This is a genomic window from Pollutibacter soli, from assembly GCA_029269725.1.
Lineage (GTDB): Bacteria > Bacteroidota > Bacteroidia > Chitinophagales > Chitinophagaceae > Pollutibacter > Pollutibacter soli.
Map to the genome: position 1 here is coordinate 1 of JARJHS010000010.1, position 57,671 is coordinate 57,671.

The 57,671-nt window shown below is 43.0% G+C and carries 48 protein-coding genes (1 of these 48 running past the window's edge); 38 read left to right on the forward strand and 10 right to left on the reverse strand.

The features are described from left to right. Positions 1–412: 412 nt before the first annotated feature. The 5 genes from P2W82_RS20380 to P2W82_RS20400 form a co-directional block, all read right to left on the reverse strand. Positions 413–2,791 (reverse strand): ABC transporter permease, encoded by a 2,379-nt coding sequence (locus P2W82_RS20380; RefSeq protein ID WP_336517784.1) that lies wholly within the window; start codon positions 2,789–2,791, stop codon positions 413–415. A 308-nt stretch (positions 2,792–3,099) separates the two neighbouring features. Then, a complete protein-coding gene (locus P2W82_RS20385) occupies positions 3,100–5,526 on the reverse strand; it encodes an ABC transporter permease (protein ID WP_336517785.1) in 2,427 nt (808 codons plus the stop codon). A 527-nt stretch (positions 5,527–6,053) separates the two neighbouring features. After that, positions 6,054–6,599, reverse strand: coding sequence for a hypothetical protein (locus P2W82_RS20390; protein ID WP_336517786.1), 546 nt, complete (start codon positions 6,597–6,599; stop codon positions 6,054–6,056). Between the two features lie 57 nt (positions 6,600–6,656). Next, on the reverse strand, positions 6,657–7,334 hold the full coding sequence (locus P2W82_RS20395) for an ABC transporter ATP-binding protein (RefSeq protein WP_336517787.1): 678 nt from the start codon (positions 7,332–7,334) through the stop codon (positions 6,657–6,659). Between the two features lie 329 nt (positions 7,335–7,663). Beyond that, positions 7,664–8,923, reverse strand: coding sequence for an efflux RND transporter periplasmic adaptor subunit (locus P2W82_RS20400; RefSeq protein ID WP_336517788.1), 1,260 nt, complete (start codon positions 8,921–8,923; stop codon positions 7,664–7,666). Positions 8,924–9,164: 241 nt separating this feature from the next. Here P2W82_RS20400 and P2W82_RS20405 point away from each other — a divergent pair, with 241 nt between their 5' ends. From P2W82_RS20405 to P2W82_RS20480, 16 genes are all read left to right on the forward strand, one after another. Further along, positions 9,165–10,517, forward strand: coding sequence for a sigma-54-dependent transcriptional regulator (locus tag P2W82_RS20405; protein WP_336517789.1), 1,353 nt, complete (start codon positions 9,165–9,167; stop codon positions 10,515–10,517). After that, a complete protein-coding gene (locus P2W82_RS20410; RefSeq protein WP_336517790.1) occupies positions 10,507–11,850 on the forward strand; it encodes a sensor histidine kinase in 1,344 nt (447 codons plus the stop codon). The genes P2W82_RS20405 and P2W82_RS20410 overlap by 11 nt, the downstream gene beginning before the upstream one ends. Positions 11,851–12,125: 275 nt before the next feature. Continuing rightward, entirely contained in the window at positions 12,126–12,620 is a 495-nt protein-coding gene (locus P2W82_RS20415; RefSeq protein WP_336517791.1) for a VOC family protein, read from the forward strand. A 52-nt stretch (positions 12,621–12,672) separates the two neighbouring features. Continuing rightward, positions 12,673–13,236, forward strand: coding sequence for a DinB family protein (locus tag P2W82_RS20420; protein WP_336517792.1), 564 nt, complete (start codon positions 12,673–12,675; stop codon positions 13,234–13,236). Between the two features lie 147 nt (positions 13,237–13,383). Beyond that, a complete protein-coding gene (locus tag P2W82_RS20425; protein WP_336517793.1) occupies positions 13,384–15,003 on the forward strand; it encodes a chemotaxis protein CheB in 1,620 nt (539 codons plus the stop codon). Positions 15,004–15,209: 206 nt separating this feature from the next. After that, positions 15,210–16,016 carry a PhzF family phenazine biosynthesis protein gene (locus P2W82_RS20430; protein WP_336517794.1) on the forward strand — a complete coding sequence of 269 codons (807 nt, stop codon included), beginning with the start codon at positions 15,210–15,212 and terminating at the stop codon, positions 16,014–16,016. A gap of 4 nt (positions 16,017–16,020) precedes the next feature. Further along, complete coding sequence (locus P2W82_RS20435; protein ID WP_336517795.1) at positions 16,021–16,368, forward strand: DHCW motif cupin fold protein; 348 nt, start codon at positions 16,021–16,023, stop codon at positions 16,366–16,368. Positions 16,369–16,410: 42 nt separating this feature from the next. Next, positions 16,411–17,157, forward strand: coding sequence for a hypothetical protein (locus tag P2W82_RS20440; RefSeq protein ID WP_336517796.1), 747 nt, complete (start codon positions 16,411–16,413; stop codon positions 17,155–17,157). Between the two features lie 284 nt (positions 17,158–17,441). Continuing rightward, on the forward strand, positions 17,442–17,993 hold the full coding sequence (locus P2W82_RS20445) for an HPP family protein (protein ID WP_336517797.1): 552 nt from the start codon (positions 17,442–17,444) through the stop codon (positions 17,991–17,993). A gap of 66 nt (positions 17,994–18,059) precedes the next feature. Then, positions 18,060–18,806 (forward strand): SDR family oxidoreductase, encoded by a 747-nt coding sequence (locus tag P2W82_RS20450; RefSeq protein WP_336517798.1) that lies wholly within the window; start codon positions 18,060–18,062, stop codon positions 18,804–18,806. Between the two features lie 16 nt (positions 18,807–18,822). Beyond that, positions 18,823–19,401 carry a GDP-mannose pyrophosphatase NudK gene (nudK, locus tag P2W82_RS20455; protein ID WP_336517799.1) on the forward strand — a complete coding sequence of 193 codons (579 nt, stop codon included), beginning with the start codon at positions 18,823–18,825 and terminating at the stop codon, positions 19,399–19,401. A 251-nt stretch (positions 19,402–19,652) separates the two neighbouring features. Next, positions 19,653–20,636 (forward strand): ankyrin repeat domain-containing protein, encoded by a 984-nt coding sequence (locus P2W82_RS20460; RefSeq protein ID WP_336517800.1) that lies wholly within the window; start codon positions 19,653–19,655, stop codon positions 20,634–20,636. A gap of 334 nt (positions 20,637–20,970) precedes the next feature. Continuing rightward, positions 20,971–21,414, forward strand: coding sequence for a thioredoxin family protein (locus P2W82_RS20465; RefSeq protein WP_336517801.1), 444 nt, complete (start codon positions 20,971–20,973; stop codon positions 21,412–21,414). Beyond that, positions 21,398–22,354, forward strand: coding sequence for an FAD:protein FMN transferase (locus P2W82_RS20470; protein WP_336517802.1), 957 nt, complete (start codon positions 21,398–21,400; stop codon positions 22,352–22,354). Before P2W82_RS20465 ends, P2W82_RS20470 begins: the two co-directional genes overlap by 17 nt. Then, a complete protein-coding gene (locus P2W82_RS20475) occupies positions 22,351–22,590 on the forward strand; it encodes a DUF4266 domain-containing protein (RefSeq protein ID WP_336517803.1) in 240 nt (79 codons plus the stop codon). Before P2W82_RS20470 ends, P2W82_RS20475 begins: the two co-directional genes overlap by 4 nt. A gap of 15 nt (positions 22,591–22,605) precedes the next feature. After that, the gene (locus P2W82_RS20480; protein WP_336517804.1) at positions 22,606–23,784 is read left to right on the forward strand and encodes a DUF3570 domain-containing protein; all 1,179 of its coding nucleotides are present in this window, start codon (positions 22,606–22,608) and stop codon (positions 23,782–23,784) included. Between the two features lie 453 nt (positions 23,785–24,237). Here P2W82_RS20480 and P2W82_RS20485 read toward each other — a convergent pair whose 3' ends face one another. Beyond that, on the reverse strand, positions 24,238–26,748 hold the full coding sequence (locus P2W82_RS20485; RefSeq protein WP_336517805.1) for a heavy metal translocating P-type ATPase: 2,511 nt from the start codon (positions 26,746–26,748) through the stop codon (positions 24,238–24,240). Positions 26,749–26,866: 118 nt separating this feature from the next. On the opposite strand from P2W82_RS20485, the gene P2W82_RS20490 reads away from it, so the two are divergent. Further along, positions 26,867–28,027, forward strand: a complete 1,161-nt coding sequence (locus P2W82_RS20490) for a DmpA family aminopeptidase (protein ID WP_336517806.1) — start codon at positions 26,867–26,869, stop codon at positions 28,025–28,027. Between the two features lie 32 nt (positions 28,028–28,059). On the opposite strand, the gene P2W82_RS20495 is transcribed toward P2W82_RS20490, so the two are convergent. Next, on the reverse strand, positions 28,060–29,640 hold the full coding sequence (locus P2W82_RS20495; protein ID WP_336517807.1) for a Na+/H+ antiporter: 1,581 nt from the start codon (positions 29,638–29,640) through the stop codon (positions 28,060–28,062). 689 nt (positions 29,641–30,329) lie between these two features. Next, complete coding sequence (locus tag P2W82_RS20500) at positions 30,330–30,956, reverse strand: CGNR zinc finger domain-containing protein (RefSeq protein WP_336517808.1); 627 nt, start codon at positions 30,954–30,956, stop codon at positions 30,330–30,332. A 272-nt stretch (positions 30,957–31,228) separates the two neighbouring features. Here P2W82_RS20500 and P2W82_RS20505 point away from each other — a divergent pair, with 272 nt between their 5' ends. From P2W82_RS20505 to P2W82_RS20550, 10 genes are all read left to right on the forward strand, one after another. Next, positions 31,229–32,137 (forward strand): arginase family protein, encoded by a 909-nt coding sequence (locus tag P2W82_RS20505; protein WP_336517809.1) that lies wholly within the window; start codon positions 31,229–31,231, stop codon positions 32,135–32,137. 101 nt (positions 32,138–32,238) lie between these two features. Next, a complete protein-coding gene (locus P2W82_RS20510; RefSeq protein WP_336517810.1) occupies positions 32,239–32,652 on the forward strand; it encodes a DUF3830 family protein in 414 nt (137 codons plus the stop codon). A gap of 233 nt (positions 32,653–32,885) precedes the next feature. Continuing rightward, complete coding sequence (locus tag P2W82_RS20515) at positions 32,886–36,554, forward strand: hypothetical protein (RefSeq protein ID WP_336517811.1); 3,669 nt, start codon at positions 32,886–32,888, stop codon at positions 36,552–36,554. A 71-nt stretch (positions 36,555–36,625) separates the two neighbouring features. Beyond that, complete coding sequence (locus tag P2W82_RS20520) at positions 36,626–37,789, forward strand: DUF819 family protein (RefSeq protein ID WP_336517812.1); 1,164 nt, start codon at positions 36,626–36,628, stop codon at positions 37,787–37,789. Between the two features lie 241 nt (positions 37,790–38,030). Then, entirely contained in the window at positions 38,031–41,213 is a 3,183-nt protein-coding gene (locus P2W82_RS20525; protein WP_336517813.1) for a SusC/RagA family TonB-linked outer membrane protein, read from the forward strand. A 10-nt stretch (positions 41,214–41,223) separates the two neighbouring features. Then, positions 41,224–42,744, forward strand: a complete 1,521-nt coding sequence (locus tag P2W82_RS20530) for a SusD/RagB family nutrient-binding outer membrane lipoprotein (RefSeq protein ID WP_336517814.1) — start codon at positions 41,224–41,226, stop codon at positions 42,742–42,744. 47 nt (positions 42,745–42,791) lie between these two features. After that, on the forward strand, positions 42,792–43,829 hold the full coding sequence (locus P2W82_RS20535) for an RraA family protein (protein ID WP_336517815.1): 1,038 nt from the start codon (positions 42,792–42,794) through the stop codon (positions 43,827–43,829). A gap of 10 nt (positions 43,830–43,839) precedes the next feature. Then, positions 43,840–45,114, forward strand: a complete 1,275-nt coding sequence (locus tag P2W82_RS20540) for a mandelate racemase/muconate lactonizing enzyme family protein (RefSeq protein WP_336517816.1) — start codon at positions 43,840–43,842, stop codon at positions 45,112–45,114. A gap of 217 nt (positions 45,115–45,331) precedes the next feature. Further along, the gene (locus P2W82_RS20545) at positions 45,332–45,838 is read left to right on the forward strand and encodes a VOC family protein (RefSeq protein ID WP_336517817.1); all 507 of its coding nucleotides are present in this window, start codon (positions 45,332–45,334) and stop codon (positions 45,836–45,838) included. Between the two features lie 147 nt (positions 45,839–45,985). Continuing rightward, positions 45,986–47,620 (forward strand): serine hydrolase, encoded by a 1,635-nt coding sequence (locus P2W82_RS20550; protein WP_336517818.1) that lies wholly within the window; start codon positions 45,986–45,988, stop codon positions 47,618–47,620. A gap of 160 nt (positions 47,621–47,780) precedes the next feature. Here P2W82_RS20550 and P2W82_RS20555 read toward each other — a convergent pair whose 3' ends face one another. Both P2W82_RS20555 and P2W82_RS20560 read right to left on the reverse strand, forming a co-directional pair. Then, on the reverse strand, positions 47,781–48,869 hold the full coding sequence (locus P2W82_RS20555; protein ID WP_336517819.1) for an Ig-like domain-containing protein: 1,089 nt from the start codon (positions 48,867–48,869) through the stop codon (positions 47,781–47,783). Beyond that, entirely contained in the window at positions 48,869–49,984 is a 1,116-nt protein-coding gene (locus P2W82_RS20560; RefSeq protein ID WP_336517820.1) for a hypothetical protein, read from the reverse strand. Before P2W82_RS20560 ends, P2W82_RS20555 begins: the two co-directional genes overlap by 1 nt. A 90-nt stretch (positions 49,985–50,074) precedes the next feature. Between P2W82_RS20560 and P2W82_RS20565 the strand changes: the two genes are divergently transcribed. From P2W82_RS20565 to P2W82_RS20615, 11 genes are all read left to right on the forward strand, one after another. Next, a complete protein-coding gene (locus P2W82_RS20565) occupies positions 50,075–50,527 on the forward strand; it encodes a DUF5990 family protein (RefSeq protein ID WP_336517821.1) in 453 nt (150 codons plus the stop codon). A 253-nt stretch (positions 50,528–50,780) separates the two neighbouring features. Then, positions 50,781–51,224, forward strand: a complete 444-nt coding sequence (locus P2W82_RS20570) for an SRPBCC domain-containing protein (RefSeq protein ID WP_336517822.1) — start codon at positions 50,781–50,783, stop codon at positions 51,222–51,224. Between the two features lie 48 nt (positions 51,225–51,272). After that, positions 51,273–51,803 (forward strand): O-acetyl-ADP-ribose deacetylase, encoded by a 531-nt coding sequence (locus P2W82_RS20575; protein ID WP_336517823.1) that lies wholly within the window; start codon positions 51,273–51,275, stop codon positions 51,801–51,803. Between the two features lie 217 nt (positions 51,804–52,020). Further along, positions 52,021–53,196 (forward strand): pyridoxal phosphate-dependent aminotransferase, encoded by a 1,176-nt coding sequence (locus P2W82_RS20580; RefSeq protein ID WP_336517824.1) that lies wholly within the window; start codon positions 52,021–52,023, stop codon positions 53,194–53,196. A gap of 21 nt (positions 53,197–53,217) precedes the next feature. Next, positions 53,218–54,315 (forward strand): AEC family transporter, encoded by a 1,098-nt coding sequence (locus P2W82_RS20585; RefSeq protein WP_336517825.1) that lies wholly within the window; start codon positions 53,218–53,220, stop codon positions 54,313–54,315. 51 nt (positions 54,316–54,366) lie between these two features. Further along, complete coding sequence (locus tag P2W82_RS20590; protein WP_336517826.1) at positions 54,367–54,810, forward strand: GNAT family N-acetyltransferase; 444 nt, start codon at positions 54,367–54,369, stop codon at positions 54,808–54,810. A gap of 287 nt (positions 54,811–55,097) precedes the next feature. Beyond that, a complete protein-coding gene (locus P2W82_RS20595; protein WP_336517827.1) occupies positions 55,098–55,730 on the forward strand; it encodes a hypothetical protein in 633 nt (210 codons plus the stop codon). Positions 55,731–55,795: 65 nt separating this feature from the next. After that, on the forward strand, positions 55,796–56,311 hold the full coding sequence (locus P2W82_RS20600) for a dihydrofolate reductase family protein (protein WP_336517828.1): 516 nt from the start codon (positions 55,796–55,798) through the stop codon (positions 56,309–56,311). A 31-nt stretch (positions 56,312–56,342) separates the two neighbouring features. Then, entirely contained in the window at positions 56,343–56,750 is a 408-nt protein-coding gene (locus tag P2W82_RS20605) for a VOC family protein (protein WP_336517829.1), read from the forward strand. Positions 56,751–56,993: 243 nt separating this feature from the next. Then, complete coding sequence (locus tag P2W82_RS20610) at positions 56,994–57,278, forward strand: GNAT family N-acetyltransferase (protein WP_336517830.1); 285 nt, start codon at positions 56,994–56,996, stop codon at positions 57,276–57,278. Between the two features lie 267 nt (positions 57,279–57,545). Further along, a protein-coding gene (locus P2W82_RS20615; protein ID WP_336517831.1) for a cysteine desulfurase family protein crosses the window boundary here: on the forward strand, positions 57,546–57,671 show its 5' portion. The gene runs 1,017 nt beyond the window's last position; 126 of the gene's 1,143 nt are visible here — the first part of the coding sequence; its start codon is at positions 57,546–57,548; its stop codon lies beyond the right edge, outside the window.

The following is a 57,671-nucleotide window of genomic DNA, read 5'->3' on the forward strand; positions in this document are numbered from 1 at the left end:
ATCGAGATGAGGAAAATCCTTCATGGTTATCTTATGCACTGCAAGTATTTATGTCAAAGAACATCTATTATTTTTACCCATTCAAATTTGGGTAAGGGATAGCTGCCGTCAGGCAGGTTGTCAGAAACAGCCGGTTGTTCGTTGTTCGCCTGCCTGCCCTGCCTACCGGACAGGCAGGCGGCAAAGGCAGGTTCATCGTTTTTCGTTCATCGTTCTTCTTTATATGGGTTTTATCGTAGAGACAACATGCATGGCGTCTCTACGATAAAACGTTATCTGTTTCAGATCGCGGTTTCTTTGTGTATTTTTCTTATTACCCTCTCACTATTGCCTGGTATTCACTGTCTTTGTTCTCTGTTTTTATTTCTTTTTCAATCGTCACTGCATTCATTTGCTCCCTGTTGCCCGTTGCCTATTCTGCCTTCAGTACATCCACTGGTTTCGTCACCATCGCCTCTCTCACCTTGATAGCAATCGTTGCAGCAGTAATCGTCAGCATTACAAAAAATGCAATCCATGCAGTGGAGATATTGATACCAATATTTATTCTGAAAATAGAATCCATCATCAGCCTGGTCAATGTAATTCCGGTAAAACATCCGATTAATGTGGCTACGATGAAAACCCAGAAATATCCTTTATTCATAATCACCACAATATCTTTCAGCGAAGCGCCCACTACTTTCCTGATAGCTATTTCCCGCATTTTTTTAAGAAGCGTTAAGGAGATCAATGCGAAAAATCCTGTTGATGTGAGGAGAATAGAAACAATAGCGAACCAGAAAAAAATTTTTGCAATACTTTCATTGATCTTTGTTGCTTCTTCACTTATTTCATCCTGGTAGAAAGCATTGTATGGTTTCATAGGATACAATTTTTTCCAGCTTGCCCGGGATTGATCATATACCGAATGCAATTGTCCAGGCCTGGTTTGAATAATAAGCTCCTGGTACTTTTCAGGTTTCACGATGTTAATAGCAATGGGTTCAAGTGGAGAGAAAAGGCTGTTGATATGAAAATCTTTCAATACGCCTTTCACGGTATAAACGGATGTATCGAAACTGATATTCTTACCTAAAGCTTCTTCCCCTTTCCATCCATATTGAAATGCCAGCTTTTCGGTAATCAACATAGCATTCTGGTAGTCGCCTTCATGTTCAGCATCCAGCAGGCGACCATCCTTCAGTTTTAATTGCATGGTCTTGATATACTCCGGACTAACCGACATGAAAATGCTTTCTTTCTTCTGACCGAGGGCTTCTGCTGTAATATGTCTGTAAGAAAATCCAATATGATGACGCGTTCCCGCTACCGACTGTACTCCAGGAATTTTTGAAATTTCGTTGTACAGGGACTTGTATTGGGTGGAGTCATTAAGAAAAATTCCAAACAGATTGTTTTTCGCATATCCGTAATCGAAATCCCGCTGGAAAATCGCATTCCTGTAGAAACCAGCACTTGCAATAACGGTGATGAAAGCTATCACAATTTGCAAACCGAGCAGAATCATGGAGAAGAGATTTCTGCCTCCAAATTTGACCGAGCCACGGAAAATTTCTGTCGGGTTGTATCGGCTGACATAAAACGCCGGATACATTCCGGCAACGATGGTCACAATCAAAAGAACCAGCAGAAGAATGATCTGTAATGTCTGATCACTGAAATATTCTGCTTTTGCTGATGCGAATGCAAACATGGCATTGAATTCCGGAAGCCACCAGTTATTTATTGCAGTAGAAATCAGCATTGCGACCAAAACAACAAAAGCACATTCGAACAATTGCTGTATGATGATGCGTCGCTTGGTACTTCCCATCACTTTACGAATTCCTATTTCTTTCAGTCGCTTGTTTGAACGTGCAACAGTAGTGTTTGCAAAATTCAGACAGGCGGAAAGCAGAATCAGAATGGCCAATACCAGCGGACCAAGCGTTGCTGAGTCGTCTGGTGCTGTCCTGAGTTCATTACTATCTATCGCACGATTGTTCAACCTGGCGATTTTGCTCATCGGCAAAACCTCGAATGCGGAGAGCTTGTAATCTTTACGGACATCATTCTGGTGCGCGATATATCTTTTCAACTGTTCATCCATCCTGGCCGCGGCAGCCGGGTCAGTAATTTTTATAAATGAAGCGTCTGCAAAATATCCCCAGTCTTCTTCGGCTAATTTCTTCCCATCAGGGCTCCTGAAATTGTTGAGTTCGCTGATGGCTTCGAACTGAATGGTGGAGTTCTGCGGATGATCTTTTAGTATTCCGATAACGGTCACCGGCATACGAAAAGCTTCCGCCGAATAGAGGGTGACTGTTTTACCAATCGGATCTTCATTTCCGAAATATTTTTTGGCGGCCTTTTCTGTCAGAACAATAGAAGCAGGTTGTTCAATATTGTTTGAACCTTTCAAAAGAGGAAAATCAAACATCCGGAAGAAGGATGGATCGGTAAAATGAATACGGGCTGTAAATGCTTCGGCCTGGTCGGTTTTAAGGTCCGCCCATCTTGAAAGCAGGCGATTGTATTCTTTTATGGATGAAAACTCCTGTGCTGCCTGCTTTGCCACAGGAAATGGCGTAATGCCGAGGATGTTTTCCCTCGTTTCATGTTTGGAGAGAATACGATAAATTACCTCCTTCTGAGACTGAAAATCATCGAAACTTACGGCGTACCTGTAGTTTTGTATTCCCCAGATAATTGCAGCAATGCCAATACTAAGTCCGAGGATATTGATGATGCTGTATACCTTATTCCGCCAGATATTTCGGAACATTATTTTGATGTCATTTGTGTTCATCGTTTATCGTTGATCGTTTTTCGTTTTTCGTTGTTCGTTGTTCGTTTTTCGTTGGAACAGCCGGTTCATAGTTCATAGTTCATAGTTCATAGTTGGAACAGCCAATTGATGTGAGTTGGCAGCACAGATGTGGTTGGCCTGACGAATTGCAATACCTTTCTTCAGGTCTTTCCAATTTTCCGTTTGTATTATCGTAGAGACCCCATGCATGGCGTCTCTACGATAAAAATATTTTCGGTTTTCAACCGGCTGTTTCCTATTGCCCTGCCTGCCGGCAGGCTATTGCCTTATTACTATTGCCTTCTATTTCATTCACTCCTCAGGCTCTTCACCGGGTTTGCCAGTGCTGCTTTTATTGCCTGGAAACAAACAGTAAGTAATGCGATGCCCACGGCAGCTACAAAAGCGACTACAAAAATCCACCAGCTGATACTGGTCCTTTCAGAGAAATCGCGCAACCATACGTGCATTACCCAATAGGCGACAGGAAATGCGACCACTGTTGCAATCACAACAAGCCGTACAAAATCGATCGATAACATTTTTGTTACCGAGCCGACAGATGCACCCAGCACTTTCCTGATCCCGATTTCTTTTGTCCGTTGCTCTGCCATATAGGCTGACAGACCGAAAAGGCCGAGACACGCGATCAGTATTGCAAGGCAGGCAAATACCATGGCGATTACGCCTACCCGTTGTTCGGCACGATACATTTCACTAAAGGCCTGGTCAAGAAACCGGTAGCGGAAGGGATGACCCGGCGCCATCGATTTATATATATCTTCTATTTTGGCAACAATAGCCTCCGGATTTCCCGGCCTCAGTTTGAATGCGGCTGAGCCAATACTTTTTCGGAGTGAAAAGCTCAACGGGCCGACATTCTCCTTCAATGATGAAAAATTGAAGTTCCGGACCACTCCGATAATTTCCAGCGCATTTGTCTTGGACGGATCATCAGTATCTGCCTGGTAAATACGCTGTCCTATCGGATTCGGATACCCGAGATTTTTAGCTACTGTTTCGTTGATAATTATTGCAGCAGAATCGCTTTTGAAATCAGCAGAGAAATTTCGCCCTTTAATAATCTGCATACCCATCGTGCCGACATATCCTGTATCGACTCCCCAATACTGCATATTAAATCCATTCTCGGGCGTCATTACTGCTTCTTTTGAAAAGCTGTAGTCAGTACGTGAGGAAGATGTTACGGGTAAAAAACTGCTGAAGGTTCCAGTCAATACTCCAGGTAATTTCTGGACTTCATTTTTGAATGCAGCGGTGTTGGTTCCGAGATCATAAGTGCCATCTACAATCAACACCTGTTCTTTATCAAATCCAACCTTTTTATTCTGAATGAAATGCAATTGACGATATACAACCATTGTACAGATGATAAAAATCACTGACAATGCAAATTGAAGTACCACAAGCCCATTCCTTACCATGCTTTTCTTAACAGCTCCCTGGCCTGCATTGCTTTTCAAAACTTTTATCGGTTGGAACCTCGAAAGGTAAAATGCCGGATAACTTCCTGACAGCAATCCTACAATTAATGGTAAGGCCAGCAGGAAGACGAGGAACCATGGTTGGAAAAGCTGATTGATCTGTAATTGTTTCACCGCAATATCATTGAAGGCGGGGAGTGCGAGCATGGCGATTCCGATAGCAATGATCATCGCAAAAACCGTCATCAGCACTGATTCTGTAAGAAACTGGCTGATCAGGCTGCTTTTTTCTGTTCCGAGTACTTTGCGTATTCCCACCTCTCGGGCCCGGTTAGCCGATCGCGCGGTGGCCAGGTTCATAAAATTGATACAGGCAAGCACGAGGATAATCAAGGCAACCACCGAAAAAATTACAACATACCTGAAATCGCCGTTAGGACTGATTTCCGCAATGCGGTCAGAGTAGAGATGGATCTTTGTCAATGGCATGAGTTCGTAAGCCAGTTTGTTTCCGGCTTTTTCAAACTCTGCCATACTTCCGATTTGCATAAACTGCTGCGCCTGTGGAAAAATATACTTCTGGACGATCGTTGAGAAATTCTTTTCAAATGCTTTTGGATCGGTTCCTTCTTTCAGAACGATATATGTAACAAAATTGTGACTAAGAAAATTTCCAAATGAATACTCAACATTATCCATCGAAAAAATCATTTCGGATTTAAGATGAGAGTTGCTGGGTATATCTTTAATTACCGCAGTGACTTTATACAATTCTTTGTCTGCTTCAAGTGTTTTCCCAACTGCATCCGGTGAATTAAAGTATTTCCGCGCCATTTTTTCCGTGATCACCACCGTATTGGGTTCATTCAGCGCAGTCTTTGTATCACCTTGTATTGCAGGGAAACTGAAGACGTCAAAGAAGGTGGAGTCAGCATGATAAATTCCATATTCAATAATGTATTGATCACCTTTTTTGATGGTCTTATTCCCGGTCTGGTAAAGCCTTGTATATTGTTCAACCTGCGGATAGTCTTTTTTCAATGTGGCTCCCATCGGATCAGAAGTCACAGCCAGTTTCATCTCGTTACCACCAAAATTGATTTCCGAGTTGACTCTATAAATCCTGTCGGCTTTCGCATGAAAACGATCAAAACTCAACTCATCCACCACATACAACATGATCAATACAAAACAGGAAAGGCCAATAGCCAACCCAATGATATTGATTGCAGAAAATGCTTTGTTCTTAAGCAAATTTCTCCATGCGATTTTGAAATAGTTGTTGAACATAGTTGTCAGTTTTCAGAAACAGGCAGTTATTCGTTATTCGTTGTTCGTTGTTCGTTTTTCGTTGTTCGTTTGGAACAGCCGTGGTCCGTTGAAAGTTCAGCTCACAGTTTTCAGTTTACGGTTTTCAGTTTTAGCCCTGTATCCTGTATTCCCTATTGTTTTTTCCCGTAGAGACAATGCATACTTGTCTCTACAAAAATCCCTGCAGCGGCTGTTCTCTCCTGCCTTCTGCCTCCTGCCTTTTGCCTAATTCATCTTGTTTCCCTGAATACGAATAGGATTCCCGATCCGAATCCGATCAACAGTAATGGATTTGCTGATCATATTTTCAGATGGCAGAATGGTGTAGTTTGTATTTGCCCGAATATGATTTTGACGTTTCCGTGAATTACGGTGGCGGCTGAAAAGGACCCTGAATGCAAGTTTCAAGAAATTCATATGCGCTAAGTCTATATATCAATTCCTGCCGGATCCTGTTGACGTTAGTATGTGGTTGCCGGAGCAACGAAAGAATAATATCGCTTACCTCAGATCAGTAATTTCAGACCTACGCCGAAATGTTGCTGACCTGCGGTTTTCTGTTTTGCTTTTGGTGTTTGCTGAGGTTTACGGTTAGCCGTAGTGTTTAGTGGTGCCGGTTTGGAGTCAGTTGCATCAACGGTAGTATCCATTTTCTTTTTTACTGCTGAAGCTTCCTGACAATCTCCGTCAGCTTCTTTCTTACAGTCATTTGCATCAGCTGCAGGAACCGGCTCTGTAGTAAAATCTACAACAATCTCCGCCGGAGGCTCGTCGTAGGTCATGTTAAAGTCCAGGCTGCTGATATCTGAGCTTGCTGTTTTATCTGTATACGTATTCAGTGATGCGAGCTTTACCAGACCACTGCTATGCCTGTTGAATTTTTTTTCTACAGATTCCAATTCTTTGCGTGTGTTCTGCACGCTGGCAATTAAAAAAGAAATAAAAACTGCACCTGAAACCATTAAAAAAGGTTTCATTAATTGTGCTGCATAAATTTTAATCCATCCGAAAGGTTTCCTTTCATTCATCGTGCTGTTTGTTCCCGGCTTCATGGATTGCAGTTTTTATCTTTCAAATAATTGTTTTGGTTACTGCCCCTGGTTCAGTAATTAAACCAGGATATTTTCAGTAACTGTCTGACCATCAAGCATGCGTATAATCCTGTGACTATACCTCGCATCGTGCTCAGAGTGTGTTACCATGATGATTGTGGTACCCTGTTCATTCAGATCAGTGAGCAAAGTCATTACTTCATTACCATTGGATGAATCGAGGTTACCGGTAGGCTCATCCGCGAGAATCAGTTTGGGACGATTAACCACCGCACGGGCAACTGCCACACGCTGTTGCTGACCACCGGATAACTGCTGAGGGTAGTGATTGCGACGGTGCATGATCTGCATTTTGTCCAGCACTTCTTCTACGCGTGCTTTACGCTCAGCAGATTTTACATTCGTATAGATCAGAGGAAGCTCAACATTTTCGAATACAGTAAGCTCGTCGATCAGGTTAAAACTCTGGAATACAAATCCAATATTATGTTTGCGAAGATCGGCCCTTTTCCTCTCGTTGAATTTGGCTACTTCGATTCCGTTGAAAAGGAAGCTACCTGAATCAAGGTCGTCAAGCAGTCCGATAATATTCAACAGTGTTGATTTACCGCAACCTGAAGGTCCCATCACAGCTACAAATTCTCCTTCTTTGATTTCAAAAGAAATTTTGTTGAGTGCAATCGTTTCCACTTCTTCAGTGCGATAATACTTCTCGAGGTCGGTGATCTTAATCATATACAGGTTTTAATAGATTTTTATTAGACGATTTTGTTTAATTAAATGTTACTGGTCTTGCAGCCTTGCTGCAATTATTATTTCACAATTGTTTTTTGAAAATGTTGCATGAGAGGCAGCAGGCAGCAGGAGACAGCCCTTTTTCTCCGCAACGTCCATGACAAAATGCAATCATTTTCATTTTTTTAGTTTTTTGGCCCTCGGCCCCCTGGATTTCAATCCGGCGTTGATAAAATCATTGTGCCTACGTGACTTTAGTTTAGAGACCTTAGCATTCAGGGGCGCTTGTTACTACTCACTCCTTTTGACTATTGCCTTCTTACTATTGCCTACTCCGGCTTCAGTACCAACTCCTGCATCGTACCATAATTCTCATAGCTCGATGTAATCACTTTATCACCAGGTTTCAAGCCACTCAACACTTCATAATAATCCGGGCTCTGAAGCCCAAGCTGAATATCTGTTTTGTAAGCAATCTTTCCATTCTCACTCACTTTGAAGATCCAGTTACCGCCCGTCTGTTGATAAAATCCACCTTTTGGTATAAGGATGGCTTGTTTTTCTTCGCTCAATGCCAGGCCGATCTGCAATGTCTGTCCGCGACGGATTCCCTTGGGAACTTCACCTTCAAACTCGAGATCCACCTGGAAGCGACCACCGGTAATCTGGCTGTACACTTTCTTAATAACAAGATTGTATTTTTTACCAGCAAATGTGAAGTCTCCTTTAAGACCGGTATATATACGTGACAGGTAGTGCTCATCGATATCGGCTCTTACTTTAAATCCGCTCAGTACATCAAGCTGACCAAGCCTGTCGCTTTTGTTTTTCGACTGTCCGATTTCTGCGTCCAAAGATGTCAGCTGTCCGTCAATCGGAGCCCTTACTATCAGATCACCTACTTTTTTACGCATCAGCTGCAACGCATTCTGCGTACGGTTATAGGAGGCCCGCTGTTGCTCCAGTTCGGTTCTGACGGCAATCGTATCCTGTTTCAGGATCTCAGCGGACAATGCTGTTTTCTGTTTCTTATAATTATAATCGTTCTCAGACTGCTTAAATTCCTGCGCACCGATTACTTTTTGTCCATACAGCTTCTTATTGAGTGTGTAGAGACGCTCAGCTTCTTTCAACTGATTTTCGGCATCCGTCATCTGGTTGAGCTTGGTAATAGTGTTCTGCCTTGCCGCATTCTGAGAGATATTCATTTGCGTAAGAAGATTGTACACAGAGGTCTCCTGGTTAACCAGGCTGAGCTCCAGATCAGTATTGGAAAGCCGAAGGATGGGCTGACCTTTTTTCATGACCGCACCATCTTCAACAAATTTTTCCTCCACCCGGCCACCTTCCAATGCATCAAGATAAATAGTGGTCAAAGGGAGCACTGTTCCGTTCACCGGAATAAACTCCTTAAATGGACCGGACTTAACTTCACTAACCGTAATTCTTTCCAGGTCCACATTCAGGCGACTCTTACCTGAAGTAAAATAATAACTGAATCCCACCAGGGCCACGATGGCCACGATACCCGCAATTGTGATGATCTTTTTTCTGGTCCATTTCTTCTTTTCGAGAATTCTGTCTGCCATAACTGTTGTTCAAATTTTTTCTGCTGAACAATAGGAATAGGAGAACTGTGCCATTATCTAAGCCATTGATATTTAAAGCGATATAAGCCAATTTTCCAGGCCTTTAGTCCGGGAGTGATACAATAGCTGTTCGCTTTTGATACACCGCCTGCGGACAGTTTTTGAGCTAAAAAATTAATTGCCACAAGGTTGTATTTATGGTATCATTGCAGCTACCTTTTTCGAAACGAAAATCATGCAGATGAAGAATGCATCAATCCTTGTGGTGGATGATGATCCGGATGTTTTAACGGCAGTAAGGCTATTATTAAAGACAGAAGTGAAACAGGTGGTGACTGAAAAAAATCCTGGTAACCTTAAAGATCACCTGACCAGCCAGCAATTTGATATCGTGTTGCTGGATATGAATTTCAACAGTTCAATCAATACAGGAAATGAAGGCTTGTTTTGGTTGAAGGAAATCAAAAAGATGAAAAATGCGCCGGAAGTGATCATGATCACTGCATACGGGCATATTGATCTTGCTGTTCGGTCATTAAAAGAAGGTGCTGCAGATTTCGTTGTCAAACCCTGGCAGAATGAGAAACTGATCGGAACGATTTCTGAAATATTGGGTAAGAAGGGAAAGGGTGGAGGAAGCACTGCGAAAATCAGCAATGATTCTATAATCGGAAAGGAGTTGCTGGGCCAGTCAGAAGTAATGCAGGATATTTTTTATAAGATTGAAAAGATCGCTCCGACTGACGCTAACATCCTGATCCTCGGCGAAAACGGTACTGGTAAAGACCTGGTGGCAAAAGCCATTCATCAGCACAGTCTGCGCGCTGCAAAGCCATATGTGAAGGTTGATGTCGGTGCTTTGACCGATTCATTATTTGAAAGCGAACTCTTCGGTCATAAAAAAGGTGCATTTACTGATGCGCGTGAAGATCGTGCGGGGAGATTTGAGGCGGCTAACGGCGGAACATTGTTTCTTGATGAAATCGGCAATATCTCTCTTCATCAACAGGCAAAACTGTTGAGTGTATTACAAAACAGGCAGGTGACGAGGTTGGGAACGAATCAACCAATACCTATTGATATACGCCTGATCTGTGCCACAAATGTGCCGATCAATGAATTGGCAAATGAGAGTCGCTTCAGGAAAGATCTTATTTATCGTATCAATACCGTCGAGATTGTAATTCCGCCTTTACGCAAAAGAGAAGACGATATATTATTATTGAGTCAGCATTTCATGAAGATCTATTGCAACAAGTACCTGAAGCAGGAGTTGCAGTTTGATCAGAAGGCGCTGGAAAAGCTCGCTTCTTATCATTATCCGGGAAATGTGCGTGAACTGCAGTATTCCATCGAACGTGCAGTCATTATGGCGGAAAGTAACGTGCTGCAGGCAAAGGATATTATTTTCTCACCGATTGAATCATCGGTTGTGCCGGAGTTCGAACCGCGTGAACTTAACCTCAGCGCAGTGGAAAAAACGACGATACTCCGCGTAATTGAAAAACACCACGGCAATATTACCAGGGCTGCACGTGAACTGGGTCTTACACGAACTGCTCTTTACAGAAGAATCAGCAAATATGATATTTAAAAGATACGAGTGGCGGTTAGTCATTACAGTGATCTTTCTTTTTCTATCACTGCTGGTCACCGCTTTTTTAATACTCAAGGGACTTTACGTATACCTGACTATACTGATTCCGCTCATCATCTGGCAACTCATTGAATTTTATCGGTTTCAGCGCAAAGCCCAGGATGAACTGAACCAGTTTGTGGAATCCATTCACTATCGCGATTTCTCCAGGTATTTCGATGTAAAGCATGCGGCGCCAGAGATTCAGCCGCTGCGCAAAGGGTTCAATGAAATCAATAGCACGTTCAAAGTAATCAGTAAGGAAAAAGAAACTCAGTACCAGTACCTGCAGAAAATCCTGGAATTGGTGGATACAGGTATTCTTTCCTATGCAGAAGAAACAGGCGATGTCGGCTGGATGAATGAATCTTTAAAACGGATGCTGCAGTTACCTTATCTCAAAACGATTCAGAGTCTTATCCGCAGGGATGAACATTTATACGATGAAATCATCTCTCTTAAACCTGGTGATTCCAAAATAGCGACTGCAAGAACGGAGAAAGAGAATTTTAAAGTACTGATTTCGGCTACAGCATTTCAGACCAATGGCGAAATGTATAAGCTGATTGCATTTCAGAATGTAAATGAGGCGTTGGATGAAACCGAAAGCAAGGCCTGGCAGAAACTGCTGAGTGTAATGACTCATGAGATCATGAATTCAGTTGCGCCGATTTCGTCGCTTGCCGATACATTAAAACATCGGTTACAGGAATCCGTTACAGAACTCAGTAATGAAAGCGGTTCAGTCGATGACCTCGAACTGGGAATTGAAACCATCAAACGCAGAAGTGACGGACTGCTGAAGTTTGCACAGACCTATCGAAATCTCAACATGATCAAAACACTCAACCTGAGTAAGATCTATGTGAGGGATATTTTTGAAAATCTGTACAGATTGATGTTACCAACGCTTCAGCTTAAGAATATCGAGATTGAAACGGTGTTGAAGGATACCGGATTGATGTTCGAAGTTGATGTCAATTTGATTGAGCAGGTATTGATCAATTTATTGGTGAATGCGATGGAAGCAGTAAAAGATCGTGAGAATCCGCGAATTGTTTTGTCTGCAGGCCTGTCAGCAAATAAAAAAGCAATTATCCGCATTTCTGATAACGGTTCCGGCATCGAGCCTGAATTGCTTGAACAGATTTTTGTACCATTCTTTTCAACTAAGAAAAATGGCAGTGGCATCGGGTTAAGTTTGTGTAAGCAGATTATGATGTTGCATAAGGGAAATATCCAGGTGCAGTCGCGGCAGGGAGAGGGAACGGTGTTTAGTTTGTATTTCTAGGAGGTGGATGGTAGATAGTAAAGGAAATAGTAAGAAGGCAATATTAACGGCCCTATTCTCCGCAATTTCCGTTTGAAATTTTTTACCCTCATTTATTTGTAATTTATTTTCTCTTTGATTATATCGGAGACATTAAGGCATTGCGTAAACCTAAAAGACAATTGTATTAGTAAGATTGCAGAAGCCGCGATTAAATAGCCATTCTCATTCTCGTAAGCCGGCTCGCAATTGCCTATTGCCTTCTCACTATTGCCTGACCTATTGTACATTTGCGCATGGAAGAAAAATATGTGGTGCCCCAGGGTGCGAAGATTGGCCATGTGCACCTGAAAGTCGCTGATCTGAAACGATCGCTCGAATTTTACCAGGGGCTGCTGGGTTTTGAGATCACGATGGAATACGGCGATCAGGCTGTATTCGTTTCTGCAGGCGGGTATCATCATCATATCGGTTTGAATACCTGGATGAGTAAAGGGTTACCCAAAACCGATCCTCATTCTGTCGGGCTTTTTCATACTGCGATTGTGTATCCATCCAGGAAGGATCTTGCATTTATTCTTAAACGTTTGGTCGAAGCAAATTATCCGCTCACCGGTGCAAGTGATCATGGCGTGTCGGAAGCATTGTACCTGGACGATCCCGATGGCAATGGTGTGGAATTGTACTGGGACAGACCCAAGGCGCAATGGCCACTCAAAGCAGATGGAAGTCTTGACATGTTTACAAGACAATTGGATTTTCATAGTCTGCTCAGCGAACTCGAAAAGTAACGCTTTAGGTTGAACGAACAACTAAAAACGAACAACGAACAACGAACAACGAATGCATTCACAAATAGACAACTGGCTTGAACGTATAGACGAAATCACTGCGTCGTTCAGGGCGTCTTTCGGGCCGCTTTCGGAACGTCAGCTCAATTGGAAACCGTCTGCACAAATATGGAGTGTAGCCGAAAATATGGAACACCTGATAGTTGTGAATGAAAGCTATTATCAGATCCTGGATGATGCAAGAGAAAATCGCTTGCATCTCCCGTTTCTGGCCAGGTTTAATTTCATAACAAAGATGCTGGGTGGATTTATTCTGAAATCAGTACAGCCCGACAGGCGAAAAAAAGTAAAAACATTTCCGATCTGGGAGCCTGCACGAAGTAAGATTACGGAAGGGATCATGGAATTGTTCAACGAACACCAGGAAAAACTCAAAAATATTATCAAACAGAATCGCGATCTGATTGAAAAAGATATCATTATCTATTCTCCTGCCAACAAACACATCGTGTACCCGCTGAGTACTGCAATTGAAATAATGGTGACGCATGAAATGAGACATTACAACCAGGCGAGGGAAGCGATGGCCATGCAGGCAAAACAATTGCAATTCTGATAAAATTCCGTTGAAGGGAACGCCTTTTGGACCAATAGTTGTAGATTTATTCATACCGCTTTTTACCGCTGAACTGATATGGATCCTGGTAAAGACGGCAGTTTACCACCCCCTGGTGATTGGCAACCCTTGATCAAATATGCCAGTATGCGCAAAGCAATCAGGAAATATGACAACGATAGTCTGGATACAGAGACTGTAACATCAACGGAATCCATTCCGGTGATCATCGGAATAAGCCTGAAGCCGGGCGATGAAATTCTGATGGCAGATTTTCTCGAACATTTGTACGCATGGCAGAAACATGCTGCTGTAATCCTGGCCGGTGCGGGATTTGAATCTGTACTTCTTTCTTTTGGAGGATGGCAGATAACAGAAGCTTTTGACCGCGAACCCCTTCTTCCGGGGAAAATTTACACTGCCCCGGAACAGCATTTTATTTCGGTTAATGAAGGAATGATCCGTGTCATGAATGTTAAAAAATCCAATGGTCTGCATGGTCCTGTAGATACGCTTTTTAATGCGATCGCAGAACAGCAGAGTGCAGGTCGCGTTGCGCTGATACTTTCTTCTGCCGATCATGATGGCTCAAATGGTTTTGGAAAATTGTATGATAATGGTGGTGTAACGCTGGCGCATACACGAATCCAGAATCATGAAATGAAGGAGCAGGCGCATATCACGGGAAGCGTTGCTGCATTAGCAGAGTACCTCGATTCTGTTCTGACTAAAAAAGTACCTTTCTATGCAAACGTCGTTCATGATCAGCCGTGGCTTCGTTTGTTCAGTACTACATTGGCGCAGGCTGGTGAATCAATTATGATTACAGATGCCCTGAATGATGAACAGATCATTTACATCAATGACCAGTTCACTCACCTGACAGGGTATATGAAGCATGAGGTAATGGGTCGCTCACCAAATGATTTTCTTTTTGACCAGGTGGAGAATGAAGATTCGAGTCCGCAGCAAGTACATGCGCGGGATCGTAATGATGGTATGCAGAAGCAAATGCTCACGAGAGCAAAAACCATCCGGTGGATCAGCCAGAAAATAATTCCCAGTTTTGACCTGGCCGATAATCTTACACATTTTATTTACCTGATCACCGACATAACGGAATCGCGCAAACGTGATGAAGCGATGTTGATGACAGTTTATGCAGAGAAAGAAAAACTCCGCCAGGAAATCAGTGCAGAACTGCATGATAATGTTAACCAGATTCTGGTCACAGCACAGGTGACCCTGGGAATGGCAAAAAATGCGACAATGGAAGAGGGGCGGGAATGGATCCAGCGCAGCAATGAGTACATAAACATGGCCGTTGAAGAAATCCGGAGATTATCACATGATATTGCGCCACAGGTTTTCGACACAGATACATTCTGCCTCGCTGTACGGGATCTTGTGAACGGTGTTAACGCTGACAAACGTTTTCAACTTCGTTTTCATTTTGATCCCCAGTTGTCCAGCGTTAAACCGGACAATGAATTATTACTGAATTTATACCGCATCATTCAGGAGCAACTTAAAAACATCGTGAGTTATTCTGAGGCCAGTAAAGTGAGCCTGAGCCTTAATGTCAGTCACGGTGCCAGGTTGCGGTTGAAGATTAGTGATAATGGTCTTGGTTTTGATATGAGCAGTGTACGTAGTGGCATGGGCATGATGAATATGCGCCGCCGCACTGAATTTTTCGACGGTAAGTTTGAGCTTGTTGCAGCACCCGGGAAAGGATGCACGATTGTGGCGGAACTGCCTTTGTGAATAACGTTTAACGTTTAACGTTGAACGTTAAACTCCTGCTGCCTTTTGCATGGCTGTTCCCTACCTAACACTTACTACCTAACACTTACTACCTAACACTTACTACCTAACACTTACTACCTAACACTTACTACTCAATACTTACTTCCTTCATCCCCATCTCCGGTGACCGCTGCACCAAATCCGGTTAAAAAAGCAAACCTCACTTGTTCTACCTTCAATCAATGAATGAATACCTGATCGACACATTCATTTCCAGGAAGGCTCAGGGAAGTCCCGTTAAACTTTTCGTTCTTCCTTACTGGCCTGAATATTCAACCTTACAAAAACTATCAAAGGAGGCCGATATCCCGGTAACCGCTTTTGTGAAAACGGAAGCAGGGGTTGAATCGCTCCAGATAAGATATTTTACGAATACAGGAGAGCTCCCTGCTTGCGGACATGCAACACTCGCTGCTGCGGGTATAATTGCTGAACTTTATAAAAAATCAGCAGTGGATTTTATTACTGTGGAACATTTAACCATAAGATGTGTAAGAGATAACGAAAAAGTCTTTATGACGTATCCACGTTATGAGTCCAGTTCCTATCCATCAGAAAATAATTTGCTGGCGATACTGAAACTTTCTTCTGTTCGAGCTGTTTTCTTCAATACAAATCTCGAAACAGTTTTTGTTGAATTGAATAAACCTGAAGAACTGCGCTCTTTTGTTCCGGATTTAGATCAATTGAAATCATCCGTTAGCGATGTTAAAGAACTGGTTCTGACTTCTGCTTCCGATATTACCGGCGTCGATTTTCTTCTTCGTTCATTTTGCCCCTGGATAGGTATTGATGAGGATCCGGTTACCGGTTCTGTTCACTCCGTACTTACTCCATTCTGGACTGCGAAAACCGGTAAGACGGATCTGATTGCCTGGCAGGCATCGGCGGCCGGTGGTGAAGTATTTGTGCGGGACATGGAAAATTATGTAGAAATTGGCGGAAGAATCCGTGTATTAAAAGCGGATTGAAAGAATGTCATCATCAATCCCTTTTCAAACCATCGACTGGAATTCTGTTGAAAAAACAGAACATCCCGGGGACGCAGGTACTTCATTCTGGCAGACGCTTCAATATGATGGACTGCGTATTCGTCTTGTAGAATATGGGCCCGGATACATCGCCGATCACTGGTGCCGGAAAGGTCATCTCGTGTATTGCATCGAAGGTGAGTTCACCAGTTTGCTGGAAGATGGAGCGGAGCATGTACTTACTCCCGGCATGATGTATGTTGTATCTGATAAAATGAGCTCGCATAAATCAATGACTAATACAGGAGTTAAGCTCATTATTATCGATGGTGATTTTCTCGTAGACAAATAGTTTTTCCTCAATTTTCAGATTACGTAGGATTAATGGTTTCTTATGAACTATCATGATAAAATAATCGGCGACATCGAAACCCATGACGTTGAGGGGATCAAAGAATGTTTTAAAAATGGTGTTGACCCCAATGAATTTTTCCGTGATGAGCCTTTGATTTATGAACTCACAAGCGAATACGGAAGAACTCCTGCATTCACGGCTTGTGTAAAAGCTTTTGTGCAGGCAGGGTTAAAATTTAATGATCAGGTATTGCTCGCCGTACTGGTGGATGATGGAATTGCGTTGGATGTTTTGATACACGAAGACAAATCCATTCTTACAAAAAAATATTCTTTAAGATGTGCATACAGCCCTTTACACGAAGTGACATTGCTGCATATCTGCGCTGAGTATAATTTACCAAAATGCGCCGCGGTATTGATTGAATATGGCGCTGACATCAATGCAAAAGCAGGGGTTGATGAATTTGGTTTCGGAGGCCACACTCCTGTATTTCACACCGTAAACCAGAACAGGAATAATTCCGCTGAAGTAATGGAACTGCTTCTTGAGCATGTATGTAAGCTGGATATTACCGTTCCTGGGTTGATCTGGGGTAGGGGCTATCCGTGGGAAACATTTATTCCTTCCGTTAACCCGATCAGTTATGCAATGATGGGATTGTTGCCACAGTTTCACCGGCAAGAAAAAACAATTGCGCAAACAGTTTCGCGACTGATGAAGGCGGCTTATGGAATTGAATATTTGGAGAAGAATTTGCCGAACAGGTATTTGGGGAGTTCATAGTTCATGGTTCTTAGTTCATGGTTTGAACAGCCCGTTGTTCGTTTTTCGTTCATCGTTTTTCGTTCATCGTTAACAGCCCACGGTTTCTCAACGCAAGAATGGATTCACATTTTCAACCGGAAACTGCGATTTCGGTTTCTTATTCCAATAATAATTTAATCAGGCTTAAAATTCAGGGCTGGCAAAATATGAGTTATAGTATATCTGCCATTCCTGTAATCGCCGGCTGTTCCAACGAACAACGAACAACGAACAACTCCTATCTTTGCCGACTAATTTCCAAAATGGTGAAAAAACGAATACGTCGGACGTACAGGATGGCGAAGTATGTGATCTACAAACAAACGATTGTAGAACCCATTGATCATTTGTGGACATTTATCGGTGCGTTTACAGGCATTGCTGCGATCGGGCTCATGCAGAATGCAACGTTAACAAAGGAGGATAATATTTTTCTGATCGGCTCATTTGGTGCATCTGCCGTACTTGTTTTCGGTTCTACCAATAGTCCGCTTGCGCAGCCGAGAAATCTTATCGGGGGTCATTTGATTTCCGCATTGATCGGTGTAACTATTCAATATTTCATTCCGGATCAGGTGTGGCTGGCTTCTGCTTTGGCAGTGTCTTTATCTATCGTTGCCATGCAGATCACAAAAACCTTACATCCTCCCGGTGGTGCAACAGCGTTGATTGCAAATATTGGTTCAGAAAAAATAAAACATCTTGGTTATTACTATATTCTGTCCCCGGTATTGAGTGGCGTTATAATCCTGCTGATCATTGCATTGATCGTTAACAATATACCACGCCACCGAAACTACCCTTATCGTAAGTAGTAGTATGGCGGGATCACCGGGAATTGCAGTTTATAATTAACCCATAAGGTTCAACTTACTTCAGATATGCAAAAAGTAATCCTGATCACCGGAGGAAGTCGTGGAATAGGTGCAGCAACGGCAATGCTTGCAGCAGAAAAAGGATATGCTGTTGTTGTCAATTATTTAAGGAGTGAAGAGGCCGCTCATGAAATAGTAAACAACATCAATAAGCAGGGTAGAAAAGCTATTGCTATTCGTGCTGATGTGTCAGTAGAAAATGCAGTGATCGATCTGTTTAAAAGGATCGATGCTGAACTGGGTTCTGTAGACGTACTTGTAAATAATGCAGGCATTCTGGAGACGCAGATGCGTGTTGATGAGATGGATGCTGCAAGGATCAACCGGATCATGACGGCAAATGTGCTGAGTTGTTTTCTTTGTTCAAAAGAAGCGATCAGAAGAATGTCAACAAAGTATGGTGGCAGAGGAGGATCGATCATTAATGTATCTTCAGTGGCTGCGAGAACAGGATCGCCAAATGAGTATGTTGATTATGCAGCATCAAAAGGCGCAGTTGATTCATTCACACTTGGACTTGCAAAGGAAGTTGCTGCAGAAGGGATACGTGTAAATGGTGTGCGGCCCGGATTTATTTACACCGATATTCATGCCAGCGGAGGAGAGCCGGGCAGGGTGGACCGATTGCGGGATAGTATACCAATGAAACGTGGAGGTTATCCTTCAGAGATTGCAGAAGCGATTGTATGGCTCGCATCAGAAGGCGCTTCATACACTTCAGGAACATTTATAGATGCTGCCGGCGGCAGATAATGTATAAGACATCGATATGGAAAATAGAGTCAGGATCATAGATAAGAAATTGTTGTCAGACAACTGGTACAGGTTGTACAAATACACTTATGAAGTAACTAAAAATGACGGTCATGTTGAAACGCAACACCGCGAAGCTTATGATCGTGGAAATGGGGCTGTAATTCTTTTGTACAATAAAGAACAACAAACAGTGATACTCACCCGGCAATTCCGGCTGCCGACATTCGTGAATGGAAACGCCGATGGCATGCTGATTGAAGCCTGTGCAGGATTGCTCGATAAGGATAATCCGGAGGACTGTATACGTCGCGAAACAGAAGAAGAAACCGGTTACAGGATCACCGATGTACAGAAAATATATGAAGCTTATATGTCGCCTGGATCAGTGACAGAAATACTCTATTTTTTTATTGCTGAATATGCAAAGAATATGAGGGTGGCTGAAGGTGGTGGCGTGGCGCATGAACAGGAGAATATTGAGGTCATTGAAATGAATATCACTGAGGCGATGGAAAAAATAAAATCAGGAGAGATCAAAGACGGGAAAACAATTATGCTTTTGCAATATTTAAAATTGAATGGAATTCTGTAACCGGTCAGTTTTTTCTTAACCAGGCAAGAAAAGGACTTCAATTTGAATTTGCTTCTGAAAAAGGAATTAAAGAAATTCAGATGTTCATCTCAGTGACTGCCGTGGTATAAAAAATAGCTCCACTTCGAAAAAATGTTCTTTACAGACTGGCATTTTCATTTTTTGCCAATTGAATCACCATACCTGCATTCTGTCATATTTTAGCTGTATTTCATTTAAAAGAATTTTTTTTGGGGAAAAATGGAACGGTTATGAGGAAACCAATCGAATGCGAGCGTGACTTTCCGATCAAACTTTCCAATAACGTTTTCTCTACAACCGGAAAAGTCTGGGACATACTGTATGCAAGTTTTGTCGGAGATCTGGAGGCTGTTAAAAAACTGGTTTCTTCCTGTGCCGAATTGATCTACGCCCAATATAACTATATGCCTCCGATTCATTTAGCTGTAAGGGAAGGCCACAAAGAACTTGTGGTGTATCTTTTAAAAAATGGCGCACATAATCCTGCTTATAACTTTTATCCCTTCCAGGAGTCATTGCAGGTAATCGCGCGGGATCGTGGTTTTGATGATATTGCCTTAATGCTCGACGAGTATGCTGCAGGCAGATCAATCCCGAAATATCATGGAGACAATGGTGAGATCGATTATGGTCGGACGGAATTGCAGAAAGAATTTGAACAACAGGTCGACAAAGAAAATATGGGAAGGGTTTCAGCCATTTTAAAAGAGCATCCTGAGTTTGCACTCGATCCTACGTATTTCTGGAGTGAAGGGGTATTGCTTTTTGCTGCAAAAGAATACAATGTCCCGATGATGGAATTGCTGATGAGCTATGGAGCAACAGTACCTTCATTGTTAAAGTGGACGCAGTTTTATTATTTCGAAAGGACCGATAGCGCGAAATATTTGCTCGAACGTGGAATGAATCCCAATACCGGCAGCTGGCAGAATGTATCGATACTTCACGATATGGCCCAGAAAGGGTTTATTGATCGCGCGGAGTTGTTAATTAAACACGGCGCAGATATCAATGCGATTGATGATGAATATTCTTCCACACCTTTAGGCATGGCCGCAAGATGGGGTAGGGAAGAGATGGTGTTGTTTTTACTTAAAAATGGTGCTGATCCCAATCTTGGGGGAGCAGCATGGGCGTCACCATTGAGATGGGCTTCAGCAAAAAACTATCCTGCGATTGAAAGATCGCTTTTCGATGCAGGTGGAAGAATCTAGAATAAAGAATACAGAATAACAGGATACAGAATACAGGCGAAAACTGAAAAACCTGCTAGCGCCTGCCTGTCCGGTAGGCAGAGCAGGCTGGCGGTTGAACGCACAACAAACAACGAACCACGAAAAACGAAAAACGAACAACGAAAAACGAACAACGAACAACGAACAACTACCCTTCATTCTCCCTGCCGTTACGGCGTATGATGATTTTTGTCAGCTGCCAGGGTAATAGGCATCATGTTCAGCATCATAGCCCCGTTTTAATATTGCGTTAATATGGTTATTCGAATCAGCATAAACCCCAATCTTTGTATTAAAAATTGATTAGAAAGAGATGATTTTATTAAAATTATTACTTCCCTATGTGGCCTGGTTTCACCAGGAAATCTGGCAACTGGATTTCCAGAAAGCCAGCTCGTCAGCCAGGGAACAACATAAGTTTATATTAGTAAATTTTTCCGGATCTGACTGGTGTGGCCCATGCATAAAAATGCATAAAGACCTGTTTGAATCGGATGTTTTTCTTGATTATGCCAGGCAAAAACTGGTACTTGTTCAGGCCGATTTTCCAAGGTTGAAAAAGAACGCTTTGAGTGGTGATCAGATCAAAAAAAATGAGGCGCTTGCAGATCAGTTAAATCGCGAGGGCACATTCCCGCTCACGGTCTTGCTGGATGCAAACGGAAAAGTTGTGCAACGATGGGAAGGAAATCCAGGGCTGAAGCCGGAAATCTTTGTACAACAGATCGAATCGTTCGTTAATGGTAGTCGCGGATAAATATAACTGTGCAAAATCGCCGATGGTTTGCCGGACGGCAAAGCTCATGGGTAATATTTTTGCCTTTACGGCAATATCACAGGATAAAAAACGAAGCGACGCAGCCATCGATGCTGCAATTGCTGAAATAGCACGGATAGAGCGCCTGCTGACAACGTTCAATGAGGAGAGTCAGACTGCAATGATCAATAAAAATGCAGGTATCCGGCCGGTTAAGGTGGACAACGAAATTTTTGAGTTGATTGCCCGCTCCAAAAGAATATCTGATCTTACCCAGGGTGCATTTGATATCACCTATGGATCCGTGGATCGAAAGCTGTGGAATTTCGATACCAGAATGACACAGCTTCCCGATAAAGAAACGGCGAAGAGAATGGTAAGACTGATCAACTACAGAAATATCATATTAGATGAACATGAACATACTGTTTTCCTGAAATTACCCGGTATGCGGATTGGCTTCGGAGGAATTGGTAAAGGTTATGCCGCCGAAAGAGCGAAAGCGGTTATGCGTTCGCATGGAATTGAAAGCGGGGTCGTCAACGCGTCAGGAGATGTTGCAGTATGGGGTAACGATCAGGATGGAAAACCCTGGACAATTGGAGTGGCTGACCCGGATCATGCCGGTGCGATATTTTCGCGGTTCCAGTTGACTGATGGAGCAGTGGCCACATCAGGTAACTATGAAAAATTTGCTATCATCAGAGGGAAAAAGTACTCCCACACCATCAACCCGAAAACAGGACTGCCTGTTACCGGTATAAAAAGTGTTACCATCATTTGCGCGAATGCAGAGCTCGCAGATGCCATGGCAACTCCGGTTACTATTATGGGCATAAATGCCGGAGTTGATATGGTGAATCAGATTAAAGGAATGGAATGCATTATCATCGATGATAAAAATCGTCTGCACACATCAAATAATATCCACCTAAAATGAAGTATTTCAATTTGCGTACGGTGAACACCCTTTACTGTCTGGTATTTGCCATGATCATATTGGGATTTATTTCCTGTAAAACTGTTAAAGAATATCAGAAAACAAAACTCAATGATGCAGAAATGAATTTGTCGTCGCGAAAGATTGAAAAAACCGAATTGAACTTTCAATCCTATCGTGAAGGAGCATCCGGTGCTAATGGCGGAAAAACCGGCGGCGGTTGTGGCTGTAACTAAATCCATTCTTCCCTGATGAAAAAAATATTTCTTTCTGTAATCGGTCTCTACCTGGTGGTGCTGTCATCATTTTCCCAACAGAAAACACCAGCAGATACGGTATTTAAAAAAAGAAAGCTGAAGTTTGAAGAGGCGAACATTGTATCGAGTTATTATACACAGGATGGTAATAATGCGGCAGTCACAGGTGGCATCGGTTCCCAGGCACTTACCGATTTTTCGAATTCAATTGACCTGAAATTGTCAAAATATGACAGGAGAAACCGTAAGCATAACTTTTCTTTTGAAACGGGCATTGACCATTATACTTCAGCTTCTTCAGATAAAATAGATCCATCAACCATTAGCTCTGCATCTTATAGCGATACCCGGTTTTATCCCTCCCTGGGATGGCGTATGGAGAATGAAAAGAAGGGCTCTTCTGTAGGTGCAGGAATTTATTTTTCAACTGAATTTGATTACCAGTCTTTTGGTGGAAATATCAATTATACCCGTAAATCCGCTGACAGGAGCGGAGAGTTTTCTGCAAAATTGCAGGCATTTATTGATCAGCTGAGGTTGATATATCCAATTGAGCTGAGAAAGCAGGGTGATGAAGGTTCAGCTGGCAGGAACACTTTCAGTGGAACAGTTTCCTGGTCCCAGATCATCAACCGAAACTTTCAGGTGCTTGCCGAAGGTGAATTTGTTTATCAGAGTGGTTACCTTGGCCTGCCATTCAATCGGGTATACTTTGACGACAATTCCGTCCATGTAGAAAATCTTCCAGACTCCCGATGGAAAATTCCAGTGGGTTTACGTGCAAATTATTTTCTAGGTGACAGGTTAATCCTTCGTGCATGGTATCGTTTTTATAAAGACAGCTGGAACATATCATCCAACACGTTTCAGATAGAAACTTCTGTCAAAATCACCCCGTTCTTATCTATTACACCATTTTATCGTTTTTATCAGCAGACTGCGGCGGATGCGTTCGCGCCCTACAAAGCGCATACTTCGGCCGATAAGTTTTATACCAGCAATTATGATCTTTCCGCATTCAATAGCCAATTTTTCGGAGCTGGATTAAGAGTAGCTCCACCTGGGGGAATCATCAATTATCATCTGAGCGCGATTGAAATTCGCTATGGACATTACGCGAAAAATATTGATATGAATGCTGATATACTAACACTGAATCTCAAATTCAGGTGAGGTTAGCAGTCGAAATGCACCTGCACCCGAGGCTGGTTTCAGCGAAGAAATTCCTGCATTTCAATTCCTGTTTGTCGCTTGCTGATCAGGTAAGTGCAGGCGGTGTCTTTCATTTTTCCTTGATAGTTTTTCGTTGAGGAGGTGTGATTTGCAGAAATGTAGAATAAAGAATTCGAAGTACAGATCTGATGTGAAGCCAACTAAATGCAAAGGTTTTCACGTTTTGACATTTCCATCCATGCACACACTGGAATCAAAATTCTTTTATAATTCAATATCCACCAGGATTAGCACAACAAACAGCTGGCTCTATTTGCACCGGTGAAACAACGAACAACGAACCTCGAACCTCGAACAACGAACCTCGAACAACGAACAACGAACAACGAACAACGATTAACTTTCGTACTGTTCTAAACTATGAACCATGAACCATGAACTATGAACTATGAACTATGAACTCTTCTTATACCCCAGCAACCTCAATGCATTAAACACTACCACCAGTGTTGAACCTTCGTGGGCCAATACGGCAGGACCTATGGAGGCGATTCCGGAGATTGTCAGCGGCACAAGTACCGTTACCATACCCAAACTGATAAAGACATTCTGCTTAATGATACGCTTCGCTTTTCTGCTCAGTCCGATGGCGAAAGGGAGCAATGAAAGTTTATCACCCATCAATGCAATATCCGCCGTTTCTAAAGCAACATCAGAACCTGCTGCGCCCATCGCAATGCCCACCGTGCTTTTTGCCATTGCAGGTGCATCGTTGACACCGTCACCTACCATTGCTACTTTGTTATCCTGCTGCGTAAGTTTTTTTATTGCTTCAAGCTTTTGTTCCGGCAACAAACTTCCGATGGCTTTAGTAATGCCGGTTTGCTTTGCAACAGCATCTGCCACTTTCTGATTGTCGCCCGTAAGCATTACCATCTTCTTTATACCGATCTCCTTCAGTTCTTCCAGCACTTTTTTGGCTTCAGGTCTGGGTGTGTCCATCACCGCAATTATTCCGACGTAAGAGGAATTCCTCCGGATCACCATCGTTGTATTTCCGGCTTCTTCCAGTTTGGCCACTTCTGTTTTTACCATATCTGTCGGTCTTGAATCATCCAGCGTTTCAAACAAACGGAGATTACCCACATAAATCTGGTCACTACCGAGTCTGGCTTTCAAACCTTTACCCAGCACAGCTTCCATATCCTCAGCAACTGGAATTTCTTCATTACCAAGTTTCACTTTTCCATCCCTGACAATCGCTTTTGCAATCGGGTGATCACTTAACGCTTCAACGGCAACAATCGTTTTCAGAATCTCATTTTCGGGTATCCCATCCAGTGATACAATGCCCGTGAGCTTAGGTTTGCCTTCTGTGAGTGTACCTGTTTTATCAAATGCGAGCGTACTGATCGATCCCAGGTCTTCCAATGGCTTACCTCCTTTTACCAAAACACCAGCCCTTGCTGCGCGCGCAACACCGCTCAGTACCGCACTCGGTGTGGAAATGGCCAATGCGCAGGGAGATGCCGCAACGAGCACCGACATCGCTCTGTAAAAACTGCTGCCAAATGGTTCATCGATTACAAGAAAAGCAAGGCATAACAAGCATACCAGTATGAGTACAACAGGCACGAAATATTTTTCGAATTTATCAGTAAATTGTTGTGTCGGGGATTTCTGTGTCTGCGCTTCATTCACGAGTTTGATCAGTCTTGCTAATGTAGAATCACTTGCTTCTCTCGTCACTTTTATATCCAGGGATCCATTTCCATTGATCGTCCCTGAAAAAACGCGGTATTGTTCATCGAGTTTTTCTGCAGATATATTCATTATCGCATCACTTACGGCAATTTTATCTACCGGTATACTTTCTCCCGTGATCGGCGCCTGGTTGACTGAACTCGCACCGTCGATCACAATACCATCGGCTGCAACTTTGGTATTCGGCTTTACTACGATGACGTCATTAATCCTGAGCTCGCTGATGCTTATTTCTTTTATTTCGCCGTTTTGTTTCAGTAAAGCTGTTCTTGGTGCAAGTTCGGTAAGTGCAGCAATGGATTTTCTCGCTTTCTCCATGGCAAAATGTTCGAGTGCATGACTCAGGCTGAACAGGAAAAGCAGTAACGCGCCTTCGGCCCAGTTACCTAGTATTGCAGCCCCGATAGCAGCTACAAGCATCAGAAAATCGATTTCAAATCCACCACGCGAAATGGTTACAACAGCTTCTTTTGCTGTATAAAATCCTCCGAAAAAATAAGATACTATGTAAAAACCCAGCGGTACCCATTGGGAAATACCATCAACAAACGATAAACCAAAGCCAATCGCTAATGCTGCACCGCAGATAATGCTTAAAATCAGTTCTGTTTTTTTACCGAATATTCCGTCATGGTCCTTTGCATGATCATGCCCGTTCTTTCCGTGAGCATGTGAGTGATCATGATCATGATCATGGTCGTGTTCGTGTTTGAGCACCTTTGAGTGATCATGTTTTTGTTTCTGAAATGCCGGTTTATTTTTTACTGCCAGGTCCTCATCGGAAAGCAGTTTGTATAATTCGGGTTCTGTAATGAGTTCGGTATCGTATTCAATGGAAACAAATCCGCTACCTGAAACCGAAGCAGACTGAATGCCTTTTTTTTGTTGAAGAATAGTTTCGACCGCTCTGGTCTGACGTTGATGACGTATACCATCAACTTCAGCAAGAATATGATGATACCTGCTGGTGATCTTTACGCCTTCCTGTTCTGCAAGTTTTTTGACGCGGTCAAGTGAAATAATATCCGGACGGAAATGCAGGCAGAGTTGTGCTTTATTGCTATCGCTTGCCGGCACAATATGTACACGGTCGATGCCCTGTCTTCCCTCGAGTTCATCAATTATGCGTTTCACACAGGCATCCTTTTCATCGGGCACATCTGGTAATAATACATCGAGATTGATCTTAACTTTTTCCATTTCGTTGTTAAAAGTAAAAACTCCCTGATCCTCTGCCAACTGAAGTTTTGAACTGTTGATGCAAGTTTCCAGAATGAAAAGAGTACTTTTAAAATCATTGTCAAATCCCCGCTTGTTTATGAGGATATTATCTGTTTTCATTCTGATTCTTTGCTTTACAAATGTTTTCGCACAAAAACCCCGTGCCCGCGATCTCGGAATTCCCTTTGATGGAAATCCCGGAAAATTCAATGCTATTACAGATGTGGCCGGTGTTGAAGTCGGGTACAGTACCATTATTTCAGGAAGCGGGAAAAACATCCTCGGCAAAGGACCGGTGCGGACGGGTGTTACAGCCATCCTGCCGCGAGGGAGAAATAACAATCCGGTGTATGCCAATTGGTATTCATTAAATGGAAATGGTGAGATGACAGGTACCACCTGGATCACAGAATCGGGTTTTCTGGAATCACCGATTATGATTACAAATACGAACAGCGTTGGTGTTGTACGCGATGCAGTACTGAAATGGTTTGTTGATACCAGGTGGTACAAAGAAGATTTCTGGTATACCTACCCGGTAGTGGCTGAAACCTATGATGGTTTTCTGAATGATATTTATGGATTTCATGTGAAAGAGTCCAATGCCTACGAAGCGTTGAATTCTGCTAAGCCAGGTGCAGTAGCAGAAGGTAATATCGGCGGTGGTACCGGTATGGTTTGTTTAGGTTTTAAAGGAGGTAGCGGAACTTCCTCACGCGTAGTAAAAATTGGAGATTCATCATATACTGTCGGCGTGTTTGTACAAAGCAATTTCGGAGAGAAAAGACAACTTACTATAGCCGGGGTGCCTGTAGGTCGCGAACTGAAGGATACGATCAGTATTGATTTCAAAGCGCCGCCAGCTTATGTAAAACCCGAAGACCAGGGTTCGATTATTGTTGTAGTAGCTACGGATGCACCTTTGCTTCCTCACCAGTTGAAAAGAATTGCACAGCGCGTTCCTTTAGGTATAGGTTCGGTTGGTGGCAGGGGAGGAAATGGTTCCGGTGATATTTTTATTGCATTCTCCACAGCAAATCCGGATGCATTTCAGCGTTCGAAAAATGCAAATGTTGTCAGCCTTTCCAATGACCGCATCAATCCTCTTTTCGAAGCGACTGCGCAGGCCGTGGAAGAATCCATCATCAATGCCATGGTCGCCGCCGAAACAATGAGTGGAATAAATGGTAACACCGTTAAAGCTTTACCGCATGCGGCTGTGGTGGCGATTTTAAAGCAATATAATCGGATACCTTAAACGTTCTACATTTAACGTTCAACGTTATACGTTCAACGTTCCGGATACCTCAGCCTCAGCTTCTCCTCCTCAATATCCAGCATCATTAAATGTTCGCGGATAACATCTTCATCAAGACTGATATCCCTGTTCATTTCCCGCAACCAGTTGCGTTGTTTTTCTATGAGATTGATGTAGATTTTTTTATAATCCATCTGTTCCTCGGTATTGTCGGGCATGGAATATTCATACTGCCATCTTGCGCCGAGTGTTTTCAGCGGAGCATTGTTTTCAATTGCATGCGCATGATGAACATGCAGGTATTCCAGGCTTTCACGGGCGATATTTTTCCTGATCTTCCGATCCTGTTCTTCAACGGGAAGAAAATGATCCCGGTCGTCGACTTTAATAATACGGATCAGCCAGGGAAGCGTTAGTCCCTGCACCAGCAGCGTCAGTAGTATAACTATGAAAGTAATGAACAGGATCAGGCTGCGTTGCGGAAAAAGAACTCCGTCGCTCGCATACACCGGAACAGACAACGCGGCCGCGAGTGAAACCACGCCACGCATACCTGCCCATCCGGCTATGATTGGACCGCGCCAGCCCGGCCGGTTGTCCGCGACCGTGATATACCGGCTGATGAATACAGTAAAATAGGAAGCGCCGAGTGAGCAAAGTATTCGTACGATAGTCACTGCCACTGTGATTAGCACCCCGTAACCTATGGCCTGTGTTATACTTGCATTCCCCAGGTCATTTACAATTACGGGTAACTCAAGACCAATCAGCATAAATACAAGTCCGTTTAAAACAAAACCCAATGCCGACCAGACCGTAGTACCGCTAAGCCTGCTGTGCTGACTTAAAAACAAATGACTTCTGACAGACAGAAAGAGTCCGCCGGATACAACAGATAATACACCAGAAACATGCAATTGTTCTGCAACCAGGTACATCACATAGGGAGTGATCAATGTAAAAATGATATCGGTATTGGCATCTGTCGGCAGAACCTTATGCAGCCAGAAAAAGATAACTGCAATCGCGAGTCCGATCAAAATACCACCAGCGATGACCAGGAAAAAATTTGTCGCTGCCTGGGAAAATACAAATGTTCCTGTGCTGACAGCAATTAGAGCAAACCTGAAAATGATCAGGCCCGAAGCGTCGTTCACGAGACTTTCTCCTTCAAGTATCGATATAAATCGTTTCGGAATATTTACCTGTTTGAGAATTGCAGTGGCGCTCACTGCATCCGGAGGTGATACTATACCCCCTAAAAGAAAGCCGAGTGCGAGTGTAAAACCGGGAATAAACGCTACCGATACCAGGGCAACAACGATTGCAGTGAAGAATACCATCAGGAAAGCAAAGCTGGTGATAACTCTTCGCCAACGCCAGAATTCTTTCCAGGAAGTATGCCATGCAGCATCGTATAACAGCGGCGGGAGAAATATCGTAAATATAAGTTCAGGTGGGATATTCACCGTTGGCATCCCCGGAATAAATCCGATGATGAGTCCGCCTGTGACTAACAGTATCGGGTAGGCGATATTTAGCTTACGTGCGATCATCACTAATAAAAGGATCACGAACAGCAATGCCAGGAAAATTGGAAAATGGTGGAGCATAGGTAAAGATAGTTAGTAGTAATTAGTAAGAAGTGAGTAGGAGTTGGGAGGCATGAATAAGCAGGCAGGAGGGAACAGCCAGGCAGCAGGCAATAGTAAGCAGGCAATAGGGAACAACCGGGTATATGGCAATAGTAAGAAGGCCGCGGGCAACAGGAACAACCGGCTTATCCGGTAGCGGGTAATCTTAGTGTTAGTTAAGTTTTGGCAATTGTTTGAACAAAATGCAAATAGGTAACAAATCTGTCAAAACACGCATTTTTAAAAACGGCAGTTGGATCCAGACCTGACAGATTTCAAAAAAACCTGTCAGGTCTTACGCTGTCGATAAAATGAAAATGACAATAAAAACAAAGCCCTGCCTGGTACCATTCAAGATTGAGGTCGTTATACTCCGTTGGATCCAGATCTGGCAGATTTCAAAAAACCTGTCAGGGCTTATGCTGTCGATAAAATGAAAAGGACAATAAAAACAAAGCCCTGCCTGGTACCTTTCAAAAATGAGGTCATTATACTCAACCGCTGACTATTTACTACTTACTACTTATCTGGCTTCAAACTTAAGTCCGGGAAATACTCAATCACTGGAAAGTATACAACAAAGAACAAGGCTAAGCCGAATGCTTATCGCTATATTCCAGGCATTCAATCTCCTGCCTGCTTACTCCTTCCTCCTCACGTTACTTCGCCTACGCAGATCGACCTTCGGCCTTCGTTCTCCTATACCATTCCAACGCTTTCGCATTACTCCCACAACTCTTCATGCTGCACCAACGCCGTCTGCCGTTTTTCGTGCTGTCGTAAAAAAGCCAGCCACAGGAGGGGCAGGACTTCAGTCTTTCGGCAGGTTTGCTAAGCAGGAATTCATAACTATCATTCACTACTGATGACAATATCTGATTGTAGTCATTGTCAGCAAGATTGAAATATTCAATAAACCCGGAACCGGAATTTTTGATTTCTATATGAGCGAAAGTTTGCCGAACTACTGCATTGTATTTTTCAAAAATCGCTGCCGGGATTTTTTCCAATCGCATGTGTTTTGAGAAAATCGTGTAAAGAATCTCTCTGAAAGCAATCGTTTCTTTCAAAAAATCGGCGGCTTCTTTTGGACTTGCTTCGGAACGTTTTGCAAGGTGTCTTGCTATTGAATGACTTATTATACCCAGCCGAAGACCCCAGGCGATAAAATCATTCATACGCTGCAAATAATCCGGCGGCGGGTCTTCCACCCGGTTAGCAACAGTGTTCACAAAGTCAAGACAAAGCCGCCCTCCATCCAATTCAATTTTATCAATGATTTCCGACTTTACCATTAAAATTAATTTTGATAGTAAAAATTATATTTTACCTTTAAACTGTGTTTTGATGGTAAAGATAGGGAGAAAGGTGAAGTTGGTAAGTAGTAAGTAGCCTGCCTGCCGGAAGAGAAGTAAGGAGGAACAGCCAGGCAGTAGTAAAAGAGCAGCAGGAACAGCCGTCCTGTGTATGTGCGAAATTATTTCTCCCGTTTTCCGATTCTGTATTTCTTTTTCTGTTCCCTGTTTTCTGTTTCTTCCTGTATCCTGTATGCACTTAACTCATTTATATGAAGCCTGTTTCCATCATCGAATCGCCGTCCAACCTGGGACTTGTTATGCCAGAACCTGGTCATGAACCCGGAGTAAAAAAGCTTCCGGCTTTTTTGAAGTCATTTGGTTTTTACGATAAGATCAACACAACTAAAATTTCCCCGACATCTGTACCTGATTATGATGGAACTGTAGACAAAATAACCGGTGTCCGGAACCGTGATGAAATCATGCGTTACATGCTTACACAGGAAGTTGTGTTGAATGAACACCTCGATGCCGGATTTTTCCCGGTCGTGGTTGGTGGCGATTGCAGCATCCTGATCGGAAATATGTATACACTGAAGAAACGTGGGCGGTACGGTGTATTTTATCTCGATGGGCATACAGATTATGTACTGCCGGCACAATCCACCACCGCAGGAGTTGCCGGAATGGACCTGGCCTTAATTGCAGGATTAGGCCACGATATGCTCACTGACCTGCATAACCGTAAACCATATGTAGAGGAACATCATATCTGGTGTGTCGGCAACCGTGAATACGATACTGCATACCTGAGGCCACTGCTTCAATCCAGAATTCAGTATTACGATCTGATGCGGCTTAGAAAAGCAGGTATGGAAAGATGTACAGAACATTTCTTCAGAATGATTGAAGAAGAGAACCTCGATGGTTTCTGGATCCATTTCGATGTTGATGTTCTCAATAATCGTATCATGCCTGCAGTTGATAGTCCGGCGGATGATGGACTTGAATATAAAGAACTCGCCCGCCTTCTTTTGCCTTTACTGAGGCATCCGCGCGCTACCGGAATCGAGATCACCATTCTCGATCCTGAGTTGGATCCGGAAGGAACTTACACAAGGCCTTTTGTTGATGAGCTCAGTGCAATCATGAACAAAGCTGCCGGCGTGAAATTCTGATCTTTCATAATCGCGATCGGAAAACACAGGATAAACAGATTTAGGAATGTGAATGCGTCTTTTGAAATTAACTGCATAATTTTGTGTCAAACATACAAAGGATGGCCTCCTTCACTATCAGTCTGGGTAAAGACATGACGATCCGGTTCGCATGTTATGAAGAGGAGGCACCGGTTACTTCAGCAGCTTTTCTCGCGCTTCTGCCGTTCACAAGAGTTTTTTATCATGCGCGTGTCTCCGGCCAGGAGATATGGTTTGATGATCTTCCACCGCTGGATATTATCCAGGAAAACGCATCGGTATTTACAAAGCCGGGAGAAGTAGTGTTGGGTCCTTCAAAACCTGAACGGGTAAAAACTGCGAACTGCCTGGGCATCTATTATGGAGAGGGCAGGGGGCTGGATGCTGCAAATATTTTCGCCCATGTATATCCGGAAGATCTGCGATTGTTGCAAAAGCTGGGCAACCAGATCTGGCGCCACGGCGCGATGGAAATCACTATGAAAGTTCTTTAAACCGTACCTGGATATCCGTCATCCCAATGACTAAATTGATACGGTTATGAGAAACAGAATCATTAGCCACGAATTTTTCTCCTCCGGTTTTAACGATTAACAATAACCGTAATTCGCGTTTTTCCGGTAATACCATTTACCGGGTATAAGGTCTTTAAACGGTAATCATTTTACGGGAATCAGTTTATTTTTAACATAACCTCGAAAAATCACATCTCCTTTCGGGATCTGCTATGAAGAAATTTAATGCAGGAACCATCCGCAAGTTGGGTTCCATTCTTCTGCTTGCGGGCATCACCGGAACATTTCTTTCCGTTTATTATTTTATTTACCTGCCGAGACAACAGGTTCAATTCAATTCCCAGACGTTCCGGGTACTCAATAACATTGCGGTCAACTTTACTGAGCGCGTATCTAATTTCGGAGTTAGCAGACGTAATGCGCGGATCACAACTCATTTTCCGGATGTTAAAATATCCCGCGACTGGTTTAAAACTGATACGGCAAAGTTCAAAATCCTGTTTCACACAAGTTTTAATAAAAGTATTAATCAGGAAGATTCTTTTTTTGTAAATCGAAGAATTATCGGTGACTCCGTTGAATACGCCATTACCAATAATAAAAAGGTAACGAGACAAAAGGGTTATGATACTGTTGAAAGAAAAGCTATTAAAGATTTTCTCGCACCGTTAACGGCAATTCATAAAAAAACCTTTCCTGCAGTATATCTTATTCAGCAGCGGCTGGATATTGACGAATTGGGGCGGAAGATTTTTAAGCTGGACGAGGTACTGTTTTCAACTGCAGAAACAGAGTATAGTATTGCAAATATAAATACCGATAGTCTGTTTGGTGATCGTAGTCTGCAGGTTCCTGTGGTAATATCGAGCCGTATTGATGACATCCCCGTCCGCTTATTTTTATTTCCGTTTAAAATGCAGGGTGTAAGTAATGAGACCTATGTTTTGGCTGGTTTAATGGAAAATGAGAATTACAACAGGCATGTACAAAATATGCCTGTACTCCTGCTGGCTACTGTTATTTTCCTGATCATAATTGTACTTCTGTCTCTTCCATTCCTGAAAATATTTCTTCTGAGCGCAAATGAAAGTGTTCACCTGGCAGATATAAGGTCGTTGATAGCGGTGATTTTTATTATTCCCTTCTTTATGATCCTGGCTGCCGCTACCTTATGGATGTATGCCGACAGAGATTTGTCAGTTAATGAACAATTGGAATACCTGCACACCCGTATTAAAAAAAGTTTCTTCACAGAAATTGACCGTTCGATCAGGCAACAGGTATTGTATGATTCACTATCACAGAAACCTTATTATTTTTTTGAGGACAGCGTCTTCGCCAACCGGCAAAAAAAATCAAATGATCTTAAGGACGATATTTTTTACCCATCCATCTACCGTCATTTTACGAACGTGCACTGGATGAGCCCTGAAGGCAGGGATATCGCCGTTTGGAATCTTCGCAATCCGAGTGCAACATATTTTGATGTTCGCGACAGAGCCTACTTCCAGGAGATCAGGCGAAACCGTGGGCGGTTGCTGCCCAAATCAGTAGACAGTACGTTCGTTGATAGCAGCTATTCAATTCAACCGATATTGTCCCGTCTGACCGGCGAGTACACCATCAGCATAGCTACAAAGAGCCGTGCAAGATTTGATACCCTGTTTCCGGCAGTACTGGGAATATCTTCTAAAATGTATTCTGTCTACAATCCGATCCTCCCGGAGGGCTTTTCATTTTGTATCATAGACTCATCGGGTCTGGTGCAATGTCATCCGGACACTGCCAGAAGTCTGCAGGAAAATATATTTAAAGAAAGCACGAACAATTATGCACTTCGGAACGCTGTCAACCATAAAGAATCTGCCTTTGTAAGCGATGTGGTTCTTCACGATCAGCATGTGAAAATGCTGGTAAAACCTCTGCCCGGCCTGCCATATTACCTCATCACGTATTTCCAGGAGAGAAAAACAAACCTTTTTGTTTTTCATGTAGTTGGTTTTGCATTGGTATCACAGCTGATTTTATTTTTGATGGCATCTTTACTTTCGTATTTTATTCTTTTGAGCAGAAAGAAAATCGGAAAACTATCTTTTGTTCCTCACCGGCTGAACTGGTTGAAGCCCACCGCTAACAAGCGGAATTATTACCTGAAGAATATTTTACAATTACTGCTTACATTTTCACTGGTGATTTTGCTGTCGCTGTTCCACCAGAAAGATAGTTTCGATATATATTTTCTCAATGTCGCGCTTCTGCTGCCGGTATTTGTGGTTATAGGTTATTATCTGATCAAGGAAGCTAAAAATTATGCGGACCGGAATGGGTTGAAAAGTTTTGAAAAGAAGGAGGAATTCTGGGGTTACATTCGTTCTTCATCTACTATATTGCTTTTTTATGTGATCGCAGCCGCGATTTATCTGTTACTCCAGAACCATTTTATTTTTTATCCTCAATGTCCGGGTGTAGGAAGTGTTAAGCTGAGTATAGGGATTCTTATTATTGGAATGCCTGTAATTGCTACCCGGGTTGCGGCTTCTTCATTTGGTCCATCCTGGGCGCCGAAATACCTTCACTGTTTTATTATCTCGCTTCTATTGGCTGTTACGATGGTGAGCATTGTTCCTTCGGTTGCACTTTTGAATTTTGGTTACAGAGAAGAAATTAAACTTCAGGTGCAATCGAATCAGATTGATCTTGCCAGGAAAATTCAACAGCGACGACCGGTGGTGAATATGTTGATGTGGCAGAGTAAGCTCGACACAACATTGGACAGATCCTTTTTTTACCGGATGAAATTTGACTCAAACTATGGCATATATCTTACAAAACATGATACTCTCGCAACTGACGAAAATTATTTTGCTGGTGAAAGTGATCTGATAAGTTGTTCTCCATTTTTCAGGATAGTAACTCAATTTCTTTTTCTTCCTCCCGAACATGATGACTTTTACAACAATAAAAGTCATGAGGATTATTACAAATGGAAAGCATCACTGAATCAAAACAGTAACAATTCAATATCTCTTTATTACAATAATATTTCAGATCCGAGATCGAAAGTATCTTTCCATCTTACAACGAAAACAGGGCACTTCTACCTTTTCACCGAACTCGGTAAGACAGCAGCAGGTAAATTGGTATTGGTGACCGGGATACTTTTTTTCTTCGCCTTTTATAAGCTGATCGCATCAACAACCACGAGAATTTTCCTCCTGGATTATTTCACTTCTCCGGATAATGAACCTGATGTTGACGCGGAATGGCTTTCCCGGATTTATGGGTATTATCCCTGTCAGCATGCAATGCAAATCATCGGTCTCGAAGGCGATAAAAAATTCAGTATGGCAGGTATCAGAATGCAGGAGATATCACTCATGCAGACAGACGATAAAGCTGAGGAGAAAATTCTCAAGTTACAACTGGAATTACAACCGGTATTTGAAAAAATATGGAAAAGTCTTACCCCGGTAGAACAATACACCTTATTTGATTTTGCAACTGATGGGTTCACCAACTATAAAAAAATGAGTGTGCTGTATAGTCTTTTCAGCAAAGGATTATTGGTTACGGAAGCCGAATCCGGTGACGGGGGTACGGGCAATCTGGTATTTATGTCAATGGCCTTTAGAAATTATGTTCTTGGAAAAGGCACAACAGAAGAGATCAAAGTGCAGGCGAAAGAAAATAAATCCGGATCGTGGAGCAGCCTGAGAATGGTGCTCATTGTTATTCTGATTGCATTCGCCGTTTTTATTTTTGCTACTCAGCAGGAAGCAACACAAAGAATAATTACTATTCTGACTTCACTGGGAACACTGCTTCCACTGATGTTGAAATTGTTTGACACCTCTTCAACAGGGGCGGCTGCAAAAAAGTAGACAGGTGATAGTTTCTGACCAGATGGAATCTCTTCACCATTTTCCTTACCTTGAAGCCAAACCGAAACAGGATGGCTCTGATACAGCAACCTGCTTTTATCATGATGGTTCTGCTCGCCCTGGTGGCATTGGCAGAAAAACTTTCACACAGGAAAATTTTTAGTTTTCTTGGCCCTGCGTTGCTGGTCATTATTATGGCTGCGATCCTCGCCAATATCGGTGTGATTCCGACAGCCAGTAATGCACCTGGAATTTATTTCAGAATATTCGAATATGCCGCACCGTTAGGTATCTTCTTTCTCTTATTGCAGGTTCGCCTGGCGGATCTGCGTTTTGCCGGTTTGCCCATGTTGCTGATGTTTGTGATTGCCTCTGTCGGCACTCTTATCGGCTGTTTCCTTACATGGTACATACTGAAGCCTGCAGAAAACGGTGTGGACCTGGCATATGCTGTGACGGGGATGTACGCATCCACCTATATTGGTGGCAGTGTCAATCTGAATGCAGTTGCGTTGCATTATGACGTCACCCGAAATGGAAGCCTGTTCGCTCTGATAAATGCAGTTGACAATATTGTAGGTACGGTCTGGCTGATGATGACCATGTTTCTTCCATTGGTTTTTCAGAAATGGTTCCCGCGAAAACAATTGAAACCTCCGGCAAACAATCCGGATCCGAATAAAGATGTCCGCGATAAAATGTTCGGCGGAAAAGAACAGATCAATATGGAAGACAGCGCCATCCTGATCGCCTTTGGTTTTGGGACACTATGGATTTCCAATCTGATCAGTAGCCGGATACCGCAGATACCCTCCATACTTGTTCTGACAACTATCGCATTGGTTCTTGCCCAGATAAAAAAAATCCATTCGCTACAGGGCGCACGCCTTTTTGGATTTTTACTGATCATGCTTTTTCTCGCCGTAATAGGGGCATTCTGCGATTTCTCCGTTTTGGCAGCCAGTGGCGCGCTGGTTTGGTTTCTGTTACTCTGGGTCGGACTTATGGTTGTAATTCATGGAATAGTTACGTTTGGCCTCGGTGCATTGATCGGAATGGATTGGGATATCATCGCAGTATCTTCCAATGCTGTAATCGGTGGTTCTGCTTCGGCACCTGTATGTGCAAACAGTATTGGTCGTCCCGATCTTCAATTACCGGGGTTGCTCGCCGGCAGCCTGGGAAGCGGGGTGGGTACTTATATTGGTATTTTAGTGGCTGAAATTTTAAAATAGAAGAATAATTTGCAACCGATTGCTATTTTCTTTTCAATTCAAGTGACTGATTCTTCCCCTTAAACATTCAATGAGCCTGCATTTTTGAGCACATAGTTGCCCTTTTTTAAGCCCCGCCAGAAGTTTTTTGCCAGTGCTATATGGATTTTGCAGTTTGAATAGTACAATTTTGTAAATTGAGCTGCTGGAGGAGTAAAATCTGAATTAAATCTTCCGGATCACTAACCAAAACGATTGCAATATGAAACGATTTAACAGGTCGGCTTCCTTGCCGGCTCTATGTAAATGGCTATGCCTTCTTTTTTTCTCTCTCAGTTTTTCTTCACTCGCTTTTAGTCAGACAGTAACAGGTACAGTTTCGGACAATTCTGGTAAACGAATTGGAGGGGTAACTGTTGCTGTAAAAGGCGGAAGTGGTGGAACTACCACCGACTCACTCGGCCGGTTCAGCATCGCAGCAACCGGAAGAGATGTATTACAATTCAGTTCCGTAGGATTTATTACGCAGGACGAACCGGTAGCTAATCGTACCGTCATTGATATCGTTTTACAGGATGATGCGAAAAGGCTGGATGCTGTAATCGTAACTGCGCTTGGTATCACCAGGGAAGCACGCCGTCTCGGTTATGCTGCCACCAAAGTGAATCCGGATGAAGTAACGGTAAACCGTACCCCAAATATGATGAATGCACTGCAAGGAAAAATTGCCGGTGTAAACATTTCCGGAATGGGTACTGGTCCTGCAGGAACTTCTAAAATCCGCATACGTGGTCAGTCTTCTATTTCAGGCCAGAATAACCCCCTCATCGTTATCAATGGTATCCCTGTGGACAATACCAACTTCGGAACCAACCCCGGTAATGCGGGTTCAGATGCATCCGTTGCTATTCGTGGCGGCGGTATCACGTCTGATGGCGGCGATGGTCTCAGCAGTATCAATCCTGACGATGTGGAAAGTATGACTGTGCTGAAAGGCGCTGCTGCATCTGCGTTATACGGTTCCCGTGCAAAAGATGGTGTGATCATGATCACCACAAAAACAAAAAATAAAGAGGGCGGTATCGGTGTGACTTACAACATGAACTACATGAATGAACAGCCACTGGATTTCACCGACTATCAATATGTATACGGACAAGGTGAAAATGGAATTCGCCCTACTTCTGCGAATCCGACTTCCGGTCAGTGGTCATTTGGTGAAAAAATTCAGCCGGGCATGACGCAGGTACTTTTTGATGGAGTTCAGCTGCCATACGTTGCTCAACCAAGTCATGTCGGAGAATTCTATCAAAACGGTCAGAACTTTACCAATACAGTGACAATGAGTGCCGGCGGTGCAAATGGCGGCCTGCATTTGTCATTCGGTAATCTTGACAGTCGTGGAGTTGTTCCTAACAATACCTACAACAGAAAAAGTATCAATCTGGGTTTCCAATATTCGCTGACACCTAAACTTTCATTCATGGGTAATGCGAATTATTCAAAAGAGAAAAACTGGAACCCACCGAACATTGCGAACCAGGATAACTCGATACCTACAGTTATTTCCAACCTGGCCAATACTATGCCCCTGTACCTGATGGATGAAAAGAAATACAATGCACAGGGCAATGAGTTTATCTATTCCAGGTTCATGAACAGAACCAATCCTTACTGGGTTCTCGCTGAGCAGTTCAATCATATCTTACGCGACAGGATATTCGGAAATATCTCTATCAAATATGACATCTTCAGCTGGTTATATATCCAGGGCAGGATTGGCCAGGACTACTGGTCCCGTGACCAGGATTTCAACAACTTCCCTACTGGTCATGCGTCACGTGCCCCGGCACCTGCAGGTTTCGTAAACGGTGTGTACACCCAGGAGTCCAGGAGATTCAGAGAAACAAACATGGACTTCCTTGTTGCTGCCAACAAAACTTTCGGCGATTTCGGTGTTAACCTGACTTTTGGCGGAAACCAGATGAAACGTCGTACTGATGTAAACAGCGTGCAGGTAACGGACTTCGTTGTACGTGGTTTGTACACCGTTCAGAATGGAAGGTTGAAAGATCCGACGTATGATATGTCTCAACGCGGCGTTAACTCACTGTATGGCTCAGCCGAAGTTTCCTATAAAAGAGTACTTTACCTGAATGGAACTTTGCGTAACGACTGGTTCTCTACCTTGTCACCTGAGAACAGAAGTATTTTATATCCATCTGTTTCACTCGGTTACGTATTCTCGGAACATCTTAAAGGTCTTTCATGGCTTGACTTTGGTAAGTTCCGCGCTGCATATGCAGAAGTGGGTAGTGATACTGATGTGCCCCCATATGCCGGACAGTTATTTTATGGCATCAGTGCAAGTTTGTTTCCCAACCCATCCGGTAACGGACAACCTGTAGGTGGTCCTTCCGGTACAACGCTGCCAAACGCGAACCTTCGCCCGATGCGCGTGTCAGAAGTGGAACTCGGTCTTGAAATGAAAATGTTCGATAACCGCCTGGGCCTTGATCTGGCAGTGTATAATAAAATTACCACTGATCAGATTGTGCAGGCACAGATTTCCGACGCTTCCGGTTTTGTTGACACACGTATCAACAGTGGTAAAAGCCGTAGCCAGGGTATTGAAGTTTTGCTGACAGGCACACCATTCGAATCCAGGAATTTCAGCTGGACAATTACTACCAACGTGACTTACAATACAACTAAAGTACTCAGTCTGCTGACCGATAAAGAAGGTGAGCGAATCACTGTTGGTACGCACGTATTCAATGGTGAACTCCGCCAGATCGTAGGTAAGGAAATGGGGCAGATTGCAGGTTTCGGATATAAAAGAGATGCAAAGGGTCAGCAGATCTTTGGTGGCAATGGCTTACCCTTACGCACAGACGATTTGATAAACTATGGCAGTGCCCTGCCGAATTGGTTTGGTGGTATTACCAACTCATTCAATATTTATGGTATTAACTTTTCGTTCCTGATCGATTTCAAACTCGGCAACCTGATGTTGTCTGGTACCAATTTCAACGCTTACCGTCATGGTCTGCATAAAGTGACGCTGGAAGGCCGTGAAGGTGGTGTTATCGGAAAAGGGGTCGATATCAATGGGAATCCAAACACAGTAGCAGCACCCGTTCAGGATTACTGGTCAGTGGTTCGTTCACAGGCGCTTGTTGAACCTGTTATATACGATGGCGGCTACTGGAAACTGCGTCAGTTGGCTGTTGGATACGACTTCACCCGGTTCCTCCCACGCAACTTCCTGATCAAAGGCGTGAAACTGAATTTTGTTGCAAGCAATGTTCTCATCATCAAAAAATGGGTGGATAACATTGACCCTGAAACTTTCGGTTATACATCTGATAACCTTGTGGGAATGGAATCAACAGGCTTGCCTTCTACCAGAGGACTTGGCTTTAACCTTAACGTTAAATTCTAATTGACCGGCCATGAAAAAAATCATATTTAAAAGTATAATAGCAGGCGTTCTATTAAGTTTTGCTGCCTGCGATAAAAAATTCGATGATCTCAATACCAACCAAACAAGTCCGACGGCAATCGATCCGGCATTTGAGTTGAACCAGGCGATCATCAATGCTTCATACACTACAGGAACCGTTATTTACGAAACGTCGATTGTTCAGCAGATGGTTACGCCCAACTCAGGTGTATTAACCGGCGCCAATTATAACCAGGACAATCGTCTTTCTACGGATGATAACTGGGTACAGTATTACAGGAATGTAATCCGGAATACCAAGGACATCATTCGTCTCCTAAAGGACAAGCCTGAACGTTCCAACCTGTTACAGATGACCAGGATATTCCAGGCCTTCACGTTTATGGTACTTACCGATAGTTACGGTGATATTCCATATTTTGAAGGTGGAGGAGGTTATGGTGATCAGATATTTTTTCCAAAGTACGATGCACAGGAAGCGATATATGACGATATCATCAAAGAACTGACTGAAGCCAGCGCAGCTCTCGATGCTTCCAAACCAATTGAAACAAGTGATGTGTTCTATAGTGGAAACATTGTTTTGTGGAAGAAATTCGGGTACTCTTTACTGTTACGCGCTGGAATGCATTTATCAGAAGTAAATGCAACCAAGGCACAACAGACAGTGGCCGCAGCTTTTGCCGGTGGTGTGATCACGAATAATGCTGAAAACGCTGTAGTACGTCATGATCCCAACTTCCAGTCACCGATAGGCGGTATGTTGAATTCTACAGAAGCCGCCAACTGGTACCTGGCTGCTCCGTTTGTGGATCACCTCAAGGCCAACAACGATCCGAGGCTTTCGGCTATCGCTATCCGTTATAAAGGTGCAAAATCTGGTCCTGAGCAGACTCCGGCCATCGGAACCACTGCACCGGCTGACCAGATAGGTATGCCGATGGGCTACGACAATGGTACAATTGCGCCTGTTGCTGCAGCTCTGGGGCTTGCCAGCTTTTATGATTTCAGCCAGGTGGACAGGAGAAGGCTGGTGAAAGTAAATTCACCGATTTTTCTCGTCACCGCAGCGCAGAATAATTTGTTACTGGCAGAAGCTGCACAACGGACCTGGATCACAGGAGATCCGGCTGCATATTTTGAAGCAGGCGTCCGTGCTCACATGTTGCAGATGGCTGCTTACGATCCCTTGTCAGCGATACCAGCTGCCGATATTAATACCTATATCGCCAATCATCCATATGATCCGGCAAATGCACTGAAACAAATCAATACAGAATATTGGATTGCTTCTTTCCTTAATGGACCTGAAGCATGGGCGAATTTCCGTCGTTCCGGTTATCCAACGCTGACAAAGAATCCATATCCTGGCGCTGATATCAGCGGTAATTTCATCAACCGGCTTACTTATCCCAACAGTGAAATATCCGTGAATAAAGCTAACATGGATGAGGCAATCAGTCGCCAGGGAGCGGACAACCTGGATACAAAAGTATGGTGGGATAAATAAAAGCGCTCTTTTTGCAATAGCGTGTTACTAACCCAATAAAACAGTGAATGACCCATCTCCGTAGAGACGCAATGCATCGCGTCTCTACGGGTTACCAATCGGTCATTCACTTCTTTTATTTTAAAAACAATGGTATGTATATGATCCGGAAAACGTTGTTCTTTATTGTCGCAGCGTTCTTATCCTTCCAGACTTTCGGACAGCAGCTGTCAAAAGAAGAAATTATTTTCCTGACGCCTGAATGGAAAGGCGAAAGGTTCCCTGACGGCCGACCAAAAGTACCGGATAACCTGCTGGACAGGATGAAACTGGTAACACTAGAAGAGGCGTGGGCGGTGCTCAAAGGATCAAACTTTAAACACCAGTATGATGATGGCTGGATGATGATCAATCCTGACAGCGTACTTGTGGGTAGAGCTGTGACTGCAGTATTTGTTCCTGGTCGTCCGGATATTCATCGTGTGATTGATAAAAAAGGGCATGAGAAGGATGGCCGTGTAAAGTCACAGAATTCATGGACGATTGACATGCTTACTAAACGCGACGTGTATGTCGTTGATCAGTTTGGTGCGCATGAAGATGGGCCAACGATTGGAGATAATCTCGGCAATTCGATCTATACAAAAACAGGCAATGGTATTGTGTATGACGGAGCGGTGCGTGATATCAACGGGTTAAAAGAAATGAAGGGATTCACTTCTTTTTTCAGGACCTATCATCCTTCACATCACCTCAACAATCCCGATGGTGAACTTAACACAACGCTGATATGGATCAATTCGCCTACGCGTATCGGTAAGGCGACAGTTATGCCGGGTGATGTTGTACTCGGGCGTGATGGCGGTGTGATTTTTATTCCTCCGCATATGGCAGAAAAAGTGGTGAAAACGTCAGAGATCGTGAGGCTCAGGGACATGTTTGGTCACCAGCGCCTGCGTGAACAGAAATATACACCGGGGCAGATCGATTCAAGATGGTCAGAAGAAATTGAAAAAGATTTCATGCAGTGGTTAAATGATCATATCAATGAACTTCCGGTACCAAAAGAACAAATTCAGAATTATTTAAAAACCAGGACCTGGTAAATCTATTTCCATGAATCAGAACAACAGAAGATCATTTCTCCGGAAAGCTGCACTGGCCGGAGCTTTTGCGCCTCTTGCATCATTCGGTCAAGGTTTGGAAGATGCTGTGGAAAACACACCCAAAGCATCTGTTCCTTCTGACCTGAAAATCACAGAAATCAAATGCGGCTATATACGCAATGGCCATAGTCTTTTTGTAAAAATTTACAGTAATCAGAATATTTGGGGTTGTGGCGAGGGAGTTGATGCAACGCCTGGCACTTATCACCTCGTGAAAATGTTTGAGCAAAGACTGAAAGGTAAAAATCCGCTCAATGTACATCGCCTGTTTGAAGATATTCGTCGGGGTGGATTTTTTGAAGGCGCGCAATCCGGAATGTTTGTGGCTGTACTCACGGCTGTGGAAACAGCACTTTGGGATCTCGCCGGTAAAGCATTGAATCTGCCGGTGTACCAGCTGTTGGGTGGAAAGTTCCGGGATAAGATCCGTGTTTACTGTGATACAGCTTTGTATCAGAACAATCTTCCTACACCAAAAGATTTTGCTGATGCAGCTTTGAAGGCGAAAAGCATGGGCTTTAATGCCATCAAGTTTGATCTTGACCAGGCCAATGATCCTGCAAAATATGATCGGTATAACTGGACGGCAAGCCCCGGTGAACTGAAGCGAATGTACGACCAGGTTGCCGCCGCACGGGAAGCAGTGGGACCGAATATTGACATCTGCATCGATATGCATGGAAGATACGACTCACCCACGGCACACGCCATCGCTAAACGCCTGGAGCCTTTAAACCTGATGTGGCTGGAAGAACCAATTCCCGCCGAAAATGTTGAAGCTTATAAAAATATTACCGACTCCACCAGTACACCGATCTGCGCAGGTGAAAATCATTATCTCGCGTACGGTTTCAGAAGAATGCTGGAGATTGGCGCAGTCGATATCATTATGCCTGATTTACAGAAAGCTGGTGGTTTAGGTGAAGCACAACGCATCGCCAATCTTGCGAACCTGTATTATATTCCGTTTGCGCCGCATATGGTCGCATCATTTCTTGGAGCGATGGCTTCATGCCACGTCTGCGCATCGGTTCCTAATTTTCTGATCCTCGAATGGCAGATCTATTTTCATACTGATCCGATGTTTAAGGAGATTGTAAGTTTCGAAGGACCAATGGTTACCAATAGTTTTATCACACTATTAGAAAAACCGGGGATTGGCGTCGAGATCAATGAAGAGGGCATGAAGAAATACGCGACTAAAGGCGTTCCGTTTTTCGAGTAAACATATTGAAACAGATGTTGGCGAATCGCAGACGAAAAAATTATCGTCTGCGATTTTTTTTAACAATTGGTGCTGATTAATTTCTCATCTGTCGGAAATCTCCCTGTTAATGTCGTTTACGCACAGTGTGTTTCTGCTGGCATACCTGCATTTTTGTATTGTTATAATCGTTGCGATTATAAATGATAAGCGATTGTTTAAACTTAAATTTCAGCTTATGGCAACAGTTCAGAAAATAACACCAAATCTCTGGTTTGCAAATGAAGCAGAAGATGCTGCAAAATTCTATGTTTCCGTATTCGACAATTCCAGCATGGGAGATATTACAACATATACTGCTGCAGGACAGGAAATACACAAGATGAAACCAGGGTCAGTAATGACTGTTGAATTTACACTCGATGGTCAGCGTTTTATCGCACTGAATGGAGGTCCGGTCTTTAAATTCAATGAGTCAGTTTCATTTGTGGTGACTTGCGAAACACAGGAAGAGATTGATTATTACTGGAATAAACTTTCGGAAGGCGGTGATCCGCACGCGCAGGTATGCGGATGGCTGAAAGATAAATTCGGACTTTCCTGGCAGGTCGTTCCATCGATGCTGGACAAATTGTTTACATCGAAAAATAGGGAAAAGAAAAGTCATGTAATGGAAGTGATGATGAAGATGAAGAAGCTGGATATTGCAGAGCTCGAAAGGGCGGCGGAAGGTGAATTAGCGTAATCAGCCGCAATTATTACTGTAAAATCAATTGCCCTGTCAGTTATGGCTGGGCAATTTAATTTTCACAACAGTTTGCGGTAAAGCTTTAACTTCTATCTTTAAGACATTCAAATTTTTTTTGCCGGCTCACTTGAATAAAAAAGTTTAATGCAACTAAAAAGAATTACACTCATCCTTTTGGTGTTTAGTCATTTGCTATATGTGCATGTGGAGGCTCAAACCTGGCAGGATACTGTCACGCTCATTGAAAAGGCGTTTTCAAGATACACATCGAATATCCCGGGCTGTCAGTTAGCCATCAGTCGAAATGGAAATCTTTTATTTTCTAAAGCATGGGGCATGGCAGATATGGAGCACAACATCAGTCTTACAAAAGAATCCGTGACAGAAGCAGGATCTGTATCCAAGCAATTTACGGCTGCATGTATTTTATTGCTGGAGCAGGAAGGAAAATTGTCGCTTGATGATGATGTACGGAAATATGTACCTGAAGTACCTGACTACGGGAAAACGATCACATTGCGCCACATGATGCAGCACACCAGTGGCCTCAAAGACTGGGGAAGTGTTGCAGGAATTGCCGGTTGGCCACGTTCAACAAAAACATACAATAACGACGATGCAGTTTATATCATCAGCAAACAGAAGACACTGAATCATCCTCCTGGAGAAGAGTATATTTACAGCAATTCCAATTACAATTTGTTTGCAGTTATTGTAGAACGGGTCAGTGGAAAATCTCTTGCAGAATATTCGAAACGGAAAATTTTTGAGCCGGCTGGAATGACGCATACCGAATGGAGGAATGATTTCAGAAAGATTGTGCCGGGAAGAGCTTTGGCTTATGCAAAAGAACGCAATGTGTACGAGACCGACATGCCCAATGAATATGTGTATGGCAATGGCGGATTACTTACAACTGTTGAGGATCTTGTGAAATGGAACGATTATTATCTTAATGGAAAATTGGGAGATCCGTCGCTCCTTGCCAGGCAGTTAACTACCAATCCTTTAAGTGACGGCTCAAAAGGATATTATGGCGCGGGCTTGCGGATAGATTCAGTGAGGGGATGGAAATCGATTGCGCATACAGGGGCGACAGCTTCTTATCGCGCCAGCCTTGCATACTATCCGGATGCATCTCTCACTATTGCCTGGCTGAGTAATAGTTCCGAATTTGATGGGCAGGCGGATGTCGTTGGAGCGGTGCGAAACATTTTTCTTTCCGATAAAACGAAGAGTGCAGAGAAATTGACAGCAGCCGTCTATGCGGTTTCAGAAAAAGATTTGCAGAAATATGCAGGCTGGTATAGAAATCCAAAAACCGGTACAGGAGTAAAGCTTCAGGTAAACGATGGAAAACTAACCGACGGAAATGGAAGCTCCCTGCAACCTATAGCCGAAAATCAATTTAATTTTCGCGGCGGAAAAGTTATAATGATTCCTGGTAATCCGAGAAAGATAAACCTTATCGGTAATGGGGAAACAATTGTATTTGAAGAAGTCGCTGCATCGTCAAATGATCCAGAAATTTTGCAGGAGTACATCGGTGTATTTTATTCCGACGAAACAGAATCGCGGTTCACTGTTTTTGTTAAAGACGGAAGACTCATATTGCACCGCGATCCCAAATACGATCAGATTTTGACGGCCAGCTACAAGGACGCATTTTTCTTTCCTGGATCTGTGATCGTTTTTATGCGTGATAAAAAAGGAAAAGTGGATCGTTTGCAGGTGAACGTTGGCCGCGCGAGAAATGTGGTTTTCGAAAAAATAAAATGAAACCGGAATTTTTTCGCCAGGTATCCGATCCGCCGCGGCGGATCGGATACCTGGGAGCTTTCAGGAATTTCGAATGCATTTTTGATAATTCCAGGTGAAAAATACTTTTGATGAACAGAATATCCTGTTCAATTGGAGAGGATTTTCACTTTGCGGGGAATTATTTCACTACAAATTCCAATTCAAAAAATTCCTTGTCTTCTTTCGGAATTTTTTTACCGAGATCCTCATCAAATAATCGGTTAAGATTATTCCCTGCAAGATCCTCTAGTCCGCCTTCGATTTCAATAATGTATTTTCCTTTTTGCCAACTCAACTCAGGAATAAACCTAGCCGCATTTCCTTTTTCATCAACCAATAATTTCCCGTGGATATAGCTCCGGTTTCCATCTTTGAATCGCAATGCTTTTTCAAGCACCACATGATCCATGGATTCAGGGAATTCAATAATCAATTCGTTCACGGTACCAGCTTTCGGGATATTGATTTTCCAGTCACGAACATCAGGAGAAACAGAATCCCGCTTTGAAGTGAAAAATGTTTTTGTGTACACCGATTTCAACGGAAGTCCCTGTTTGCTTTCCCAGGCGGAATCGATATACAATTCATATCGATCGCCAGGCAACATCGGTGGACCCATTCGGAGATTTGGCTGCAATCCTCGCTTGATCCTTCCCGGATCCATCCAGACCGTGAGCACTGTGCTCTCGTGGTTCCAGAGTTCCGGGGAAAGTTCAAGAAAAACTTCGCCTAACGTATCCCGTTCATTTCGTATCAGGTGAATATATTTCAGTGCCACACCTTCCCGCATCTGAACAGAGAATTCAAAAGTCCATTTCAGAAGGTTCGAAGGTAGCGTATCGCCTGCCGGATACACTGCTTTTACTATCGGCGCGGAGTCTGCATCTGGCAAGGGAATGGAAAACTGACCAATATTGACACTATCTTCTCTTATTTCATATTTTAACCCACGCGTGAATGGTACAATAGGAGTGAAAATCAACATGTCGCCTGATTTGTTCATCGTACCCAATACCGCAACATTTTTTCCTGAAAGAAAAATATGTACGGAATCGGGATGGTGGATATGTGCTGCACTCATCGGAATTTTCACAGCAACTGCTTTGTCATCTTGCCAAAGCAATGATAACTGATCCGTTGCTTTCTCAGAATTGCAGGCCGTAACCAGAAATAAAAAAATCAGACGCTGTCTGATTTTTTTATGGTATTGTATAAAAATTTTGTTCATCACGAGAGGATCCAATCCTGCAATGTTACCAGGTCAAGATCACCATTGGGTTTGCGTTGTATTACGACAACTTTGGAGTCATCGATCTTATCCATCTGCAGCACATTTACCATCGGCAGGTTTACGAAAGCAACTCCTGCTGTGGAAAAACTTTCTTTGATGGGTTCAGTAAGTGAACCATCATAGGTTGCAATATTGTCATACCTCACACGCATGATTGGCCGATTGCTGTTCGACATCAGCAGCACATTCTTTCCGCCTCTTGAAATAGTGACCATGTCCAGCGGAGAATTACCTGCACCAAATTCAGCAACTGTTCTTCCTTTTACGTGCTGTCCGTCTTTCAGTTCGTCAAGAGGAAAGAGTACCAGCGGTGTGCATGTATAGCTGGCCACCAGGTATTTTTTACCATTCAATTCTGCGGTGGTAAATGTTTTTATGGGAGCATGGGTTTCATATTTGCCATGTGCTGCGTGGAAAATTTCCAGTGTCGTCGCCTGTTCTTCTTTCGTAACAAAAGGGAACTGTATTCTCCTGAAGGTAGATTTGAATTGCTGGTTGGAGAGCCCGCTGACATATAATGCGCCATCAGCATATTGCATGTCAGAAATGGTATTATCGCGGGGGGAGCGGCCATTTTTATCAGTGGTATCCACCGGGGCATTATTCAATGAAGCAGCCTTATACATAACATCTACTAACGGTACAGCTGTGATCTTTTCTTTTTCAATCAATAGTAAAGCTGTAGAGCCATCTTTCAATTGTGCTGCGCAATAGATTTTTTTTGAAATGGGATTCACTACCATGTCCAGGATCGAAACATTTTTTGCTTCGGTACCTAATACGGTTGCAATTTTCTGATCGAGGTTTTTAACTTCTATTGCAGACACTGATGAAGCAGCTGTTTTGTCTTTCGTATCAATCGCGAAAACGGTTGCCGATTTGGAATCACCAATAAACAGGACTCCATCAGGACCAAAGGCCAGAGCACTGATCGACTTCAGAGCCACCGTTCCTTTTTCGAATCCATACGTATTTTTATTTTTCAGGTGATTGGCGGAAACCAATGCAACAATCCCGGCAAATATGAGCGGGATGAAAATTAATTTTTTCATGGCAGTAGAAATTGATGAGGATATACTATCTAAGTTAAACAAATTATCCGTGCATTTGCAGACTTGATTTGAACACTTATTTTTGATTTCATGATAAATGGAGAAATAAACATCAGGATCATTCTGGAACTTCCACCTCCAGGCATTTGTTTTGCTCTGCAATCAGGCAGTGGGCCTGGTTATACTGTTCTTCAGACGCAATGGTCTGACGGAGGAAATATTATTTTTGAGACCCAAGTTTCCCTGAAGGAATCAAGAGCAGCGGGTGTAGCATTTGATTTCTCCGGAACAACTGTTCAGGGAAAGGCTGGCGAAAGATTCTTTTATATTGATATTGGTACGTATGCGGGTGATATGAAATCAACATGGGCGCGTCGTCTGAAAATTCCACTAACAGGCGTCGATAAATCTACCATTCAGTCTTTGGAAAAAGATCCCACTTTTTTCCTGGAAACTGTCGTCCCTGGTACGGGTAAGGACGGCGGACCAAATTGCGCAACGGTAAAACCCTTTACAGGCTGGAAAGTGAAATCAATGAAGTAAATTTTCTTAGAATCACTTTACGTGATAGTCTCCTGGCAATTCTACCATTCGGACTTTGGCTGTTAAAAAATCCTTAATACATTTTGCATAGCATGGATTTCTGCCCTGCAACCTGATCGGGGCACAAGTTTTTTGGGTGTAAGAAAGTAGCCTGCAAGGATGCAGGCGTATTCTGAAGTTGCACCAGTTGTTCATACTGCTATGTGGTTGACATGAACAGTTGCCTGAACTTCTTCACCATATTGTAAACAGTATGAAAGTATCTACGAATCTGCTCGCTGAAGTTGAGATTAACATTAATTCATCTACAGCTGCAGTCTGGCACGCGCTTACGGATCCGGAAAAGATCAGTAAGTATATGTTTGGTTCACGAGTGGAATCCGAATGGAAAGAGGGGAGTCAGATCATTTGGAAGGGAAATTTCAAAGGAATTGCATTTCGGGATAAAGGTGTGATTGTTGAAATGACACCCGAAAAAATTCTAAGATTTACGCATTACAGTCCTCTTTCAAAACTTCCGGATACACCGGAAAATTATCACATCGTCACTATTGAACTTAGCGGTCATCAAAAATGCACTAACGTAAAACTGACGCAGGACAATAATACAACAGAAGAATCGAAATCACATGCTGAAGAGAATTGGTCAATGATGCTGGAAGGATTGAAAAAATTACTGGAAGAAGAAAAGGCTTGACTGAAAAAGTAAAAATGAATTCACAGTTCTGAACTGTCGAAAGAAAAGATGAAAAATCTTCGTGACAGACTTGAATTAACTATAGGCGACATCACAAAAATTCCTGTCGATGCCATTGTAAATGCGGCTAACCGTTCGCTGCTGGGAGGGGGAGGCGTTGATGGTGCAATCCATCGTGCAGGCGGCCCGGCAATTCTTGAAGAATGCAAGAAGATCAGGGCTGCGCGGGGAGGATGTGATACTGGCGATGCCGTAGTTACAACCGCCGGACTCCTGCCAGCTAAATGGGTGATTCATACCGTGGGTCCCTATTGGAAAGGTGGTCAGAACAGTGAAGCTGCATTACTGGCATCCTGCTATAGAAAATCATTGAAGCTGGCTGCCGGATTGGGTTGTGAGAATATTTCGTTTCCCAATATCAGTACCGGGGTCTACGGCTATCCAAAGGAAGCAGCGGCATCTATAGCGCTGGATGCCATAGCCGGATACGTTGCTCAAGAGACTCTGCCGTCTAAAATTATATTGGTCTGTTTTGACCAGGAAAATCACTCGATCCTGCAACTTCTTATTAATCAATAGCCTACCTGACAGAAATTTCTACTGCATTTTTTTGAAGATGTGATGCCTTAAGCGTTAAAATTTTTTAAATTTTCCGAATAAGATTATATTTGAAAGTCTTCGTAAAAAGCAAACTCGATCAAGCCTGCCATTTGATCTGTGCCAAAGAGCCGAACAGACCGGTAGCCGGACCGGTATAACTTTCCGAACAGTCATATTTTATTTTAATTTATAAGTTATGCATCGTCGTAAACTGCTTCAATCAGGGTTATTCACCATTGGTGCTTTAACAGGGTTACCTCATATCAGCCTTGGCGCATTTGGCAACCAGCCGTTACCGTTAGATAAGGAAGGAAATATTATTCGCAGTCCGTTGGTAAGGGAAGTATTACCAGGTCTGCGAATGGATCCCCCTGCATTGCTCGCCAAACTCAATGCAAATGAAAATCCTTACGGTCCGTCGGAACTCGCACAGAAAGCAGTGAACGAATCGGTTGTCCGCGGAAATCGGTATGCATGGAAAGAATTGTTTGAACTGATCAATAAGATCTCGGTAAAAGAGGGTGTTCCTGCAAATCATATCATGATGGGGCCAGGTTCATCTGATTTGCTGGAAAAAGTAGCGATCATCAGTTTTATGAAAGGTGGAAATATTGTTTCTGCTGATCCGACTTATATGTCACTCGTTAATGTTGCACAGGCGGTAGATGCAAAATGGAAAGCCATCCCCTGCAAAGAAGATTGGTCGCACGATCTCAAAGCCATGCTGGCTGCAATCGATGGGGATACCAAACTTGTTTATATATGTAATCCGAATAATCCCACCGGTGCAGTTACCTCCGGAAAAGAGTTACGTGAGTTCTGCCTTGCAGTACCAGAAACAGTTCCTGTTTTTGTTGATGAAGCTTATATGGAACTGGCCACAGGTTCAGGTACGGAGAGCATGGTTGACCTGATCAAAACAAAGAAGAATATCATTGTCGCCCGTACATATTCAAAGGTGATGGGATTGGCGGGTATCCGTGTAGGTTATATTGTAGCGAGCCCGGAATTTATAAGCAAGATTGATAAGATTACCCGCGGTGGAATGGGTATCGCATATACATCCATTTATGCTGCAACAGCGAGTATGGATGATCATGCATTCCAGGAAATGACCATCGCGCGGAATAATGAAGTGAAGAAATTTGTTTGCGGAAATCTCGACAAAATGGGATACAGGTATATTCCTTCTTATACCAATTTTGTGCTATTCCCTATCACAGTACCCGGCAAAAAATTCCTTGCGGATATGGAGTCAAAAGGTGTTGGCGTACGTGTGTTCCAGGTGAAAGGAAAAACCTGGTGTCGGGTGAGTATGGGTACCATGGATGAAATGCAGCTTTTTGTAAATACGCTTCAGGCGATGAGCTGATAGTGTTCCATTTTCAGATTGATGAGTATAGCACTGCAGAAAACGATCACTCTTTTGTTGCTGATTCTTCTGGGTATGCTGATCCGTGGCAGATTTAAGCACGCATCAGCCATAAGCGGTATCAAAGAAGTAATCCTTACCATCGCCTTGCCTTCTACTATCTTCATCGCTTTGATGAAAGTGGAAATGGACGCGGCAATGATCATCGTTCCATTGATGACGTTGATGTTTAACCTGCTCCTGTTTTTTACAGTACCATTATTCTTTCCATTCCTCGGGCTGGAAAAAAATAGTCCCACAGGAAGAACATTGATGATGCTGATCCCATCACTTGCACCAGGGCTTTCCTGCTTCCCATTCGTTGCAGAATTTTTAGGTCAGAAGAGTTTAGCTATGGCTGCACTCGCAGATGTCGGTAACAAATTTTTTGTGTTGATATTTTTATATGTGGTGGCACTGAATATGTTTCTTGCAAACGGAGCCCTGGAAAAAATAAATTTCTCTTCCAGGTTAAAAAAATTACTCGCGAACCTGGTGAAAGAACCAGTGAACGTACTCATTATCGTTGCAATAACACTACTTGCACTGGGATTGAATTACACAACATTACCCGCAGTAATTACTGACCTGATGGATAAAACGAGTGCGATGATGACGCCATTAGTGTTGATATTTATCGGGCTGGCAGTGCAATTAAAGGAAAGCCGCAAAAAGCTCGTGGTTTCTGTTTTGTTTCTGCGTGCCGGGATCACGATGATCATCAGTTGTCTCGTCATCACTTTGTTACACATCACTCAACCTAATATGGCCTTGCTTGCGGTGGTATTACCCCTGAGCTCGGCCAGTTTCTGGCCGCTGGCGCATATTTCAGCATTTAATGACAGAGAAGATCAGCGCGGTCTCAGCCAGGAAAGAAGAACTTTCGATCTCGAACTTGCAGTACTGATTCTTTCATTTTCATTACCATTTTCTACAGTACTGATTCTTGGTATTCTTTCCGCAGGAACATTCTTTGTACATCCGCTCGTTTTGTTGGTTGGCGGACTGGCGCTGATCCTGCTCGGGGCAATTCCGTATATCAGGAATTATAGTCATCGCTTTTCAAGATCGGTAAGATAAAATTACTTCCTTCCATTACATTTATCGTCGCATACAAAATTACTAACGCCGATGGATATTCGTATACGTAAGTCTGAAAACGCGGATATACCGCTGATATACCGGATGATCCTGGAGTTTGCCATCTTTCAGCAAACGCCGGAAAAAGTAAAAGTCACCATCGATCAGATGCATCAAGATGCTGATATTTTTCGCTGTCTTGTTGCGGAAAACGAAAATGGTGACCTGGTAGGTTATGCCTGTTTTTACTATGCATATTATTCCTGGACGGGAAAAGTTTTGTACCTGGATGATCTGTATGTGAAAGAAGAGTATCGGGGAAGAGGATTGGGGCAGTCTTTTTTCGATGCACTTATAAAAGAAGCAAAGTCGGGCAGTTGTAAAAAGATGCGCTGGCAGGTTTCCCGATGGAATGAGAAAGCAATTCAATTTTATAAACATATCGGGGCGACGATCGATGATGTGGAGATGAATTGTGATCTGACATTTAAGTAAGTAATGAGAAGCAGGAAGTGAGGGGTGGCCTGCCAGCCGTCAGGAAGGTTAAAGTTGAAGGATTAAACCTGGAAGAATGAATGCCTTTCTCAACAGCGCCTGGCATCAGGCAGGGGCAAAATTGAAAGTGTAATGTTTTAAGTCGTTGGTAATAAGGTAGTCGATGAGAGTGAAAATTCTGTAATTATGAAATAAATCAGATGTTCTGCTCATATACCTGAATTTCTGAAATCCAAATGTAGCAGCACTGTAACCGTCTGTTTATTTCTGCGTCAGATGGACTAAAAATGTCCGACAAAAAGATCAGCACTTACGAAGCGGGTTTTTATGGCCTGATGTGCCTTATTGCTCCAGTATTATTTTCTGTTTCTGTTTTTTTCTGGAAAGACGGAGAATATTTACCGACCGGTGCCGTACTGATGAATTTGTCCATGGTATTCTGGGTGCCCGTGATGTTCTATCTTTTTGGTTTAATAAAAGAAAAAGCACCACTCTATTATTGCATTGGACTCGTATATGCTTTGTATGGTACTGTCATCGGTGGAACTGCATTTGGGTACCTTGGTTTTTTTACCAACATTTTTGAAATTTCACACCGGGAATATCTTGAAAAACTGGCCACGCATACTTTGGGTTCCAATCTTTTGTTGTTCTGGGCAGGACCTGCATTCCCATTATCATTACTAATTCTTTCCATTGTTTTGCTTCGGAAGAAAGCATTGGAAACCTGGATATGCATTTTACTGATGATTGGTGCTATTTTATTTCCTGTAAGTCGCATACTGAGAATTATTTCAATTGCACATATCGCGGATGTATTTTTATCTGTTCCGATAGTCTGTACAGGATGGACGTTGATGAAAAAACAAAGGTCAGGTACAATTAAAAAACCAATACCTTTTCGTCATTCCAACAATTGAACCTTCAACAATTTTTAACGTTATCGGGATCGGATTTGTATCTACATTCATCAAAATAATTTCAGATGCGAAAGATCATTCTCAACCTGGCACTCAGCCTTGATGGATTTATTGAAGGTCCAAATGGTGAATATGACTGGTGCCTCACTGACCAGGATTATGGCATGACAGATTTTTTCAAAAGAATTGATGCTGTTTTTATGGGAAGAAAATCATGGGAAATGACCAGGGATATGACAGATCCTGTGCCAGGAATGCCTATACTAAAGGAGTATATTTTTTCCAACACATTGAAGGAAGCAAAGCCAGGACAAACCGTAGTGTCGGGTGATATTATTAAGGCCATAAATGAGATCAAAGAATTACCCGGAAAAGATATCTGGCTTTTTGGCGGCGCTTCGCTTAACAAGTCATTAATGAATGCAGGTCTTGTTGATGAATACTCACTTGCTGTACATCCATTGTTGTTAGGCAGCGGAAAAATTTTATTTACAGGCATCGAACACAGGATACCTTTGAAATTAAAATCTGCAGTTCCCTATTCTTCAGGATTGGTAATCCTCACTTATACCCACGGGTAGTTCAGGCATATCATCATTAAAAAACAGGCATATGGCTTCAAAAATATTTCTCAATCTCCCGGTCGCAAACCTGGAACGATCAATTGAGTTTTTTACACACCTGGGCTTCCGTTTTAATCCGCAGTTTACAGACGATAAAGCAACCTGTATGGTCATCAGTGAGCAGATTTATGTGATGTTACTTACGGGTGAGCGTTTCCGTGATTTTACCACAAAGGAGATTTGCGACACGGAAACTTTTGCGGAAATGATTGTTGCTATTGACGCCGAAAACCGCGAGGCTGTTGATGAAACCGTTGATAAAGCTATGGCTGCCGGCGGGCTGGAATCCAGTGCCACACAGGATTATGGCTGGATGTATGTGCGCAGTTTCCAGGATCTGGACGGGCATTTGTGGGAAGTCCTGTATATCGATGAAAGTGCGGTTCCGGAAGGATGAAGACCGAAGTGCGATTGAGTTTAATGTGGTGGAACGTTAAACGTATAACGTTTAACGTTAGCTCTTGTTGGTGTAAAATTCATTTCAATCGGCCGGGATTTCTCCAATGTGTATTATAGATCTTAGAATTATCAACATTTAGCTATACCACAAGCTGACAAAAATTATCTGCTGCCTGCTGCTCCTGTTCACGGTAACAATTTTTCCATTATATTACAGATCACCTCTAATCATTCAAAAAAGATGGAAGCAATCGTACAGGAACATTCAGAGAAAGGCGGTGCATTTGTATATTATCTCGATCAGCGAAAACTGGCAGAGATGGTGTATGTGATGGTGAACGACAAAAAGATGATCATTGATCACACAGAAGTGGATGAATCGCTGAAAGGCCAGGGAGTGGGGAAACGATTGCTCGAACGCCTGGTAAACTTCGTACGCGAAAATAATATCAAGGTAATTCCCCTTTGTCCGTTTGCTCATGCGACTTTTAAACGGATGCCTGAGTGGCAGGATGTATTGGAATAGAGGGCAGGCAGGAAGGAGGCAGGAGAGAACAGCTATCTGCTTTAATCAAAACTGGCATAAGTAAGGAGGCGGAAGCCAGGAGAGAGTAGCGAACATCGAAAAGCCGGAATACAAAAGCCAGGCTTTTGCATTTCCAGATACAACGCAGGAAATTGTAATTTAGCTATCAGGATCACACACTGCTCAGTCAACAGCTTACGTTAAACGTTCAACGTTCAACGTTTAACGTTCCACGTTCAACGTTCAACGTTACACCTAATGCCTTTAATGCCCATATACCTGGATAACAACGCTACCACTTTACCTGATCCGCGGGTAGTGGAAAAAATGTTACCCTTTCTCACTACGCATTATGGCAATGCTGCGAGTGCAACTCATTTCTATGGTTGGGAA

Coding starts and splice junctions, on each gene's coding strand:
- P2W82_RS20395 (WP_336517787.1), bottom strand. CDS start 7,334: ATGATTAAGATCACCGACCTCGAGAAGTATTATCGCACTGAAGAAGTG.
- P2W82_RS20580 (WP_336517824.1), top strand. CDS start 52,021: ATGCATCGTCGTAAACTGCTTCAATCAGGGTTATTCACCATTGGTGCT.
- P2W82_RS20390 (WP_336517786.1), bottom strand. CDS start 6,599: ATGAAGCCGGGAACAAACAGCACGATGAATGAAAGGAAACCTTTCGGA.
- P2W82_RS20490 (WP_336517806.1), top strand. CDS start 26,867: ATGAGGATATTATCTGTTTTCATTCTGATTCTTTGCTTTACAAATGTT.
- P2W82_RS20540 (WP_336517816.1), top strand. CDS start 43,840: ATGAATCAGAACAACAGAAGATCATTTCTCCGGAAAGCTGCACTGGCC.
- P2W82_RS20435 (WP_336517795.1), top strand. CDS start 16,021: ATGTCATCATCAATCCCTTTTCAAACCATCGACTGGAATTCTGTTGAA.
- P2W82_RS20420 (WP_336517792.1), top strand. CDS start 12,673: ATGCATTCACAAATAGACAACTGGCTTGAACGTATAGACGAAATCACT.
- P2W82_RS20380 (WP_336517784.1), bottom strand. CDS start 2,791: ATGAACACAAATGACATCAAAATAATGTTCCGAAATATCTGGCGGAAT.
- P2W82_RS20460 (WP_336517800.1), top strand. CDS start 19,653: ATGAGGAAACCAATCGAATGCGAGCGTGACTTTCCGATCAAACTTTCC.
- P2W82_RS20480 (WP_336517804.1), top strand. CDS start 22,606: ATGAAAAAAATATTTCTTTCTGTAATCGGTCTCTACCTGGTGGTGCTG.
- P2W82_RS20535 (WP_336517815.1), top strand. CDS start 42,792: ATGACCCATCTCCGTAGAGACGCAATGCATCGCGTCTCTACGGGTTAC.
- P2W82_RS20595 (WP_336517827.1), top strand. CDS start 55,098: ATGTCCGACAAAAAGATCAGCACTTACGAAGCGGGTTTTTATGGCCTG.
- P2W82_RS20415 (WP_336517791.1), top strand. CDS start 12,126: ATGGAAGAAAAATATGTGGTGCCCCAGGGTGCGAAGATTGGCCATGTG.
- P2W82_RS20555 (WP_336517819.1), bottom strand. CDS start 48,869: ATGAACAAAATTTTTATACAATACCATAAAAAAATCAGACAGCGTCTG.
- P2W82_RS20485 (WP_336517805.1), bottom strand. CDS start 26,748: ATGGAAAAAGTTAAGATCAATCTCGATGTATTATTACCAGATGTGCCC.
- P2W82_RS20575 (WP_336517823.1), top strand. CDS start 51,273: ATGAAAAATCTTCGTGACAGACTTGAATTAACTATAGGCGACATCACA.
- P2W82_RS20520 (WP_336517812.1), top strand. CDS start 36,626: ATGGCTCTGATACAGCAACCTGCTTTTATCATGATGGTTCTGCTCGCC.
- P2W82_RS20410 (WP_336517790.1), top strand. CDS start 10,507: ATGATATTTAAAAGATACGAGTGGCGGTTAGTCATTACAGTGATCTTT.
- P2W82_RS20475 (WP_336517803.1), top strand. CDS start 22,351: ATGAAGTATTTCAATTTGCGTACGGTGAACACCCTTTACTGTCTGGTA.
- nudK (WP_336517799.1), top strand. CDS start 18,823: ATGGAAAATAGAGTCAGGATCATAGATAAGAAATTGTTGTCAGACAAC.
- P2W82_RS20570 (WP_336517822.1), top strand. CDS start 50,781: ATGAAAGTATCTACGAATCTGCTCGCTGAAGTTGAGATTAACATTAAT.
- P2W82_RS20450 (WP_336517798.1), top strand. CDS start 18,060: ATGCAAAAAGTAATCCTGATCACCGGAGGAAGTCGTGGAATAGGTGCA.
- P2W82_RS20425 (WP_336517793.1), top strand. CDS start 13,384: ATGCGCAAAGCAATCAGGAAATATGACAACGATAGTCTGGATACAGAG.
- P2W82_RS20465 (WP_336517801.1), top strand. CDS start 20,971: ATGATTTTATTAAAATTATTACTTCCCTATGTGGCCTGGTTTCACCAG.
- P2W82_RS20605 (WP_336517829.1), top strand. CDS start 56,343: ATGGCTTCAAAAATATTTCTCAATCTCCCGGTCGCAAACCTGGAACGA.
- P2W82_RS20560 (WP_336517820.1), bottom strand. CDS start 49,984: ATGAAAAAATTAATTTTCATCCCGCTCATATTTGCCGGGATTGTTGCA.
- P2W82_RS20550 (WP_336517818.1), top strand. CDS start 45,986: ATGCAACTAAAAAGAATTACACTCATCCTTTTGGTGTTTAGTCATTTG.
- P2W82_RS20510 (WP_336517810.1), top strand. CDS start 32,239: ATGGCCTCCTTCACTATCAGTCTGGGTAAAGACATGACGATCCGGTTC.
- P2W82_RS20505 (WP_336517809.1), top strand. CDS start 31,229: ATGAAGCCTGTTTCCATCATCGAATCGCCGTCCAACCTGGGACTTGTT.
- P2W82_RS20470 (WP_336517802.1), top strand. CDS start 21,398: ATGGTAGTCGCGGATAAATATAACTGTGCAAAATCGCCGATGGTTTGC.
- P2W82_RS20530 (WP_336517814.1), top strand. CDS start 41,224: ATGAAAAAAATCATATTTAAAAGTATAATAGCAGGCGTTCTATTAAGT.
- P2W82_RS20545 (WP_336517817.1), top strand. CDS start 45,332: ATGGCAACAGTTCAGAAAATAACACCAAATCTCTGGTTTGCAAATGAA.
- P2W82_RS20525 (WP_336517813.1), top strand. CDS start 38,031: ATGAAACGATTTAACAGGTCGGCTTCCTTGCCGGCTCTATGTAAATGG.
- P2W82_RS20405 (WP_336517789.1), top strand. CDS start 9,165: ATGAAGAATGCATCAATCCTTGTGGTGGATGATGATCCGGATGTTTTA.
- P2W82_RS20495 (WP_336517807.1), bottom strand. CDS start 29,640: ATGCTCCACCATTTTCCAATTTTCCTGGCATTGCTGTTCGTGATCCTT.
- P2W82_RS20590 (WP_336517826.1), top strand. CDS start 54,367: ATGGATATTCGTATACGTAAGTCTGAAAACGCGGATATACCGCTGATA.
- P2W82_RS20440 (WP_336517796.1), top strand. CDS start 16,411: ATGAACTATCATGATAAAATAATCGGCGACATCGAAACCCATGACGTT.
- P2W82_RS20445 (WP_336517797.1), top strand. CDS start 17,442: ATGGTGAAAAAACGAATACGTCGGACGTACAGGATGGCGAAGTATGTG.
- P2W82_RS20585 (WP_336517825.1), top strand. CDS start 53,218: ATGAGTATAGCACTGCAGAAAACGATCACTCTTTTGTTGCTGATTCTT.
- P2W82_RS20400 (WP_336517788.1), bottom strand. CDS start 8,923: ATGGCAGACAGAATTCTCGAAAAGAAGAAATGGACCAGAAAAAAGATC.
- P2W82_RS20610 (WP_336517830.1), top strand. CDS start 56,994: ATGGAAGCAATCGTACAGGAACATTCAGAGAAAGGCGGTGCATTTGTA.
- P2W82_RS20600 (WP_336517828.1), top strand. CDS start 55,796: ATGCGAAAGATCATTCTCAACCTGGCACTCAGCCTTGATGGATTTATT.
- P2W82_RS20385 (WP_336517785.1), bottom strand. CDS start 5,526: ATGTTCAACAACTATTTCAAAATCGCATGGAGAAATTTGCTTAAGAAC.
- P2W82_RS20565 (WP_336517821.1), top strand. CDS start 50,075: ATGATAAATGGAGAAATAAACATCAGGATCATTCTGGAACTTCCACCT.
- P2W82_RS20500 (WP_336517808.1), bottom strand. CDS start 30,956: ATGGTAAAGTCGGAAATCATTGATAAAATTGAATTGGATGGAGGGCGG.
- P2W82_RS20515 (WP_336517811.1), top strand. CDS start 32,886: ATGAAGAAATTTAATGCAGGAACCATCCGCAAGTTGGGTTCCATTCTT.